The 57,671-nt window shown below is 46.7% G+C and carries 49 protein-coding genes (1 of these 49 running past the window's edge); 38 read left to right on the top strand and 11 right to left on the bottom strand.

Translation table 11 applies throughout. The features are described from left to right. The 12 genes from B5D42_RS16090 to B5D42_RS16035 all read left to right on the top strand — a co-directional run. A protein-coding gene (locus B5D42_RS16090; protein ID WP_078832565.1) for an ATP-binding cassette domain-containing protein crosses the window boundary here: on the top strand, nucleotides 1-520 show its 3' end. 917 nt of this gene lie to the left of the window's left edge; only the last 520 of its 1,437 coding nucleotides appear in the window; its start codon lies beyond the left edge, outside the window; its stop codon occupies nucleotides 518-520. A 35-nt stretch (nucleotides 521-555) separates the two neighbouring features. Next, nucleotides 556-1,668 (top strand): 3-isopropylmalate dehydrogenase, encoded by a 1,113-nt coding sequence (gene leuB / locus B5D42_RS16085; protein WP_078832564.1) that lies wholly within the window; start codon nucleotides 556-558, stop codon nucleotides 1,666-1,668. A gap of 341 nt (nucleotides 1,669-2,009) precedes the next feature. Beyond that, nucleotides 2,010-2,909 (top strand): branched-chain amino acid transaminase, encoded by a 900-nt coding sequence (locus B5D42_RS16080; RefSeq protein ID WP_078832563.1) that lies wholly within the window; start codon nucleotides 2,010-2,012, stop codon nucleotides 2,907-2,909. A gap of 34 nt (nucleotides 2,910-2,943) precedes the next feature. Further along, nucleotides 2,944-4,626, top strand: a complete 1,683-nt coding sequence (gene ilvD / locus B5D42_RS16075; protein ID WP_078832562.1) for a dihydroxy-acid dehydratase — start codon at nucleotides 2,944-2,946, stop codon at nucleotides 4,624-4,626. A gap of 44 nt (nucleotides 4,627-4,670) precedes the next feature. Then, the gene (gene ilvB, locus B5D42_RS16070) at nucleotides 4,671-6,413 is read left to right on the top strand and encodes a biosynthetic-type acetolactate synthase large subunit (RefSeq protein ID WP_078832561.1); all 1,743 of its coding nucleotides are present in this window, start codon (nucleotides 4,671-4,673) and stop codon (nucleotides 6,411-6,413) included. An 11-nt stretch (nucleotides 6,414-6,424) separates the two neighbouring features. Further along, nucleotides 6,425-7,015: an acetolactate synthase small subunit gene (ilvN, locus tag B5D42_RS16065; RefSeq protein WP_078832560.1), complete on the top strand. Its 591-nt coding sequence runs from the start codon at nucleotides 6,425-6,427 to the stop codon at nucleotides 7,013-7,015. Between the two features lie 61 nt (nucleotides 7,016-7,076). Continuing rightward, a complete protein-coding gene (gene ilvC / locus B5D42_RS16060; RefSeq protein ID WP_078832559.1) occupies nucleotides 7,077-8,132 on the top strand; it encodes a ketol-acid reductoisomerase in 1,056 nt (351 codons plus the stop codon). A 60-nt stretch (nucleotides 8,133-8,192) separates the two neighbouring features. Then, nucleotides 8,193-9,443, top strand: coding sequence for a threonine ammonia-lyase (ilvA, locus tag B5D42_RS16055; protein WP_078832558.1), 1,251 nt, complete (start codon nucleotides 8,193-8,195; stop codon nucleotides 9,441-9,443). Between the two features lie 239 nt (nucleotides 9,444-9,682). Beyond that, nucleotides 9,683-12,130, top strand: a complete 2,448-nt coding sequence (gene thrA / locus B5D42_RS16050) for a bifunctional aspartate kinase/homoserine dehydrogenase I (protein WP_078832556.1) — start codon at nucleotides 9,683-9,685, stop codon at nucleotides 12,128-12,130. A gap of 17 nt (nucleotides 12,131-12,147) precedes the next feature. After that, entirely contained in the window at nucleotides 12,148-13,065 is a 918-nt protein-coding gene (locus B5D42_RS16045) for a homoserine kinase (protein WP_078832555.1), read from the top strand. Between the two features lie 28 nt (nucleotides 13,066-13,093). Next, complete coding sequence (thrC, locus tag B5D42_RS16040; RefSeq protein ID WP_078832554.1) at nucleotides 13,094-14,383, top strand: threonine synthase; 1,290 nt, start codon at nucleotides 13,094-13,096, stop codon at nucleotides 14,381-14,383. Nucleotides 14,384-14,433: 50 nt separating this feature from the next. Then, nucleotides 14,434-14,877, top strand: a complete 444-nt coding sequence (locus B5D42_RS16035) for an META domain-containing protein (RefSeq protein WP_078832553.1) — start codon at nucleotides 14,434-14,436, stop codon at nucleotides 14,875-14,877. Nucleotides 14,878-14,879: 2 nt separating this feature from the next. On the opposite strand, the gene B5D42_RS16030 is transcribed toward B5D42_RS16035, so the two are convergent. Further along, nucleotides 14,880-15,287 carry a hypothetical protein gene (locus B5D42_RS16030; protein WP_078832552.1) on the bottom strand — a complete coding sequence of 136 codons (408 nt, stop codon included), beginning with the start codon at nucleotides 15,285-15,287 and terminating at the stop codon, nucleotides 14,880-14,882. A gap of 471 nt (nucleotides 15,288-15,758) precedes the next feature. Then, a complete protein-coding gene (locus tag B5D42_RS16025) occupies nucleotides 15,759-16,697 on the bottom strand; it encodes a peptidoglycan-binding protein (RefSeq protein ID WP_176113044.1) in 939 nt (312 codons plus the stop codon). A 223-nt stretch (nucleotides 16,698-16,920) separates the two neighbouring features. Between B5D42_RS16025 and B5D42_RS16020 the strand changes: the two genes are divergently transcribed. The 8 genes from B5D42_RS16020 (at nucleotide 16,921) to B5D42_RS15985 (ending at nucleotide 25,522) form a co-directional block, all read left to right on the top strand. Beyond that, entirely contained in the window at nucleotides 16,921-17,382 is a 462-nt protein-coding gene (locus B5D42_RS16020; protein WP_078832550.1) for a DUF6934 family protein, read from the top strand. A 207-nt stretch (nucleotides 17,383-17,589) separates the two neighbouring features. Beyond that, nucleotides 17,590-18,966 (top strand): aldehyde dehydrogenase, encoded by a 1,377-nt coding sequence (locus B5D42_RS16015; RefSeq protein ID WP_078832548.1) that lies wholly within the window; start codon nucleotides 17,590-17,592, stop codon nucleotides 18,964-18,966. A 107-nt stretch (nucleotides 18,967-19,073) separates the two neighbouring features. Further along, nucleotides 19,074-19,541: an N-acetyltransferase gene (locus tag B5D42_RS16010; RefSeq protein ID WP_078832547.1), complete on the top strand. Its 468-nt coding sequence runs from the start codon at nucleotides 19,074-19,076 to the stop codon at nucleotides 19,539-19,541. 12 nt (nucleotides 19,542-19,553) lie between these two features. Next, nucleotides 19,554-20,066 (top strand): hypothetical protein, encoded by a 513-nt coding sequence (locus B5D42_RS16005; protein WP_078832546.1) that lies wholly within the window; start codon nucleotides 19,554-19,556, stop codon nucleotides 20,064-20,066. A 236-nt stretch (nucleotides 20,067-20,302) separates the two neighbouring features. Beyond that, complete coding sequence (locus tag B5D42_RS16000) at nucleotides 20,303-20,953, top strand: hypothetical protein (protein ID WP_078832545.1); 651 nt, start codon at nucleotides 20,303-20,305, stop codon at nucleotides 20,951-20,953. Nucleotides 20,954-21,063: 110 nt separating this feature from the next. Beyond that, nucleotides 21,064-22,107, top strand: a complete 1,044-nt coding sequence (locus B5D42_RS15995; protein ID WP_078832544.1) for a sensor histidine kinase — start codon at nucleotides 21,064-21,066, stop codon at nucleotides 22,105-22,107. After that, entirely contained in the window at nucleotides 22,088-22,846 is a 759-nt protein-coding gene (locus B5D42_RS15990) for a LytR/AlgR family response regulator transcription factor (protein ID WP_078832543.1), read from the top strand. Before B5D42_RS15995 ends, B5D42_RS15990 begins: the two co-directional genes overlap by 20 nt. Before the next feature lie 96 nt (nucleotides 22,847-22,942). Beyond that, nucleotides 22,943-25,522: an alpha/beta hydrolase family protein gene (locus B5D42_RS15985; RefSeq protein ID WP_078832542.1), complete on the top strand. Its 2,580-nt coding sequence runs from the start codon at nucleotides 22,943-22,945 to the stop codon at nucleotides 25,520-25,522. An 83-nt stretch (nucleotides 25,523-25,605) separates the two neighbouring features. Here the strand turns inward: B5D42_RS15985 and recQ are convergent, their stop codons facing one another. Further along, nucleotides 25,606-27,906 (bottom strand): DNA helicase RecQ, encoded by a 2,301-nt coding sequence (gene recQ / locus B5D42_RS15980; protein WP_078832541.1) that lies wholly within the window; start codon nucleotides 27,904-27,906, stop codon nucleotides 25,606-25,608. A 230-nt stretch (nucleotides 27,907-28,136) separates the two neighbouring features. Here recQ and B5D42_RS15975 point away from each other — a divergent pair, with 230 nt between their 5' ends. Both B5D42_RS15975 and B5D42_RS15970 read left to right on the top strand, forming a co-directional pair. Further along, nucleotides 28,137-29,099, top strand: coding sequence for a KpsF/GutQ family sugar-phosphate isomerase (locus B5D42_RS15975; protein ID WP_078832540.1), 963 nt, complete (start codon nucleotides 28,137-28,139; stop codon nucleotides 29,097-29,099). A 75-nt stretch (nucleotides 29,100-29,174) separates the two neighbouring features. Then, nucleotides 29,175-30,257 (top strand): mannose-1-phosphate guanylyltransferase, encoded by a 1,083-nt coding sequence (locus B5D42_RS15970; protein ID WP_078832539.1) that lies wholly within the window; start codon nucleotides 29,175-29,177, stop codon nucleotides 30,255-30,257. Nucleotides 30,258-30,261: 4 nt separating this feature from the next. Here B5D42_RS15970 and B5D42_RS15965 read toward each other — a convergent pair whose 3' ends face one another. Both B5D42_RS15965 and B5D42_RS15960 read right to left on the bottom strand, forming a co-directional pair. Then, nucleotides 30,262-30,990, bottom strand: a complete 729-nt coding sequence (locus B5D42_RS15965) for a metallophosphoesterase (protein WP_078832538.1) — start codon at nucleotides 30,988-30,990, stop codon at nucleotides 30,262-30,264. A gap of 9 nt (nucleotides 30,991-30,999) precedes the next feature. Continuing rightward, complete coding sequence (locus B5D42_RS15960) at nucleotides 31,000-31,461, bottom strand: DoxX family protein (protein WP_078832537.1); 462 nt, start codon at nucleotides 31,459-31,461, stop codon at nucleotides 31,000-31,002. 140 nt (nucleotides 31,462-31,601) lie between these two features. Between B5D42_RS15960 and B5D42_RS15955 the strand changes: the two genes are divergently transcribed. Beyond that, entirely contained in the window at nucleotides 31,602-32,576 is a 975-nt protein-coding gene (locus B5D42_RS15955) for a GlxA family transcriptional regulator (protein ID WP_078832536.1), read from the top strand. Here B5D42_RS15955 and B5D42_RS15950 read toward each other — a convergent pair. The 4 genes from B5D42_RS15950 to B5D42_RS15935 form a co-directional block, all read right to left on the bottom strand. Beyond that, the gene (locus B5D42_RS15950; protein ID WP_078832535.1) at nucleotides 32,569-33,129 is read right to left on the bottom strand and encodes a hypothetical protein; all 561 of its coding nucleotides are present in this window, start codon (nucleotides 33,127-33,129) and stop codon (nucleotides 32,569-32,571) included. The two genes, B5D42_RS15955 and B5D42_RS15950, sit on opposite strands and share 8 nt — an antisense overlap. A gap of 32 nt (nucleotides 33,130-33,161) precedes the next feature. Continuing rightward, nucleotides 33,162-33,569 carry a DoxX family protein gene (locus tag B5D42_RS15945; RefSeq protein ID WP_078832534.1) on the bottom strand — a complete coding sequence of 136 codons (408 nt, stop codon included), beginning with the start codon at nucleotides 33,567-33,569 and terminating at the stop codon, nucleotides 33,162-33,164. A gap of 31 nt (nucleotides 33,570-33,600) precedes the next feature. Next, the gene (locus tag B5D42_RS15940) at nucleotides 33,601-33,807 is read right to left on the bottom strand and encodes a hypothetical protein (RefSeq protein WP_078832533.1); all 207 of its coding nucleotides are present in this window, start codon (nucleotides 33,805-33,807) and stop codon (nucleotides 33,601-33,603) included. 104 nt (nucleotides 33,808-33,911) lie between these two features. Next, entirely contained in the window at nucleotides 33,912-37,835 is a 3,924-nt protein-coding gene (locus B5D42_RS15935) for a PAS domain S-box protein (RefSeq protein ID WP_078832532.1), read from the bottom strand. A gap of 174 nt (nucleotides 37,836-38,009) precedes the next feature. On the opposite strand from B5D42_RS15935, the gene sufB reads away from it, so the two are divergent. From sufB to B5D42_RS15870, 13 genes are all read left to right on the top strand, one after another. Next, a complete protein-coding gene (sufB, locus tag B5D42_RS15930; RefSeq protein ID WP_078832531.1) occupies nucleotides 38,010-39,452 on the top strand; it encodes a Fe-S cluster assembly protein SufB in 1,443 nt (480 codons plus the stop codon). A 27-nt stretch (nucleotides 39,453-39,479) separates the two neighbouring features. Next, entirely contained in the window at nucleotides 39,480-40,238 is a 759-nt protein-coding gene (gene sufC / locus B5D42_RS15925; RefSeq protein ID WP_078832530.1) for a Fe-S cluster assembly ATPase SufC, read from the top strand. A 17-nt stretch (nucleotides 40,239-40,255) separates the two neighbouring features. Further along, nucleotides 40,256-41,560 carry a Fe-S cluster assembly protein SufD gene (gene sufD / locus B5D42_RS15920; protein ID WP_078832529.1) on the top strand — a complete coding sequence of 435 codons (1,305 nt, stop codon included), beginning with the start codon at nucleotides 40,256-40,258 and terminating at the stop codon, nucleotides 41,558-41,560. After that, nucleotides 41,557-42,792, top strand: a complete 1,236-nt coding sequence (locus tag B5D42_RS15915) for a cysteine desulfurase (protein WP_078832528.1) — start codon at nucleotides 41,557-41,559, stop codon at nucleotides 42,790-42,792. The genes sufD and B5D42_RS15915 overlap by 4 nt, the downstream gene beginning before the upstream one ends. A gap of 11 nt (nucleotides 42,793-42,803) precedes the next feature. Next, nucleotides 42,804-43,256 (top strand): SufE family protein, encoded by a 453-nt coding sequence (locus tag B5D42_RS15910; protein WP_078832527.1) that lies wholly within the window; start codon nucleotides 42,804-42,806, stop codon nucleotides 43,254-43,256. Further along, the gene (locus tag B5D42_RS15905) at nucleotides 43,243-43,557 is read left to right on the top strand and encodes an iron-sulfur cluster assembly protein (protein WP_078832526.1); all 315 of its coding nucleotides are present in this window, start codon (nucleotides 43,243-43,245) and stop codon (nucleotides 43,555-43,557) included. The genes B5D42_RS15910 and B5D42_RS15905 overlap by 14 nt, the downstream gene beginning before the upstream one ends. 17 nt (nucleotides 43,558-43,574) lie before the next feature. Then, nucleotides 43,575-44,036: an RrF2 family transcriptional regulator gene (locus B5D42_RS15900; RefSeq protein ID WP_078832525.1), complete on the top strand. Its 462-nt coding sequence runs from the start codon at nucleotides 43,575-43,577 to the stop codon at nucleotides 44,034-44,036. 17 nt (nucleotides 44,037-44,053) lie between these two features. Further along, nucleotides 44,054-45,226: an MFS transporter gene (locus tag B5D42_RS15895; protein ID WP_078832524.1), complete on the top strand. Its 1,173-nt coding sequence runs from the start codon at nucleotides 44,054-44,056 to the stop codon at nucleotides 45,224-45,226. A gap of 146 nt (nucleotides 45,227-45,372) precedes the next feature. Next, nucleotides 45,373-47,760: an ABC transporter permease gene (locus B5D42_RS15890; RefSeq protein ID WP_078832523.1), complete on the top strand. Its 2,388-nt coding sequence runs from the start codon at nucleotides 45,373-45,375 to the stop codon at nucleotides 47,758-47,760. 208 nt (nucleotides 47,761-47,968) lie between these two features. After that, nucleotides 47,969-48,808 carry a zinc metalloprotease gene (locus B5D42_RS15885; protein ID WP_176113043.1) on the top strand — a complete coding sequence of 280 codons (840 nt, stop codon included), beginning with the start codon at nucleotides 47,969-47,971 and terminating at the stop codon, nucleotides 48,806-48,808. A gap of 144 nt (nucleotides 48,809-48,952) precedes the next feature. Next, a complete protein-coding gene (locus tag B5D42_RS15880) occupies nucleotides 48,953-49,789 on the top strand; it encodes a DUF6597 domain-containing transcriptional factor (protein WP_078832521.1) in 837 nt (278 codons plus the stop codon). 85 nt (nucleotides 49,790-49,874) lie between these two features. Next, on the top strand, nucleotides 49,875-51,248 hold the full coding sequence (gene hemN / locus B5D42_RS15875; RefSeq protein WP_078832520.1) for an oxygen-independent coproporphyrinogen III oxidase: 1,374 nt from the start codon (nucleotides 49,875-49,877) through the stop codon (nucleotides 51,246-51,248). 303 nt (nucleotides 51,249-51,551) lie between these two features. Then, the gene (locus B5D42_RS15870; protein ID WP_078832519.1) at nucleotides 51,552-53,957 is read left to right on the top strand and encodes an outer membrane beta-barrel protein; all 2,406 of its coding nucleotides are present in this window, start codon (nucleotides 51,552-51,554) and stop codon (nucleotides 53,955-53,957) included. 17 nt (nucleotides 53,958-53,974) lie between these two features. Here the strand turns inward: B5D42_RS15870 and B5D42_RS15865 are convergent, their stop codons facing one another. After that, on the bottom strand, nucleotides 53,975-54,511 hold the full coding sequence (locus B5D42_RS15865; protein ID WP_176113042.1) for a winged helix-turn-helix domain-containing protein: 537 nt from the start codon (nucleotides 54,509-54,511) through the stop codon (nucleotides 53,975-53,977). Nucleotides 54,512-54,623: 112 nt separating this feature from the next. Between B5D42_RS15865 and B5D42_RS15860 the strand changes: the two genes are divergently transcribed. Continuing rightward, complete coding sequence (locus B5D42_RS15860) at nucleotides 54,624-55,403, top strand: hypothetical protein (RefSeq protein WP_078832517.1); 780 nt, start codon at nucleotides 54,624-54,626, stop codon at nucleotides 55,401-55,403. A 272-nt stretch (nucleotides 55,404-55,675) separates the two neighbouring features. On the opposite strand, the gene B5D42_RS15855 is transcribed toward B5D42_RS15860, so the two are convergent. Next, complete coding sequence (locus tag B5D42_RS15855) at nucleotides 55,676-56,812, bottom strand: transglutaminase domain-containing protein (RefSeq protein ID WP_078832516.1); 1,137 nt, start codon at nucleotides 56,810-56,812, stop codon at nucleotides 55,676-55,678. A gap of 625 nt (nucleotides 56,813-57,437) precedes the next feature. Between B5D42_RS15855 and B5D42_RS18020 the strand changes: the two genes are divergently transcribed. Continuing rightward, nucleotides 57,438-57,671: hypothetical protein (locus B5D42_RS18020; protein ID WP_217698843.1), on the top strand; the 234-nt coding region annotated here is incomplete at its 3' end.

Genomic DNA, 57,671 nt, shown 5'->3' with positions numbered 1-57,671 from the left:
TAACCCGCAGGCATTTGCGAACAACATATATCTCTTCGACAGAAAGAAAGGAAGCGGAGAAAGTATCTGGGACATTAAAAGAAAGATCGGGTATGTATCCCCGGAATTGCATCATCATTTCGAAGCGAACGCTACCGCAGAGGAAGTAGTGGCATCAGGATTATTTGATACCATCGGTTTATTCAGGACAGTTTCTGCTGAACAGAAAAAAGCCGTGAACTACTGGATGACACTGATGGAAACGGACGCGCTCGCTAAAAAAAGACTTGCACAATTATCACATGGTCAGCAACGACTCGTGTTGCTTGCACGTGCCATGGTTAAGAACCCACCCTTGCTGATACTGGATGAACCCTGCCAGGGACTGGATCACGAGAAAGTGGTACAGTTTGTACAACTGGTAGATGATATCTGCGTGAAGCTGCAGAAGACGCTGATCTATGTGAGTCATTATAAAGAAGAGATCCCGGCATGTGTAACAAAAGAGCTGCGGCTCTGGCAAGGAAAAATAGCTGTATAAAACAATCGTATAAAAGAACTAATACCCTCAAAAAAATGGAAAAAAAGATAGCTGTCATCCTGGGCGATGGCATCGGACCTGAAGTAACGCAGCAATCGATCAAGGTATTGAATGCAATAGCCAGCCGGTTCGGACATGCATTCGAATATTCATATGGTATAATGGGCGCCGATGCCATCGATAAAACCGGCAACCCTCTGCCAGATGAAACAATCGAAACCTGCCTTAACAGCGATGCGATCCTGTTCGGGGCGATCGGTCATCCGAAATACGATAACGACCCCACAGCCAAAGTGAGGCCGGAACAAGGTTTGCTGAAACTGAGAAAGGCGTTGCAGTTATACGCCAACATCAGGCCGGTAACAACATACCGGGCATTGCAGCATCTTTCGCCATTGAAAGCCAAACAGCTGGAAGGTGTTGATTTTATTGTTTTCCGTGAACTGACCGGCGGTATTTACTTCGGAAAAAAAGAACTGAGCAGCGATCAGCAGACTGCTGTGGATGAGTGTACTTATACCAGCGCGGAAATTGAAAGGGTAACAAGACTCGCATTCAAATATGCACTGGGACGGAAAAAGAAACTGACACTGGTAGATAAGGCCAACGTGCTCGAAACCTCACGTTTATGGCGCAAAGTGGTACAGCAGATTGCAGCTGATTATCCTGAAGTGGCGGTTGACTATATGTTCGTGGATAATGCAGCCATGCAGATTATACTGAATCCTGCACAGTTCGATGTAGTGCTTACGGAGAACATGTTCGGGGATATCATCAGCGATGAAGCGAGCGTTCTCAGCGGATCACTCGGATTGCTTCCTTCTGCATCGGTGGGTAATACCGTTGCATTGTTTGAACCCATTCACGGATCTTACCCGCAGGCGGCAGGTAAAGATATTGCCAACCCGCTTGGTTCTATACTTTCTGCGGCTATGCTGCTCGATCATTTCCAGCTGAACGATGAAGCGGAAGCAGTGCGTATCGCTGTAGACTGGACACTGGCCAACGGCTTTGTTTCAAAAGATATCGACGCAGTGAACAATTATTCAACAACGGCAATCGGAGACCTGATCGCGGATCATATTGAACGTCATGCCAACGCAGAAAGACGAACCAATGCGAGTCTGAACAGGTCTACTATTATATAAAAACAGTTCAGCAATGTTCAGGTACGCTGAAATGCAGGCTGCTAAATGGTTCCAGGATGCATACTACTAACAAACGGTAGTAAAGATCTTTAAAAAGTTCTTTGTTTTTTCATAAGGCGGGAGTACTTTCGTTATAACGAATCTTTCAATGTTCAGAAACAGCTCATATAACAGGAATACGGTGAACACAATAATTATTATTGTGATTGTCATTATTATACCTGCACTGAACGGAGGAGGAGCCCTTATATAACAATAAGATACTGAAGATAGAAAGCCCCGCCTCCACAAAGGCGGGGCTTTTGTTTTTATACTCATTTAAAACGCGAAAAGCACAGGATATGGCAAATTATTATGACGGCAATACGGTGATCTATCTCAACGGACAGTTTGTAAAAGCTGCCGAAGCTACAATGGATTTCTACAGTCAGTCGCTGCATTACGGTTACTCGGTGTTTGAAGGAATCAGGTCTTATAAGACCGCAGCCGGTGAAACGCGCATCTTTAAAGCAACAGAACACTACCAAAGGCTGAAAGCATCTGCGCAGGCGCTGAACATGCCTTATGCGTATGATACTGATGAACTGATTGCTGCCACCTATGAGTTGCTGGAACGTAACAACCTGCAGGATGCTTATATCAGGCCTATCGTGTATGCCCCTGCCAATATGGGTTTCCAGGTTAATACAGCATCTTTCATTGCTATCGAAGCATGGCAGATGGCACCTTTTCTCGGCGATAAATTACTGCGTGTAATGACATCATCCTTCGAAAGACCTAATCCCAAAGGGTTTAAGATACATGCCAAAGCAGGCGGGCATTACGTGAATTCTATACTTGCAAGCCAGGAAGCAAAAGCAAAAGGTTTCGACGAAGCCCTGCTTACAGATATGAACGGCCATGTGGCAGAAGGCCCCGGCGCAAACATGTTCTATGAAAAAGACGGGAAGCTCTTTACACCTGCGCTTGGTAATATCCTGCCGGGCATTACCAGGGCAACAGTGCTTGAGATCTGTAAGGAGCTTGATATTGAAGTGGAAGAAAAGTTCTTTACGACAGATGCAGTTAAAGATGCCGATTCCGCATTCTTCTGTGGCACCGCTGCAGAAGTGATCGGCTGGCAATCACTTGATGATACAATATTCCCTAAAGCCTGGAACAGCACATTGGGCTGCAGGATACAGGAAGCTTATTCAAGGCTTGTGATCGGGTTACCTGTACAGGAAGGCGTAACCGCATAAAATTCATTTATCCATCAGCTATCAAAAAAAACGTATGCAGCAACTGAATAAATATTCAAAAACAATTACACAGGATGAGACACAGCCGGCAGCGCAGGCAATGCTTTATGGAATTGGCCTTACAGATGAAGATCTGAAAAAAGCACAGGTGGGTGTGGTAAGCATGGGTTACGATGGCAATACCTGCAATATGCACCTGAATGACCTGGCTAAACTGGTGAAGCAGAGTGTATGGGATAACGAGCTGGTTGGCCTCATCTTCAATACCATTGGCGTGAGCGATGGTATCAGCAACGGAACAGATGGTATGCGTTATTCACTTGTAAGTCGCGATATCATTGCAGATTCTATTGAAGCGGTTTGCGGTGCACAGTACTACGATGGCCTGATCGCTCTTCCGGGCTGCGATAAAAATATGCCGGGTTCACTCATTGCAATGGGACGGCTCAACAGGCCTGCCATCATGGTCTATGGCGGAACCATCGCGCCCGGTCATTACAAAGGCCAGGATCTGAATATCGTTTCGGCATTTGAGGCATTGGGCCAGAAAATAGCAGGCAACCTCGATGATGCCGACTTCAAAGGCATCGTAAAACATTCCTGTCCGGGTGCAGGTGCGTGCGGCGGAATGTATACGGCAAATACGATGGCTTCGGCAATTGAAGCGCTGGGTATGAGCCTGCCCTATTCTTCATCCAACCCGGCTTTGAGCGAAGAGAAAAAACAGGAATGTCTTGCGGCAGGAGCAGCTATCCGCAGCCTGCTGGAAAAAGATATCAAACCCAGGGATATCATGACCCGCAAAGCATTTGAAAATGCGATCACCGTGGTAATGATACTCGGCGGAAGCACCAATGCTGTACTGCACCTCATCGCTATGGCGAAAAGTGTAAACGTATCGCTGACACAGGATGATTTCCAGGAACTCAGCAACAGGGTGCCGGTACTGGCCGACTTTAAACCAAGCGGTAAATACATGATGCAGGATCTGCATCAGTATGGCGGTGTGCCGGCAGTAATGAAATACCTGCTGCAGAAAGGGCTGCTGCACGGCGACTGCCTGACAGTTACCGGCAAAACAGTGGCCGAAAACCTGGAAGCGGTACCGGACCTGGATTTTGAAACACAGAAGATCATCTATCCGCTGGAACAACCGCTGAAAGCAACGGGCCACCTGCAGATCTTATACGGTAACCTGGCATCAGGCGGAAGTGTGGCAAAGATCAGCGGTAAGGAAGGAGAGCGGTTTGTTGGTCCGGCGCGTGTATTCGACGGTGAGCAGGAACTGATCAGCGGCATCAATACCGGGAAGATCAGGCATGGTGATGTGGTAGTGATCCGTTACGTAGGCCCGAGAGGCGGACCGGGTATGCAGGAAATGCTGAAACCCACATCGGCACTCATCGGCGCAGGATTGGGAAAATCAGTTGCGCTGATCACAGATGGACGATTCAGTGGCGGCACACATGGATTTGTAGTAGGCCACATCATGCCCGAAGCCTATAACGGCGGTGTGATTGCCCTGGTACAGGATGACGATATTATTGAGCTGGATGCTGTCAATAATTCGATCAATCTTAAAGTACCGGATGAGATAATTGCGCAGCGTAAAGCAGCCTGGGTGCAGCCGCCGTTAAAAGCAGAGCGCGGTGTTTTATTCAAATATGCACAGTGCGTAAAAGATGCTTCGCAGGGCTGTGTTACCGACGAAGCATAAACAGGATCAACTTCAACAACCTATTATCCATTTAATCACATACCATGGAAACAGCAGCAATCGGGATAGAAGAAAAACAAGCCGAAACAAAAACAGCGGTTCAGCTTACGGGTTCGCAGGCTGTACTGGAGGCGTTCATTGCAGAAGGCGTTGACACGATCTTCGGTTACCCGGGCGGGGCCATCATGCCTATTTATGATGCCTTGTACGATTATAATGACAAACTGAAACATGTTCTTGTAAGACATGAGCAGGGCGGTATTCACGCCGCACAGGGTTATGCCAGGGCCTCCGGCAAAGCAGGTATCGTATTTGCGACCAGTGGCCCGGGAGCAACCAATCTCGTCACAGGTCTCGCAGATGCGATGATCGACAGTACACCGCTCGTCTGTATCACAGGCCAGGTATTTGCACACCTGCTGGGTACCGATGCTTTCCAGGAAACAGATGTGATCAATATAACAGCACCCGTTACCAAATGGAATTATCAGGTAACGGATGCCGTGGAAATACCAGCAGTTCTGGCCAAGGCATTTTACATTGCCAAAAGTGGCAGGCCGGGTCCCGTGCTGATCGACATCACCAAAAATGCACAGCTGCAGAAATTCGATTACGAAGGCTACAGGCACTGCGATCATATCCGCAGCTACAGGCCCAAACCGATCATTCGTAAAGAATATATAGATGAAGCTGCCGCGCTCATCAATGCAGCAGAAAAACCATTCGTGATCTTCGGCCAGGGCGTTATTCTTGGCAAAGCCGAAAAAGAGTTCAAAACCTTTATAGAAAAAAGCGGGATCCCTGCTGCATGGACTATCCTCGGTCTCAGTGCACTGCCAACGGAGCACCCGCTGAACATGGGTATGCTGGGCATGCATGGTAATTACGGGCCGAATGTGCTTACCAACGAGTGCGATGTACTGGTCGCAGTAGGTATGCGGTTCGACGACCGTGTGACCGGCAGGCTTGATAAATACGCCAGACAGGCAAAGATCATTCACCTCGATATCGATCCGTCGGAAATAGATAAGAATGTAAAGGCCGATGTGGGTGTATGGGGCGATTGTAAGGAAACGCTTCCGCTGCTCACCAAACGCATCGAACAAAAAGTATATCCTCAATGGGTAGAGAAATTCAGGCAGTACAGCAGGGAAGAGGAACAACAGGTGATCTACGATGAGCTGAATCCCAAAGGCGATGAAATGACCATGGGCGAAGTGTTAAGGGTATTGAACGAACTTACCGGCGGCGATGCGGTGATCGTAACGGATGTAGGCCAGCACCAGATGGTAGCCTGCCGTTACGCAAAGTTCAACGAGACAAGAAGTAATATCACATCGGGTGGATTGGGAACCATGGGCTTCGCACTGCCCGCTGCCATCGGGGCCAAATTCGGCGCACCGCACAGGCCGGTCGTTGCTGTGATCGGTGACGGTGGTGTGCAGATGACCATCCAGGAATTAGGAACCATCATGCAGACAGAACTCAATGTAAAGATCCTGATCCTGAATAACCAGTTCCTCGGTATGGTAAGACAATGGCAGCAGCTCTTCCACGACAAACGTTATTCATTTGTAGACATAGCCAGCCCCGATTATGTAACTGTTGCAAGCGGCTATGGAATTGCAGGCCGCAAAGTATCGGAACGCGCCGGTCTTAAAGATGCGCTGGAAACAATGTTATCGCACAACGGCGCTTACCTGCTGGAAGTAATGGTAGGTAAAGAGAACAATGTATTCCCAATGGTACCGCAGGGCTGCAGCGTAAGCGAGATCCGGTTAAAATAAAACAAGCAATCATGAACAAACAGGAATTCACCATCACTGTATATACAGAAAACCATATCGGCCTGCTGAACAGGATCGCTATTATTTTTTCGAGAAGGAAGATCAATGTGCAGAGCCTGAATACTTCGCCTTCTGAAGTAGACGGAATTCACCGTTTCACTATTGTAATAGAAGAAACAGAGGAAGTGGTACGCAAGCTCGTACGGCAAATAGAAAAACAGGTAGAAGTATTGAAAGCATATTTCAATACCAACAGCGAGATCGTGTGGCAGGAATTGGCCTTGTACAAAGTATCAACGGATGAAATTGCAGAAAAAGTGCAGGTAGAAAGATTGCTGCGCGAATACGGCGCAAGGGCAGTAGCGATCCGTAAAGACTATACCATATTTGAAACCACCGGTCACCGCGAAGAGACCAATAAGCTGATCAAAGTACTGGAACCTTACGGACTGATAGAATTCGTAAGAAGTGCGCGCGTGGCGATCATTAAAGCCAGCAGCGGATTCCACGAAAAGATCAAGGAGTTTGAAGCGCAGGAGCCTGGCAGCGAGATCATCGAAAATGAATTTCTCAACCAGCAGCAGGAAGTATTCTCCATGTAATGCTGACAATCAATAAACACTCTATTCAAATCATCAATCAAACAAGTAAACCAGTAAACAGATGGCAAAATTAAATTTCGGCGGCGTTGAAGAAAACGTTGTAACCCGCGAGGAATTCCCCCTCTCAAAAGCACAGGAAGTGCTGAAAGATGAAGTAGTGGCAGTGATCGGCTACGGCGTACAAGGCCCGGGCCAGGCATTGAACCAGAAGGAAAATGGCATTAATGTAATTGTAGGTCAGCGTAAAAATTCCAAAAGCTGGGACAAAGCTGTTCAGGATGGCTTCGTACCCGGTGAGTCATTGTTCGAAATAGAAGAAGCCCTTGAGCGCGGAACCATCATTTGTTACCTGTTGAGTGATGCAGCCCAGATCCAGCTCTGGCCAACCGTAAAAAAACATCTTACCCCCGGTAAGGCATTATATTTCTCTCATGGCTTTGGTATCACCTACAACGAGCAGACCGGTATCATTCCGCCTGCAGATGTAGATGTATTCCTGGTAGCACCAAAAGGATCGGGCACTTCACTGAGAAGAATGTTCCTGCAGGGCCGTGGTCTCAACAGCAGCTACGCCATTTTCCAGGATGCAACCGGCCACGCTTTCGAAAGAGTGGTGGCACTCGGTATTGCAATCGGAAGCGGCTACCTGTTCGAAACCAATTTCAAAAAAGAAGTATACAGTGATCTCACCGGCGAGCGCGGAACACTGATGGGCGCTATTCAGGGCATTTTTGCCGCACAGTATGAAGTGCTGCGTGCAAAGGGACATACACCATCTGAAGCTTTTAATGAAACCGTAGAAGAGCTCACACAATCCCTCATGCCGCTGGTAGCAGAGAACGGAATGGACTGGATGTATGCAAACTGTTCAACAACAGCACAGCGTGGCGCGCTCGACTGGTGGAAGAAGTTCCGCGATGCAACCAAACCGGTATTCACAGAATTATATGAAAGTGTAGCGGCAGGAAACGAAGCTGCAAAATCGATCGACAGCAACAGCAAAACCGATTACCGTGAGAAACTGGAAGAAGAGCTGAAAGAGCTGCGCGAAAGCGAACTCTGGCAGGCAGGAAAAACAGTGCGGAGCCTTCGTCCTGAGAACCAGGTAACGGCTTAGGCCTGACAAAAAAACAAATCCCGCCTTCGTTTTGCAGCGAAGGCGGGTAAACTATCATTCATGGAACTGACAACAACAGATACATTTGATTTTGCTGCGGCGGCAGCGCGGTTAAAACCAGTGGTGAACAGAACCCCGCTGACGTATAATCACAGCCTGTCCCGCAGGTACAACTGCAGCGTATTTCTGAAAAGGGAAGATCTGCAGGTGGTGCGGTCGTATAAACTTCGCGGCGCTTACAATATGATGAGCAGCTTGCCCGAGTGGCAGCTGATGCGCGGCGTGGTTTGTGCCAGTGCCGGAAACCATGCACAGGGGTTTGCATACAGTTGTAAACGTTTGAATGTACGCGGCGTTGTCTTTATGCCTATTATTACACCCAACCAGAAAGTAAGCCAGACCCGGATGTTCGGTGATGGGTTTATAGATATCAGGCTGGTAGGCGATACATTTGACGATTGTGCCATTGCAGCAAAAAAATATACAGAAGAACATGGCATGACATTCATCCCGCCCTTCGATGATATGCGGATCATAGAAGGACAGGCTACAGTAGGGATGGAAATACTGGAAGATCAGCCGGAAGTGGATTATCTTTTTGTGCCGGTTGGTGGCGGCGGTCTTTGTGCGGGTGTTGGAACTTATTTTAAATGGTATTCGCCCGCAACGAAAGTGATCGGTGTGGAGCCGGAAGGCGCACCCTCCATGCAGCAGGCACTGGAGGCAGGACATCCTGTAACGCTGGATAATATTGAACGGTTTGTAGACGGAGCCGCGGTAAAACGGGTGGGCGATCTTACATTCAGTATCTGCAGCGAAGTGTTAAGCGAAATGTACCTGGCGCCGGAAGGAAAAGTGTGTTCGACTATTCTGAAATTATATAATGAAGATGCAATTGTTGTAGAACCGGCAGGCGCATTGTCTATAGCAGCGTTGGAAAACTATGCAGAAGCGATCAGGGGGAAGACTGTAGTTTGTATTGTAAGCGGAAGCAACAACGATATCGACCGCATGCAGGAGATCAAGGAACGATCATTGCAGTATGAGGGATTAAAGCATTATTTCCTCATCCGGTTTGCACAAAGACCAGGCGCATTGAGAGAATTCGTGAATCATATTCTTGGTCCCGACGATGATATTACCCGGTTTGAATATATGCAGAAGCATAACAAGGAATCAGGCCCGGCACTGGTAGGCATAGAACTGAAATCGAAAAAGGATTATGAAACACTGACAGCCAAAATGCAATTGCACAATATCAATTATACCGAGTTAAATAAAAATGATGATCTTTTCGGTTATCTCGTTTAATGCGTGAATATCATTATCTTTAAGCCCGCAGGCAGCATGACAGTAACATCTGTACATATCAATTCATTTCTCCGCACATCGGCAACGCTGATGATAGCTGCTATTATTACCACAACTATTATTACAACCCTGTAAAGGGTTGCATATTTCCATATAATCCATTGGGCTTTTGAAAGCCGCAGATTGCCGGGAGGCAGATCGTAAACAATCAATTTCAAGCAACTTTAGAATACAGCATAATGAAGGTTTTAAAATTCGGCGGAAGTTCTGTAGCCAATGCGGCCAACATGAACAAGGTAATAGAGATCGTACAGGAATCGATACAAAAAGACAAAACAGTACTGGTAGTTTCAGCACTTGGCGGTGTTACGGATGCATTATTGCAGGCCGGCGCTCAGGCTTCGGTTGGTAATGATGCTTATAAGGAAGCACTGAAAGAACTGGAGCAGAAACATCTTGATACGGTAAGAGCGTTGCTTCCGATACAGCAACAAAGCGCAACGCTCAGCCTGGTAAAGCAGCACTTCAATGAACTGGAAAATATCTGCGATGGCGTATCCCTGCTGAGAGAATTATCAGGGCGAACAAAAGACCGCATCGTCAGTTTCGGCGAATTACTTTCGTCGTTAATCATATCCGCAAAACTGCAGACACTCCATGCAGACCTGCAATGGGTAGATGCACGGCAACTGGTAGTAACCGATTCGGCATTCGGCAACGCAGCAGTAGATTTTGAAGCAACCAATGAAAACATAGCAGCTTATTTCAGGGCGAACCAACACCAGTTATACGTAGTGCCGGGCTTTATTGCGGCGGATCAGCAAAAGAATACAACCACGGTCGGAAGGGGTGGCTCGGATTATACCGGTGCAATTTTCGCAGCAGCATTGAATGCAGCGGTGCTGGAAATCTGGACAGATGTAAGTGGTATGATGACCGCAGATCCACGGGTAGTTCAAAATGCAAAACCGATCAACCATATTTCCTACCAGGAAGCGATGGAGCTCTCGCATTTCGGCGCAAAGATCATTTACCCGCCAACCATACAGCCGGTAATGAGCAGGAACATACCTGTATGGGTTAAAAATACATTTGCGCCGAAAGCCTACGGAACCCTGATAGAGCAGGTACTGACGGCTAATGGGAATGATTTTATCCGCGGTATTTCAAGTATCAATAATATTGCCCTGCTGAGCCTGGAAGGAACAGGTATGGTAGGTGTGCCCGGGTTCTCGAAAAGATTGTTCGAAGCGCTGGCCAATGAGCAGGTGAATGTGATACTTATTACACAAAGTTCGTCAGAACATTCCATCTGTGTGGCAATCAATGACGCAAATGCAATCGTAGCCAAACGTTCAATAGACCAGGCATTTAATCATGAACTCAGGAGCGGCCTGCTCGAACCTGTAAAAGTAGAACAGGGCTTATCGGTAGTAGCGGTAGTGGGGGAAAAGATGAAAAGTCAGCCTGGTGTAAGCGGTAAAATGTTCGGCGCACTCGGACGGAACGGGATCAATGTAAGGGCGATAGCACAAGGTTCTTCAGAAAAAAACATCTCAGCCGTGTTATCTTCTGCCGATGTTAAAAAAGCTATTAATGTATTGCATGAAGAATTTTTTGAAACTACTTACAAGCAACTCAACCTCTTCATTGCAGGAACGGGAAATGTGGGCGGAAAATTACTGGCACAGATCCATAAGCAGCTGGTATACCTGAAAGACCAGCTCAGGCTGCAGATCCACGTAACAGGACTGGCCAACAGTAAAAAGATCCTGTTCAACGAAGATGGGATCGATCTTGAAAACTGGAAGGTTTTGCTGGCAGATGCGGCGCCGGGCAGTATACATGATTTTGTAAAACGTATCCGTGAGAAAAACCTGCGTAACAGTGTATTTGTAGATGTAACAGCGAATGAGGAAGTAGCAGGTGTTTATGAACAATTGCTGGAGAAGAGTGTGGCTGTTGTGGCTTGTAACAAGATAGCGGCATCGTCATCTTACGAACGTTACCTGCATCTGAAATCGTTATCACGTCAGTACAATGCACCATTTCTTTTTGAAACCAATGTAGGTGCAGGCCTGCCGGTGATAGGAACACTGAATGATCTGCTGCGCAGCGGAGATCAGGTGAACCGCATACAGGCAGTATTATCGGGCACACTCAACTTTGTATTCAATCATTACAACGGCACAAAATCATTTGCATCTGTTGTAAGACAGGCACAGGAAGAAGGTTATACAGAGCCGGATCCGAGACTTGACCTGGGCGGAACCGATGTGATGCGTAAGATCATGATCCTGGCACGAGAGGCCGGACAGCAACTGGAGATGAAAGATATCACCAACAACGCATTTCTCCCCGCCTCATGCTTCAACGGCAGTGTGGAAGATTTCTATAACGAAATGGAAAAGCAGGAACCACATTTCAAGGCGCTTTATAACGAAGCCGCATCCAGGAACTGCAAGCTGAAGTTTGTAGCCAGCTATGAGCATGGGAAAGCAGCAGTTGGACTGCAGCATATCCCGGCAGAATCGGACTTTTATCATTTATACGGGAAAGACAACCTGGTATTGTTCTTCACAGAACGCTATCCCGAACAGCCATTGGTGATCAAAGGCGCAGGAGCAGGTGCTGATGTAACCGCATCAGGCGTATTTGCAGACATGATCCGCGCGGGGCGGGTATAAATCATAAAAGCAACCGAATGCAAGCAGCACAAATAATCCATATAGAAGCGCCGGCTACCGTGGCCAACATGGTTTGCGGATTCGATATCCTGGGCTTTGCCGTAAAAGCACCTTACGATGAAATGAATATCCGGTTCAGGGACGAGCCGGGTATCCTGATCGTAAATGAAGACGAATACAATTTACCCACCGATCCGGAAAAGAATGTAGCAGGCGCAGCGTTGCTTGCCATGATGCAGGAACTGGACCCGGCCACGGGTTTTGAATTACGCATCAGGAAACATATCAAACCGGGTAGTGGCGTAGGCTCAAGTGCGGCAAGTTCCGCAGGTGCAGTAGTAGCCGCGAACCGTTTGCTCGGAAACCGGTTTTCACGCGAAGACCTGGTGAGGTTTGCGATGAATGGCGAGAAAGTAGCATCGGGCGTAAAACATGCGGACAATATCGCTCCCTGTATTTATGGAGGCATCACACTGATCCGTTCTATTCACCCGTTGGACATCATAACAATAACACCACCGCCGTTACATGTTACCATCGTTCACCCGCAGATAGAAGTAAGAACTGCAGATGCACGCAGTATCCTGAAAAAACAGGTACAACTGAAGGACGCCATCCGTCAGTGGGGTAATATCGGCGGATTGGTCGCAGGTCTTTTAAAACAGGATTACGAGCTGATCTCACGTTCGCTCGAAGATGTGCTGATAGAACCCGTACGCAGTATCCTGATTCCTGGTTTTGATGAAGTGAAACGAAGGAGCAAAGCAGCGGGCGCACTCGGCGGAGGGATTTCCGGTTCGGGTCCTTCTGTATTTATGCTCAGCAAAGATGAGCCGACCGCACAACTGGTAGCTGAAGAAATGAAGGCAATTTACAGATCGCTGGGGCTGGATCATCACGTTTATATGACCACTATCAAAGCAGATCCGCTTTAAACTTTTTTAAACGTTTATTTCTCTTTCCATGCAATATTACAGTCTCAACAAATCCGCATCACCGGTAGATTTCAGAACCGCAACCCTGCAGGGCCAGGCACCGGATAAAGGACTTTATTTTCCTGAACATATCCCTGTGCTGGATAAGGCATTGATAGCGGGAATGGATCATCTTTCAAAAGAAGAATTAGGGTTAAGGGTGATGTTGCCTTATGCCGGCGGCAGCATACCGGAGGAAGTTTTGTATCATATTATTGCAGAAACCGTCAGCTTTCCCTTTCCGCTGGTGGAGATCAGTGCTGGTATCAGTTCGCTGGAATTGTTTCATGGGCCTACACTGGCATTTAAAGACGTGGGTGCACGTTTCATGAGCAGGTGTCTGGGTTATTTTTCGGAAAAGCAGAACCGCGAAACGACTGTGCTCGTAGCAACATCGGGCGATACGGGCGGTGCTGTTGCCAATGGTTTTCTTGGCGTTGAGGGCGTGAGGGTTGTTATATTGTATCCTTCCGGGAAAGTGAGCCCCGTGCAGGAACTGCAGCTCACCACCTGCGGAGCGAATATAACAGCACTGGAAGTAACAGGCAGTTTCGACGATTGCCAGGCTATGGTAAAGGAAGCGTTTATGGATGCCGACCTTCAGAAGATTTCACTCACTTCTGCCAATTCCATTAATGTGGCGAGATGGCTGCCGCAGCAGTTATATTATTTTTATGCATACCAGCAATGGAAGAGTACGCAACCGCCTGTAATAGCGGTGCCCAGCGGTAATTTCGGAAACCTCTGTGCCGGTCTGCTCGCGAATGCAAGCGGATTGCCCGTGCAACATTTTATCGCAGCCTGCAATGAAAACGATATTGTTCCGGATTATCTCGCCTCTGGTAATTATACACCAAGGAAAGCAGTGGCAACATTATCCAATGCAATGGATGTAGGCGATCCGAGTAATTTTGTACGGATCCTGCAGTTGTTTAAGCACGATCATCATAAAATCGCAGCGGCTGTAACAGGATATCGTGTTTCGGATGAAACCACACTGGAAACGATCCGAGATGTCAAAAGCAGGTACGGTTACCTGCTCGACCCGCACGGTGCTGTTGCATATAATGCACTGGATCAATACCTGAACGAACATCCGGATCAGAAAGGATTTCTACTCGAAACAGCACATCCTGTTAAATTTCCGCAAACAGTAGCAGCTGCAACAGGACAGGAACCGGAAGTGCCTGAAGCGGCTAAACACCTGTTTCACAAGACAAAGCACAGTATTCCGATGCGCCCGCAGTACGAAGCATTAAAAGAGTGGTTGTTACAATAAGGTCTGGCTGGTACAGCTTTTGTACGGGTTAAGAAAGCAAAACCTGGTATATGAAAAAGCTGTTATTATGGTTTATACTGATCTGCGGCCTGATGCTGCTTCTGTTTGCGTGCCGGAGTTCCAGGCAGGCAACTGCAGCACCTGCAGCATTGAACGGGAGCTGGGAACTTATTTATATCCTCGATCCGCCATCTACATTTCATGGCCTGTATCCGACAGCTAAAAAGCCCATCCTGAACTTTGATACCAATGCAGGAACACTCAGTGGTAATACCAGCTGTAACTCTTTATCCGGTAAACTGAATACCGACGGCAACAAAATTGATTTCAACGGTCCGATCATCATGACCAAAATGTTCTGTCCCGGTGATGGCGAACCTGCATTTATGAATGTACTGAAAAGAGTGGATCGCTATGATATTAATAAAAAAGAAGGGACAATGACCTTCTTCGCCGGCGATGAAACCGTAATGAAATTCACCCGTAAAAAATAAACTCAGAGATTCGGTGGCCGCCTGTTTTCTACGTAAAGATCCAGATTAGCATATTTTCCATTAATCACTTTGAATTTATCTGTATCCAGGAAGCCATAATTTTTTACAATATTGGCAGAATCTCCATGCGCATAATTGATAATGATCCACCGGTCTGTATCCATGGATATAGGCTGCGTAATGGAAAAGGAGCCGTCCTTCGTGCCAACAGTAAGCTGGTAAGTTCCCTTTTTATATTTTTTCCCCGGCAGGAACTGTAACCCCGGTTCCAGAGACAATTCCGTCTGATGTAATGGTTTCCGCTCTTTTGATTCGCTCATTGCGATAGAAACATTGACAGCTTTCGGATCGCCGTTTTCATTATGGATTACTACATAGGCTGTAGGCCTGGAAGAGCGACAGCCGGTCATTGCTGACAATAAAACACAAATTGCTAATGCAAAGTAAAACTGGCAATTTCTCATAGACTCATCAATTTAAAAACTCCTTTTGCGCAAACTATCATCAAAAATAATTTGAATGCGGCAACCTTGAATAACGTATAAATACGCAATTTTTAAAACTGAACTGTTTAAAAGATTGCGCAAAGTAAACCAAATACATACGAACGCATATCGGTTAATCCATGATCGGCTGTAATGATATGCGTGTAGCATGTAGTTGACTTACCACATAACACATAAAAGAGATTAAACGCTGCCTGAAGGGGACATTTTTTTTAAGCGGATAAGGTTCGCTTTAATATCTGCGGGCAGGAAAATATTAATGGAGCAGGATCGGTTAATTACTGATCAATCCTGAACGTAAAGGCGATTGCCTGTAGGATATTATGATAACAGGAGATCTTTTGCAAACTCCTGTTATCATAAATTCAATTGCTGTTAAATGGTTTTGATACCCAGTCTGCCAATGGTATCGGGGCCAGCTATACCATCTGCCGTCAGACCCTGTTTTTTCTGGAATGTTTTTACTGCTTCGAGTGTGCCATTGCCGAAAACACCGTCTTCGTCGATGGCAGGATTTGCCCCGTTTTTATTGAGTGCTTTCTGCAAGGCTACAACCGCAGCTCCGGCCGATCCTTTCTTGAGATAGGCTCCTGTTGTGATTTTACTATCTGCCACTTTGGGTTTGCTCAGGGCTGCCTGTAATGCTCCTTTTGTAACCGCATCATAAACGCCGGTCACTTCAATGCCGCTGTCTTTCTGGAATGCCTTGAGTGTTTTTTGTGTCTTGGGACCGAATGCGCCGTCAACGGTGATCTCATAACCGAGATCGTACAAACCCTTTTGCAGAATGGTAATGTCGGAACCTGCGTCACCCTTAGCAACGGTAGCAGGCTGGGGAACGAAAGCTGCATTGTCGATCACGCCTGCATTCACAAATGCTTTTACACTGCTTTTATTACGGTTGCGCAGCATTACAATACCACCGTTGCTGTCGTCGCCCAAGGCGGTATTTCCTTCCCAGGACTGGAAAGTTTTTCCTTCCTGCAGCCATTTTACGAAAATGCCGGTATGATCGCATTTGCCATCGCCGGTCCAGTCGAAGAGAACGATATCGCCAGGTTGAGGAGCACTGGTCAGCCTGTTGTTGGCTTTCCAGAAATTGTAAGCGGAAGGGCAATAGTGATAACCTTTGGGCGAATCAACTTTTCCGAGCGGGTGACCTGCCTGGTCGTATACCCAGCTAACGAACATAGCGCACCAGGGCTGGCCGTTGATGCCGTACCAGGCGCCGAATTTTGTTTTGTTGGAAGTGGCCGGGTCTTCTTTATACCCGTTTTCAGCAGCAGCGATCTGAACGATTTTTTCGCGCGACATAACAGTTAGGTTTAGTTGTAAAGGATTCAGTTGAATATGGCAAACAAGATAAAAACCGGAAAAGGCCGGCACAAGGGGGAAAACACCCATTTTTCTCCCGGTAAATCACGGGCTGCCGCTAAAATTCACGGTAAATACCTAATGGTAGAATCATTGATCTGTTGTTGTTTTGCATCAACGAAAGGGCGCCTGTTTTCATTGGAATGACTTTAAAATAAATCTCATGAAACAGGAATTATATACTTATACACGGGAAACGTATGTGTCATACAGTTTTATCAGCAAAGGGAAAAAGGACCAGCTGATCACTGTGGAATTTGTTGCAGCTGTTGTGCCCGATATTTTTCACCTCGCATTTGGCTTCCACCTGCCTGCGGGTCATGTGAATGAACTGGCCGGAACGGTCAATGGGGACTGGCTGAAAGTGATGATCACGGTAATGGACATTGTGGAAGCCTTTATTACTGAAAATCCCGATGCGCTGGTCGTTTTCTACGGAGAGACGCATGTGCAGGTAGAGCGGTATATGCGGATGCTGAAAACGCATGCTTTATTGTTCAATCCGGCATTCTGCGCTTATGTATTGCCGCACGGACAGCCGGATACATTGCTCTCGTTTGAAACAGCTCCGTACCGGGAAAATGTATTGTTCGTAATAAAAGCAAAAGCCAATGCTGAAACCTAAAAAACAGGGGCGTGAGAAGCCTGTAACATTTACAACCACACGTGGGGTATCCGTTACAAAAACGATATATCATAATGCAAAGCCTTTGTTCCCGGAAAAGCTTGCGGAGGTTAACGAGTGGCTTTTGCAGCTAAACCTGCATGCGCTCCTAACAAAGAATAAAGATTAGTGGTATCTTGTAGCCAGTTGTAAAACAAAAGCTTTCTCATGGAGAACGACTTGCTTTCCCAACTTCAACCTATGCGCCGCTTTTTCGAAAGCGGCGCTACTCAATCCTATGCATTCAGGAAAGAGCAGCTGCAGCAATTGAAACGTGCTGTTACAGCCAATGAAAAAGAGATCTATGCAGCTTTATATGCCGATCTGAAAAAAAGTCCGGAAGAATGCTGGGTGACGGAAAACGGGTTCTTTTTGTCGGAACTGGATCATGCGATCGGCAGCCTGAAGAGCTGGATGGAACCTGAAGCTAAAACCACTAACCTGCTCAACCTGCCGGGCAACAGCCGGGTCGTAAAAGAACCTCTGGGCGTGGTACTCATTATCGCTCCCTGGAATTACCCTTTCCAGTTATTACTGACACCATTGATCGGGGCCATTGCCGCCGGTAACTGCGTAGTGCTTAAACCGAGTGAATTTGCGCCAGCCACTGCCGCATTGATGCAGCGGCTGATAGAAACTGCATTCCCCAAAGAATATATTCTTTATATACAGGGCGATGGTGCAACAGTAATTCCGGACATGATGAAAAATTTTACATTCGATCATGTGTTTTACACGGGAAGTACTGCAGTGGGCAGGCATATTTACCAACTGGCAGCAGAACGACTGGTGCCGGTTACACTGGAACTGGGTGGTAAAAGCCCCTGCGTAGTGGAAGCAGATGCCAATATCAGTGTTGCTGCCAGGAGAATTGCCATGACCAGTTTTTCAAATGCAGGTCAGATGTGCGTAGCGCCGGATTATGTCCTGGTACATAGTTCTGTGAAAGAGAAGCTGGTTGCAGAATTAAAAAAATCGATTGTCCGTTTTTACGGAGATACCCCTGAAAACAGCAGCGAGTTCGGACGCATGATCAACGAAAAACAATTTAACCGCGTAGCTGCTTATATTAACCAGGGTAATTTACTTCATGGCGGCCGGACGGATATCACAAAACTCTTTATAGAACCAACACTGATAGACCAGGTAGAATTAAGCGCCCCGGTGATGCAGGAAGAGATTTTCGGTCCCGTGCTGCCAATCCTTGCTTTCAACAGTATGGAAGAAGCGCAGGAGATCATTGCACGAAATCCGAATCCGCTGGCTTTTTATGTGTTCACATCCAGCAGGCAGAAAGAAAAAGAATGGCTGAACAGAATACCTTCAGGAGGCGTTTGTATCAATAATGCAAGCCTGCACCTGACCAATCATAACCTGCCCTTCGGCGGCCGCGGGTTCAGCGGAACAGGACAATACCATGGAAAATACTCTTTCGATACCTTTTCGCACCGGAAAGCGGTGATGCGTTCACCTACCTGGTTCGATCCCGGTCTGAAATACCCGCCTTTTAAAGGGAAATTATGGTTGCTTAAGAAGATGGTGTAGAACAGCCCCCTTCTTCATACAGTGAGAGTAGATTAAAATTTCCCAAAAATGGAAACTTATATACAAAAGTTTACGTTTTACGTAAACTTTAATTAACTTTAATGTAGATGAATATTGAGGAGGTTTCTACGGGAAAATTTTTTCCGATAAAGATTGTTCCTGTTGAAAAGGCAGACTATAAGTTTTTAGTAAAAAGCCGGTATTTCTTTAATTGGAAAGACGAACAAAATGAGGAGGTTTATAAATTAACTATCAAAGGTGAAAATGAAATCTTGGGCGTTATTTCATTAGAGAGGATTTATGCTGAATGGCGGGTTCATATCAGGTTGTTATCTGTCTCAAAAGAAAACAAGGGAAGCAAAAAAAAATTTGATAAAATCGCAGGTAACCTGATTGCTCATGCTGCTAAAATCGCAGTTGCAGAATATGGAGAGTTAGCATGTATTTCATTAAGACCTAAAACCGAATTAACCCAATATTATATAGAGAAATATAAAATGAACATTACCGGAATAACACTAAGCTTAGAAGTGCCAGAAATAATAGATCTGATTAATCTATTTGACAACAATTAATAAAGATATATTATGATCCATGATTTTGAATACGGTGTAGATTCTAGGTACAAGAATAAAAAGGAGAGGGAATCTGATTCGGTAGCCTTAATGCAGGCCAGGTTAGAAAGAATGAAGGCTATTCCCAGGGAACAAATCATTCGGGCAAAACTCCTGCAATTGAAGTTAAAAATGGAAGCTTACCTAAAAGAACCCGTATATGATAACAACAATCATTTTACTGATTTCTTAGAAATGTATATTGATGCAATTTATCCCCAGCGAAGCAAATTCGCAGAAGATATCAATGTTACCCCTGTTTTTCTAAGCCAGATTATCAACAATCACCGTGAACCTAAAGAAGAGTTTATTTTAAAACTGATGATACATTCAGAAAAAATGTTTAAGAATGTATGTGAGTTTCACAAAAAAACCTGGTATCAGGTATATTACCAGGAAAAAATATCGGATACGATGTCAAGCCAGGAACAATGGAGGCCAGGAATAGAAAAGCAGGTAAAAATTAGTGAATTATCAGAAATGTAAAAATTGTAATTAGTGCATTATTAAACAATATAGGACTATATCTGCCTTATTTTAGATAAGAAAAGGATATCGATCACTTTACAGCACTTTTAGTACATGAATTAACTCACATCATTCAAGTGTTATAAAACCATGCTCCTGTTCTCATTTCAAATTCTGCTTGTGGCATGGACGGAACCCGTTATTTCGCCCCTTTGCCGCTAACCCTTATCTTTGCCGCTCGCAAAAAAGAGTTTATGAAGATCTATAATGTGTTGATCAAATATCGTTTCTGGTTAGGATTGCTGTCGCTGGTGCTGGCCGTTGTTATAAATGTTTACAGCAGCTTCTGGCCCGCATTTTTCCTTTATTTCATCGGCGTGATCGCGCTGGCGAGCCATTTTTTCATTGGCCCCCTGCGTTTGATACAGGAGCCTATGGAACAGGGAAATGTGGACGAAGTTGAAAAAATCCTGAACACCATCTGGTTCCCGAACCTGCTTTATAAGCCTGTTCGTTCCACTTATTACACCATCAAAGGTAACCTGGCCATGATGAAGCAGGATTTCGATACTGCTGAAAAACACCTGAAAAAAAGTACCGAACTGGGTTCGCCGATGGCGGAAGCAGAAGGAGCCAATAAACTGCAACTGGGCATGATGGCCATGCAGCGCGGCGACCTGAAACAAGGTGAAAGCTATATCCGCGCAGCAATCCGCGCAGGTATCCCCGACAAAGAGAGCGAAGCTGTAGCTTACCTGAGCATGTGCCAGATCTTTATGAATAAAAGGGAATTCCGCGCTGCCAAAGAATTCTTCCGCAAGGCAAAAGCCTGCAAACCCACTACCAAACAAGTAGTAGACCAGGTGAAAGAAATTGAAAAATATATTTCAAGGATGCCCGGATAATACCGGAATATATTCCTCAAAAAGATAAATAAACCGGCCTAGGCCGGTTTATTTATTTGTACGGATAAGGATCGCTGAATTTTTTACCGGTTCAGCTGTACTTTTATAATATGCGTGATACCCGTTTACGGATCTTTGGCCAGCTGGTGATCAATATCGTTTCCTTCGTGTGCTTTTACCTGATGTCGGTAACGGAGTATGGTATTGATCCCTATAAACTGATCTTCTATACCATTATCACCACATTTATCGTGTGGGAATTATTGCGGCTGGGGATCATGCTCACGCGAAAATTTTATCCTGGTATTGCGCTCACCAAACGCAGGCTCTGGATAGTGTCCCTGATCACCATGCTGATTGTGGTGATCATACCTTATATCAAATTTTTCCTCGGGGAACTGATCGACCTTTATCCTACACCACAGGGACCTATTCAATTCTATCCTTACCTGCGGCTGATGGGGCAGAATATATTTTACTGCATTTTCATCGCTGCTATTTATGAAGCCATGTATTTTTTCGATCAGTGGAAAATACTGGAGAAAGAAAAAGAAGCCATGCGTCGCGAAAACCTTCGGGCGCAGTTCGCCTCCCTGAAAGGCCAGGTCCAGCCTCATTTTCTCTTCAATACACTCAATACCCTTTCTTCACTCATACATAAAGACGCAGACCGTGCCGAACGTTTTGTGGAAGGCATGTCAGACGTGTACAGGTACGTACTCAAAGCGGGAGACCAGCTGACTGTGCCCCTGAGCGAAGAACTTGATTTTATCCATGCCTATGCCGATCTCCTGACAAGCCGTTTTGGTAAAGGATTTGAACTTACCATAAACGTAGATGATGATCATGGAAATTACCTGCTTCCGCCGCTCTGCCTGCAGCTACTGGTTGAAAATGCGGTAAAGCATAACGCCATTCTTCCGGACTCGCCATTACAGGTAACCATCGAAACAAAAAATGAGCACCTGGTTGTAACGAATAACATCAACAAAAAACATATATCGGTTCCTTCGGAGAAAAAAGGCTTGTCCAGTATCATCACACGTTATCGTTTGCTGCACCAGCCGGATATCACAATTGTGGAATCTGCCACAAGCTTTACCGTTACCTTGCCATTATTAAAGCATCCTGTATATGAAAGTGCTGATCATTGAGGACGAACAACCCGGGGCGGAACGGCTGGCGCATCAATTGCAGGCAATAGACAATACTATTGAAATACTGGGCATATTGCCCGACACCGGTACTGCTATCGACTGGTTCCGCAATCATGAACATCCCGATATCGTATTCATGGATATTGAATTGTCGGACGGCCAGTGTTTCCGCATTTTCCAGGAAACGGAGGTCAGGAGCAGTATTATTTTCACCACCTCATACGACGAATACGCGCTTAAGGCTTTTGAACAGAACAGTATCGATTACCTGCTGAAGCCGATAAAAAAAGAACGCCTTGAACTCGGTCTGCAGAAATACAAACAGCTTCAGCAAAGATTCGCATACGATAATACCTGGATGGAAGCCCTGCTGAATAAGGTAGCACCTCCTCCATCCTGGCGGGATAAATTTCTTGTAAAACACGGGCAGCGGTATATTTCTGTCACCACGGATGAAATCGCTTATTTCTACAGCGATCTGCGACTTGTTTTTCTGGTTACCACCAATAAAGACAAATACATGGTGGATTATAAGCTTGAAGATCTTGAGAAAATGCTTGATCCTGCAATGTTCTATCGTGCTAATCGTTCTTTTATTGTACACACCAGATCCGTTGCGGGAATCATTACAGGAAAAAACCTCAAATTATCCGTTACACTTGAACCTGCGCCGGGAGGCCCGATCACCATCAGCCGCGAGAAAGCAAGAGCATTTAAGACCTGGATGGGCCGCTGAATATACGCTTCATGATATAATAATGCTGACTCATGTAATTCCGCCTGGTCAGCATATTGGCCTGCGTGTAAGTTTACAGGCAGATAAACAATCGGCATGAAATATATCTTGTGGGCATCCGGTATGCTTTTTTGCATGGCTTTACAGGCGCAGAAAAAAACAATCGATTTCGCAGAATACGCTTCCTGGGAAACTTTTTCTGAAAGAAGGTTAAGCAGTAATGGTGAATGGGTGAGTTTTGGCGTTTCAGCTAACGACTGGAGTAATCCTGCTCTTTATCTCAGGCACCTGAAAACGGGTAAAGAACAACGCTTCCCTAACGCAAAACAAGGCCGGTTTACAACAGACAGTCGTATCTGGAGTTTTCAGCAGGGCGATACACTCGCATTTATTGAACTGCAGAGCGGACAACTGAATCTGTTGCCTGGCATGAAAGAGCTCAGCTTTGCCGACAGTAACAGTTCCGTATATTCTTATTATTCCGCTAAACGGGATACTTTTTTTGTAAAAAGCCTTGCCGGCCAGGTATTACGAACAATTATAAAACCACTGGCGGCCAGGGGAAAGGCTTCCGGTAAAGCGTTTGTATACCTGGCTGACAATAAATTGCAGTACGACGATCTTGCTACAGGCGAATCTGTGATCGTTGCTGAAAATATCACCGCCTTGCAACAGTTTACCTGGAACACTGAAACAGGTGGATTTGCCTGTGTGGTGGAAAGGAATAAACAGCCGGATATCGTATGGTATGATACTGGTAAAAAATCCACACTCCTTTTTTCTTCCCTGCTGAAAGATTCGACCTGGAAAATGAACCTGTCGTCAAAACTGCAATTCTGCGGCGGGCGATTTTTCTTTACCATGAATCATGCAGACAGTGTGCCTGCTCAACCGGTTGCCGATATGGCGAAAGTGGAGATCTGGAGCACTGCGGACGAACGTATTTACCCCGCACAGAAAAAAGACCTGCAGCGAGATCTGCTGGCGCAGTGCCAGTTTGTTTTTTACCCGGAAAGCCGCCAGGTGGTTCAGCTAAGCAAAGATCCGTCTGAAGATCTGAAGCTGCCGGCAGTAAAAACGGCAACGCACGCATTGCTTGTTGCCAGCCTCGGTTACAGGCACCTGCTGCAATGGGATCCTGTTGCACGACATGATTTTTATGTAGTTGATCTCGCCAGCGGCAATCGTACACTGGTGGCGAAAAACATCGGCGGGGAAGCATCTTTATCACCTGCAGGTAAATATGTTACCTGGTTCGACAGGGACAGGCAACAATACCACAGCTGGAATATTGCTACTTCCGTTAACACTGTGATAGGAAAAGGGATTACAGATCCGCTGGCAGAGAAGGAAGCATTTCTCCCGCAGCCTGCAGAATCATTCGGTATTGCTGCATGGAAAAAAGAAGATGCTGCGCTCTTATTCAACACGGCCTATGATGTATGGGAAGCAGATCCCGCAGGTAAAATGCCGGCTACCTGCCTGACAGATGGTTATGGACGTAAGAATAATATCCGCCTTTCCTTTTACGCGCCCCTCAATACGGAAGCAGCATATCAAACCGGCGATACTTTATTATTCATTGCAGAGAATACCAATAAAACAGAATCCGGTTTTTTTGCTGTGATGCCAGGCACACCCAGGAAATGGGAAAAGAAAATCTACGGCAACTATGCTTTTGCATTTCCCGGGATGGATATCGCATCGGACCGTTCGCTGGTATTGTCATTCGGGAACACTTCGTTTTACGGTTTTTTCCATACCCGTGATATGCTTCATTTCGATACGTTATATGTGCTGAATAAGCAAATGCAGCAAAAGCATAACTGGTATACATCGGAAGTGGTGGAATGGCAATGGCAGGGTAAAGCTCAGCGAGGTGTGTTGTACAAGCCGGAGAATTTCAACCCGCAAGTCAAATACCCGATGATCACTTTTATCTATGAAGATTACGGGAATATCAACACATATGTAAATCCCAACTGGTCGGCGTCATTTATCGATTTTGCGCATTATACAAGCAATGGTTACCTGGTATTTGTGCCGAGGGTCCGTTACACCACCGGGAAGCCCGGAGAGAGTGCATTACAAACCATGCTCAGCGCGATCGATCATCTTGCAAAAAACAAATGGCTCGATACTGCAAGACTTGGCTTGCAGGGCCATAGCTGGGGCGGCTATGAAGCCGCTTATATCGCAACGCGTACCAACCGCTTCAAAGCGATTGCTGCCGGCGCTACCGTGAGTGATATGATCAGTGCGTACGGCAGCCTGCGCACGAATCTTGGCGAAAGCAGACAATGGATCTATGAAAAGAACCAGAGCCGGATCGGTGCTTCTTTATGGGAGAACCAGGCAGCTTATATTTCCAATTCGCCGCTGTTTGCTGCAGACCGTATTCGCACACCCTTATTATTAATGCACAATGAAAAGGACGGTATCGTGCCTTTTGCCCAGTCCATTGAATTTTACAGTGCATTGAAACGCCTGAATAAAAAAGCCTGGCTGCTGAACTATCCTGAAGAGAATCATGTGCTGTCGAACCCGAAAAATAAAAAAGACTTTACAATGAGGCTTTACGGCTTTTTCGAGCATTACCTGAAAGGCAGGCCTGCGCCGCAATGGATGAACGGCATGCCGGCAAAATGGGAAGGACGCGTAAAAGGTTGGTTGTGATTTAGGTAATAAGTAAGAAGGCTTCCTGCATGCAGGAAGCCTTCTTCGCGTTTAAGCGTTATCTTTTGTCGCGTGTCATTATATTAGTTACCGTATTCGCTGAGGAATTTGATACGCATGATCTTCAGCTGCTCCCAGGTATAATCATTCTCACTCAGTTCCTGTTGTGCCAGCTGGAGCGATGATGTTTCACAGCCTTTGAAATATTCGATGATCTCTTCCTGGTCGTAGTGATCCAGCCATTCATCGATGGCATAATCAAGGTTGAGCCGTGTGCCGCTTGCGGCAATGGTTTCCATTTCTTCGAGCAGTTCATCCAGGCGGAGGCTCTTGTTCCTCGCAATGGTTTCGAGCGGGATCTTCTTGTCTACATTCTGAATGATATAGATCTTGTTATTGCCTTTATTGGCAACACTCTTCATCACAAAATCATCCGGCTTCTCAATATTGTTCTCTTCCACATAACGCGCGATCATCTCTACAAACGGCTTGCCGTATTTCAGTGCTTTGCCCTTGCTTACACCCTGGCATTTGTCCAGCTCCCCAACGGTTGTAGGGTAAAGTGTTGCCATGTCCTGTAAAGAGTTTTCGAGGAAGATCACGAACGGCGGCAGGCTTTTTTTCTTGGCTTCCTTCTGACGCAGTTCTTTCAGCATTTCGAAAAGTTTTTCATCAGCAGCGCTGCCGGTCTGTGCCCCGCTTTCTCCTTCTTCATCGTCTGCATTGGCATCTTCAAAAAGATTATTGAGCACGATTTTGAATGAGGACGGCTTCTTCAGGAATTTGTGCCCTTTTTCCGTGATCTTCAGCAGGCCATATTCCTCAATATCCTTACGGATCAGGTTCTCCAGCATCATCTGCCTGATCAGGCTGTTCCAGAAATGCACTTCTTTGTCTTTGCCGGTACCGAATACTTCCATCGCATCGTGCCTGAACATGCTGATCTGCGGCGTGAGTTTGCCGGTAAGCACGCTTACCACGTAATCTGTAACAAAACGTTCATCGAGGGCCGTAATGGTTTTCAGCGCTTTTACCACTTCATCCTTCGACTCGATCTTTTCTTTTTTACTGCGGCAGTTATCACAATTGCCACAGTTCTCAACAGTCCAGTCTTCCCCGAAATAATGCAGCAGTATTTTCCTGCGGCATACAGAGCTTTCGGCGTAAGCTACGGTTTCGTCGATCAGTTGTCCGCCTACTTCGCGTTCGCTTAATGGTTTGTCGCGCATGAGATGTTCCAGCTTGGCCACATCTTTATGCGAGTAGTAAAGGATACAGATCCCTTCCATGCCATCACGCCCGGCGCGACCGGTTTCCTGGTAATAGTTCTCGATGGATTTGGGAATATTGAAATGGATCACGAAACGGATATCCGGTTTATCGATTCCCATTCCGAATGCAATGGTTGCAACGATCACCTGTACGTCTTCATTCAGGAACTGGTCCTGTCTTTCGGCACGCAGCTTCTGATCAAGCCCTGCGTGGTATGCAACGGCTTTTATATTGTTGGCAACAAGCAATGCTGCCAGTTCTTCGGTTGTTTTACGGTTCAGCGTGTAAATGATACCGCTCTTGCCTTTATGCTGACTGATGAAACGCACAATGCTTTTCACCGTCTGGTCCATTTTTATTTTCGGCTGGATCTCGTAATAGAGGTTCGACCTGTTAAAAGAGGAAAGGAACACATTGGGTTCGCGGAGCCCGAGGTTCTTTACAATATCGCTCTGTACTTTCGGTGTGGCAGTAGCGGTAAGGGCAACAACGGGAATATCGGGATTGATGATGTCCATCATCTCGCGGAGCCTGCGGTATTCGGGTCTGAAATCATGTCCCCATTCCGAAATACAGTGTGCTTCATCCACAGCGAAAAAAGAAATGTTCAGGTCGCTGAAAAAATCGAGGTTCTCCTGTTTGGTGAGTGTTTCAGGAGCTACGTATAATAATTTGGTCTTGCCGCTGATGAGGTCATCCTTAACGGCTTTGATCTGTCCTTTGTTGAGTGACGAGTTGAGAAAATGTGCTACATCGTCTTTTTCGCTGTAGCCGCGAACCAGGTCAACCTGGTTTTTCATAAGAGCGATCAATGGCGAAACGATGATGGCGCAGCCGGGCATCAGCATGGCCGGTAACTGGTAGCAAAGACTTTTACCGCCGCCTGTAGGCATGATCACAAAAGTATCCTGGCCGCTCATCAGGCTTGTGATCGCTTTTTCCTGGGTGCCTTTAAATTCTCTGAATCCGAAATAAGTTTCAAGACCTGCATGAATATCATATTCAGCAGTTGATAGTGTTTTTTTGGGGGTAGCAGACGCTTTTTTAACCTTGGTTGGCCTGGGGGCTTTCGCTTCGGTTTTTGCAGGCGTTTTTTTTGTAGTTGTGGCCATTGCTTCTAAATCATTTTATCCTCTTTTCAGCGGAACATCTTACAAACAGATAAGTTAATCTCTTTTACCGGATTTTCATACCGGTTCCCACGAAGGCATTATAGATTCCGGCTGTTATTTTCAGCCGCTCAGAGACCGAAGAATAACTTTTAAAAGGATCGCGAAGTTAACAAAGTATAAGGGTATTATCTCTTACAGCCTGTTAAAGTTTAGCTGTACCTTTGCCTGCCATGAAACAATCTATATCACAGACCGCATTGAATACCATAGCGTTAGAAGCGCAGTCGGTAGCTGGCCTGGCAGCATTTATCGACGATGATTTTGAAAAGGCTGTCAATGCCGTACACGGATCAAAAGGCAGGCTGGTGATCAGCGGTATCGGTAAAAGCGCCATCGTTGCGCAAAAGATTGTTGCCACGTTGAATTCTACAGGCACCCCATCCCTGTTCATGCATGCTGCTGATGCCATTCATGGCGACCTTGGTATGATCCAGCAGGATGATGTTGTGCTGCTGATCAGCAAAAGCGGCGAAAGCCCTGAGATCAAGGTACTGGTTCCGCTGGTAAAGAACTTCGGCAATATCCTGATCGGCATGGTCGGTAATACTGCCAGCTTTCTTGCCCGTGAATCGGATATAATGCTCAATACCACGGTAAGTAAGGAAGCCTGCCCTAACAACCTGGCTCCAACCAGCAGTACTACAGCACAGATGGTGATGGGAGATGCGCTGGCGGTTTGCCTGATGGAACTGAACGGATTTTCGGGTCACGATTTCGCAAAATACCATCCCGGCGGCAACCTTGGGAAAAGAATGTACCTGCGTGTGGCAGACCTGTTTGCAGGAAATCCTGTTCCGAAAGTCTTGCCCGGAGCTTCCCTGAAAGAAGTGATCGTTGAAATAACAGAAAAAAGGCTTGGCGTAACTGCTGTAACAGATGAAAACAACCAGGTGGCCGGTATCATTACAGATGGCGACCTGCGCCGCATGCTCGAAAAAAGCAGCGATATCAGTCATATTAAAGCTTCCGATATACTTTCACCCGCACCGCATACGATAGCCCCGGATGTACTGGCCGTTGATGCCCTGAATGAGTTGCGATCCTATGATATCAGCCAGCTGATCGTTGCGGAAAACGGTAATTACCTGGGAATACTCCACATTCACGACCTGGTAAGGGAAGGCATTATATAGAATTCAGGCGGATATTCAGGAATAAGCGGGAAAGCAGCTAATATTGCATGTTTTTCAGCTACAAATCTCTAACGAATGAACAAACGTCATTATGTGGCCATTATGGCTGGTGGCATCGGAAGCCGTTTCTGGCCCCAGAGCCGTACTGCTTATCCAAAACAATTCCTCGATATACTCAATACCGGCAAATCACTGATACAATGGACCTATGAGCGGTACGCCGCATTCATACCCAAAGAGAATATTTATATTATCACCAGCGAGGAATATGAGGCTATCGTGGCAGCACAACTGCCTGAACTCGCAACCGAAAATATTATAGCCGAGCCGAGCCGTAAAAATACGGCACCGTGCATTGCTTATATCTCTTTCAAACTGCTGCAGAAAGACCCTGAAGCTTCGCTGATCGTTGCCCCCAGTGATCATATGATCCTGGATAATGAAAATTTCCGCCTCATCACGCTCCGTGCGCTCGATTTTGCAGAACATATCAAATCGCTGGTAACCTTAGGAATCAACCCCACCTATCCCAATACCGGTTACGGTTATATCCAGCATGAAGCAATGCCGGTGGCCGATGGTGTTTTTAAAGTAAAGACCTTTACCGAAAAACCCAACCTGGAACTTGCAAAAACCTTCCTCGCCAGCGGCGATTTTCTCTGGAACGCCGGCATTTTTGTATGGAAAGTAAAGAACCTGGTAAAAGCCTTCGAACTGTACCAGCCTGAAATGTTCGAACTGTTCGATGGTATGAAAACCGATTACAATACCCCGGCTGAAAAAGACGCCATCGGCCGCGTTTACCCGCTGTGCACCAATATTTCCATAGATGTGGCTATTATGGAGAAAGCGGATAATGTATATGTGATCCCTTCCTCTTTTGGCTGGAGCGATCTTGGTACCTGGAACAGCGCTTACGATAACCTCGAAAAAGACTATCTCGGCAATGCCGTTGCCAGCAATAACGTGATCGTGATCGATGCCACCAAATGCATGGTTTCTGCACCGCATAATAAATTGCTGGTATTGCAGGGACTCGACGATTTTATCGTTGTGGATACCAAAGACGTTTTACTCATCTGCCGGAAAGACAAAGAGCAGGCCATCAAAGAATATGTTGCAGAAGTAAAGCGGAACAAAGGCGACAAATACCTCTGATCCTTTAACGGTTCCTCCCTTTTTCGAGCGGGTAAAGATCCTGCACGATATCACTTTGCCAGTACTCGCCGGTTTCAATTTCCAGGGCGGATAACCTGCCTGTGAATGCTGCACCTGTATCAACATTCCATACATTGGCTGCATGCATGGGTACTGTTACCTGGTAGCGTAAGGTTGGGGTATGACCCAGGTAGATCTGATCAAAAAGCAATAATCTCTTGGGGTAAAGCACCGATGTTTTCTGTATCACGGGATTGAGCGTTACCGCCACCTCCCATAAAGTGCGGTCCCAGAGATAGTTCTCAGCATGCCGTTCAAAAGCTGGTCCGCGCCGCGAAGTAAATCCCGCATGTATGAACAGCCTGTTATGCGTGTCGATATGATAATTTTCAAGGCTACTGAAAAAATCATAATGCTCGTTTTTTGCCTCACGCGTAACCAGTTTGTAGCTCTCAATGGTAGCGTACCCGCCATGCATCAACCAGGTCTCATCCGTTTTACCTGTACGCAGCCATTCGCCCCACCATGTATCGTGATTACCTTTCAGGAAAAGACAGGACACCTGTTGCCGGAGCTGCAGCAGCAACGATACCACCTGGGCCGATTCTGACCAGCCGTCTACATAATCGCCCACGAAGATCAGCTTGTCGCCGGCAGCGGGTGAGATTTTTTCTAAAAGTTGCCGCAATGCCCTGTAAGCGCCATGAATGTCTCCAATTACGATTGTCCTCATGAAATCTGGTTAATAACTCATGTTTCGTCTTCCCCGAAGTCCGAAGATAGCCCTGTCGAGCGAAGCAGTACCCGGTCCTGCAACCAGGATCAGCAAAGCGATAAGCAGGTATGCCAGTGCGAGTTCGAAAGAAGGGCCGCCTGTTAAATTAACAAAAGGATGTTTAAAAACAACCAGGTGCATGTAAAATGCTGTTCCCATGGTACAGGCTATGCCAAAAGCGGCCAGCGGGGTAACAAGACCTAAGATCAAGGCCAATCCGCCACAGAATTCGGAAATTGCAGCAAGTGATTGCATAAATGCCGAATGTCCTGCATCCGGCCCCATCCATCCGGCCGGGTTCTGGATCTTGGGCCAGCCGTGGAACATCAGCGCTGCGCCAATGCCGATACGCAACAGCAATAAAGCTGCCGATACAATATGGGCATGCTGGCGCACACCGAAAAGCTTTGTAAGAAGTCCGTTTTTCATATAGTGGTCTGATATCTGCTATACTGAATGCAATTACAATGCCATAATGGTGAATATTGCTTTTTCAGATAAACGGTTAAAAAACAGCCGTTTGAAAAAATACGATCAGGCGGGATATAAAATGTATTTATTTTTAAAGCATGAAGCATATCTCGATACTTGTTCCCAAAGGAGCGATACTTGCCAGCCTGGAAGGCTCGCGGCAGCTGCTGACCCAGGTCAACGGATTTTTTGCTATGCGCGGCGAAGGGCCGGTCTTTACAGTGGAACTGGTAGGCGTTACACAGGAAACCCAGGCCAGCGGCGGCCGCTTTACGATCCATGCGGATACCGTGATCGATAAAGTTGCAGAAACTGATCTCATCATTATTCCTGCACTCGATGGCGACCTGCAGCAGGCACTGGAGGATAATAAGGAATTTATTCCCTGGATCGTTTCTCAATACAATAATGGCGCAGAAGTGGCAAGCCTTTGTCTCGGTGCGTTCCTGCTGGCTTCAACAGGATTGCTGAAAGGACGGAAATGCGCCACTCACTGGATGGCGGCCAACGATTTCAGGAAAATGTTCCCGGATGTGGAACTCGTAACCGAAAAGATCATTACCGACGAAAACGGAATTTATTCAAGCGGCGGCGCTTTCTCCTATATGAACCTGATCCTGCACATCATTGCAAAATATGCCGGCCGGGAAACAGCTGTTCTCGCGGCTAAAGTATTTGCTATAGAGATCGAACGCGAGAACCAGTCCTCATTCCTCATTTTCCGCGGCCAGAAAGACCATGAAGACGAACCCGTGAAACAGGCACAGGAATTTATCGAGAACAATATCAGCGACAGGATCTCTGTGGAAGAACTCGCCGTTAAGTTCGCCATCGGCCGCCGCAATTTTGAAAGAAGATTTAAAAAAGCAACCAGTAATACGCCTATTGAATATATCCAGCGCGTGAAAATTGAAGCAGCCAAACAGATCCTCGAAGGAGGCAGAAAAAATGTAAGCGAAGTAATGTACGAAGTCGGCTACTCCGATACAAAAGCATTCCGGAGCGTATTCAAGAAGATCACGGGCTTGTCGCCGATGGATTACCGGAACAAATACAACATTACATTCAGCTGATCCAGCGACAGAAGGTTTTTATGCTTTCCCATTTATCGCCGGTTTTTTTATACAGCACCCATGCTCCCTGCCCGCAGAGAGGGCCGCAATTATAGTCCGTATAAAAAAGGCATAATGTATTGTTACGTAAGAAAATGGGAACGGAAACCTGGTAATAGCTTTTACCGTATTGCTTATGGAAATAAGGCCAGCTTTTATCACGTTCCATGAACGCCGCTTTAATAGTGTCTGCGTTCAGTATCCGGGCCTGTGGAAACATATCACCCGTCCAGGCGGTAATACCCGGGTGTGAGACCTGCTTTCTGATCTGCCTGCGTTCTGCAGCAGAAAAACCCGCGGTGTCTTCCATCAGGTTCTCCAGGCAGGTGAACTCTTCCATATTCCTGGGTTTGCCGGAAAGAATAAATTCTTTACCCGACATTTTTTCAGCCATTGCCTGTTTGATAAAATCAATAGCCATCGATGTTTCATCTGTAGTATGTTGTATCCTGGGGCTGCAATAAGCGAAACATGTACAGGTGATCACGAGGAGGATCCAAAAACTTTTTTTCATCTGCTAATATCTTTACCGGTTTAACCGCACTTTTATTTTTTAAAGATCAGCCTGTCAACTGAAAACCTGCCGCTGCCATTGATGAAAATAACAATGGATAAGATCATATAAACGAATGCAGGCGTTTTAACGAGAAACGGATCATTGGCATGGGCGATAAAATAGGCAACAACCATCGTGATAAAAACAGGGATCGCTGCCAGCCTCGTGAACAGACCGATCGTGATCAGGATCCCACAGAAAAACTCTGCAAATACAACCAGGATCAGCGAAAGCTTTGAACCGATACCGATGATATCGCCGAACATGGGAAGGATCTGGTTAAACCCGGTCAGTTTTGCATAGCCATAATTGATGAACAGGCAGCCGAATAATAACCTGACGATCAATGCTGCAAATTCAGGATTGAGGGAACCGGTGCGGAGCAGTTTGTTTTGCATGAGGATATTGTTTTAAAATGGAATTTAATCATTATTCGAGTACTGCACAACTGAATCCGTTTGCTGTAACCAGGTGTACAATTTTTTCGGCTGCGCAATGTCCTTCCACACGTAAGATCCGGTCGCAGTCCTGCAGGTCAAAGTTAATTTTTGTCTGCGGGAAATGGAACTGTAGTATGGCAATGATCTCATCGGCCTGTGCAGGCGCCTGTACATTTGTTTTAAAGACTTCAACCATTTGCAGGCAGGATTTGTTTCTGCAGCAAATGTAACATACAGTTACCTGCAAAGGCGGTCATGGATACGTCAATTTACAGGGTCAGTTGCGACAGTCCGCTCTTATTATTGTATGAGGCCTTCGATCATTGAGGTGATATGATTGATCTCCGTACGCACGCGGCCAAACAGATCTCCGATCGTTTTTGTATTGAATTCAGTTTGGTATTCAAGACTTCTTGCCATCTCTGCCAGCGGTTTCATGCCTGCCGTTGCGGCTGTGCCATATAGTTTATGTCCTGTTGCTTTGATGCCCGCAAGATCTTCTCCGGTCACCTGTTTTCCGAGCACTGCCAGTGAAGATTTCAGTTCTGTCAGGGTAGTGGTAAGAATGTCTTTCAGGATGTCGGGATCTTCGCCTACATAGCCTTTGATCACCTGCAGGTCGAAATGGATGCCTGTGTTGACCGGTTCTGCAACCGCCGGCGAAGTTTCTGCCGCAGACCTTGCAGCGGATGCGATCCATTTTTTGAAAAGCGGCCGCAATGATTCTTCCACGATGGGTTTGGCGATAAAATCGTCCATGCCGGCTGCCAGGCATTTTTCCCTTTCGCCTAATACATTGCCAGCAGTAAGCGCAATGATGGGTATATGCACATTGCCCTGGTTCTGTCTGATCTTTTGTGTGGCTTCATAGCCGTTCATAACGGGCATCTGTATATCCATCAGGATCAGGTCAGGCTGCTGCAATGCATATTTTTCAATAGCCTGTACCCCGTTGCCGGCTTCAGTGATCAGTGCATTGGGTGCTATTTTCCGCACGATGGTTTTGGTGAGCAGCATGTTCACCATATTGTCTTCCACCACCATCACATTCAATTGCTGCATTGCAGCCTGTTCGTTCTTTTTCAGGGTATCTTCAACCGGCGGGGCTTCCTGGTTGAAGAGGTGGTACAGGGCATGATAGAGATCGGCAGATTTAATCGGTTTTACAAGGCGCTGCCTGATGTTCAGCAACTCGCAGGTATGAATGAACGCTTCATCTTCTGATGAGCTTTGCAGCAGGATAAGCGGTTGTTCCGTGAGCGGTCTTCTAAGACTCTCCCGGATCTTTTTAACAGTTTCTAGGCCGTCGAGATAAGGCATATGGTAATCCATCAGCAAAGCATCGTATCTGCCGCCTTTGTCGAGTATCTGCAGTGCTTCGATACCACTTGCCGCTTCATCACTGTGAATACCCCGCAACTGCAGCATCTGGCGCAGGATGATGCGGTTATTTTCGTTATCATCCACAATCAGAACCTTCCTGATCTTCTCGAGCCCGCTCCATGCAGCCGGGGTTTCGTATTCTGCTTTGACCGAAATATTGAAAGAAAAACTACTGCCTTTGCCGGGCGTACTTTGCAGTTCAAGGCGACTGCCCATCAATCCCAGCAGCTTATTGGAAATGGTAAGACCAAGGCCTGTACCGCCGTATTTCTTGGTAGTGGAATGATCTTCCTGCGAAAAAGCTTCGAAAATGCTCTGCTGTTTCTCGGGCTGAATACCGATACCCGTATCCGTTACCTCGAAATGCAGTAATGCTTTGCCATTGCCCGATGCTGCCTGTCTTATCACCAGCCTGATCTCACCTTCCTCCGTGAATTTAACGGCATTGCTGAGCAGGTTGATCAGCACCTGTTTCAGGCGTACGGAATCAGTCCAGATAAAGCGCGGCAAACCTTCAGGAATATCCAGCAGTAACTCCAGTTTTTTATTTTCTACCTGGTAAGTGATCGTGTCTGCTGCATGTGTGCTCAGTTCGTAGAGATCGGTTTTGTCGATATCGAGATCGAGTTTGCCGGCTTCGATCTTTGAAAAATCGAGAATATCGTTGATGATGCCCAGCAATGAATTGGCCGACTGGTTCACAATGGATAAGTACTGTTCCTGTGTGGCGTTGAGTGATGTTTTGAGCATGAGGTCGGTAAAGCCGATCACACCATTCAGTGGTGTGCGGATTTCGTGGCTCATATTGGCGAGGAACTCGGATTTTGCAATACTGGATTGTTCTGCCTGCAGTTTGGCCCGCTTCAGTTCTTCACGCTGTTCGCTGGCATCGGTAATATCCTGTGTAAACATCATCAGGCCGCCGATAGAGCCATCATACTGGTACCAGGGGCGGACTTCCCAGTAAAGGTATTGATCATGATCCCAGCCTTCCGGGCGCCATATATCTTCCTCTTTCTTTTCAACAGCGCCCTGGAGCACGCGTGCGTGAATGGCTTTCCATTCGTCCGAAATATTGGGAAATACTTCATAATGCGAACGGCCCATGATATCATCGTTCAGGTGATAATCTTCCAGCCAGCGGTTACTGTAGGCAACATAACGGACTTTTGTATCGAACATGGCAACGGCGGCAGGCGCATGCTTCACAAATGCCGTGAGCCTGGCTTTTTCATTGAGTAATGCCTGCTTCGCTTTTTTCTCTTCGTCGATATCCTGGAAAGTGCCATATAGCCGCACGCATTTTCCATCCTGGAATTCAGGCGTACCGATGATCCTTACCCAGCGCTCATTTCCTTTGGCGGTGATGATCTGCTGGTCCAGCTCATAAGAAGCCGCGGCATCGATGGCTGTTTCCACTGCTTCTTTGATCACGTCGGGGGTTTTCATGAACGCAACGGCCGATTCAAACTCGGGAACATAATCATCCGGCACTTCGTGCAGTTCCCGCGTCAGCTTAGACCAGTAGATCTCCCCGGTGATCACATTGAAATCCCAGGTGCCGATCCGGGCAGCTTCATTGGTCTGCTCCAGCATCTGCGTGGTGAATTTCAGTGCCTCTTCGAGCTTATGCCTTTCCGTAATATCTACAGCATTGCCGATCACGTATTCGTTCCCTTCCAGGTCTTCTTCCAGGATGTTATTGAAAAGCCAGATCAGCGTGGAACCGTCTTTATGTTGTGTATGCATGGTGCCCCGCACATGCTTTTCCGTGCGGATGGACTGCAGGTATGCATGGAGGTTGGAATGAAAATGCGCCGGGACAATATCGAAAAGCCCGAGGTGTAAAAGCTCGGCTGGTTCGTAACCAAGTGATGCTGCTCCCGATATATTGATGCTGAGGAATTTTCCATTCAGATCGTGTGTGCACATCAATCCCTGTGAATTCTCAAAAAATGCCCTGAACCTGTTCTCGGAATTATAAAGTCTGAGCTCTTTCTGTTTTTCCTGCGTGATATCCCTGGCAATGGCAAAAAGGTAACCGGTGGTTGGTTCAGGTGTTGCTACCCATTGCAGGTTCTTGTATTCACCATCCCTGCATTTCAGTCGGTGTGTGAAATTGACAGTGGGTTTGCCCGCGGCTAGCAGGCTGAAATGCCGTCTGGTGGCCTGCAGATCGTCGGGGTGTACAAGATCGAAGAATGAGATCTGCAGCAGGTACTCCTCGTCCCAGCCCAGAACCTTGTGAAATGCAGGATTGAGCCGCTGGAAAGAGCCGTCTGTTCCTGCGATACAGATCAAATCGTTCGATATGTTGAACAGCTTCTCAAAATTCTGCAGTTCCTGGTTGCGGCGCTGTGTAACGATCATTTCCAGCACTGATGTTCCGAGGATCTGTAATGCCCTGCGTTGTTCGGTGCTGAGTTTGCGCGGCACTTTATCGAGCACGCACAGAGAGCCGAGTGCATGACCATTATTGTCGATCAGCGGGTAGCCGGCATAAAACCGGATATGGGATTCCTCGTCTGTTACTAATGGGTTTTCCCTGAAACGTTCATCGTTTGCCGCATCTTCCACTTCCAGGATCTGGCTGTTGAGCAGCGTGTAACGGCAGAACGCTATATCGCGTGAGGTCTCATTTATTTCCATGCCCAGCTTCGACTTGAACCATTGCCGGTTCTCGTCCATCAGCGTAATCAGGGAAATGGGGGTATTGCAGATAATGGAAGCCAGCTCCGTGATCCGGTCGAACTGCTTTTCCGGCAATGTATCCAGTATATTGTAAGCGCGCAGGGCTGCCAACCGCTCAGTTTCGTTGGGTGGAATAGGTGAATTTTTCATTATCGCAGGTTATCGCAACGCGTATAGAATATAAGTTACATATTAAATCTGAATTTGGATCAGCGTACCGGAAAAACAGTACAGGGCGGCTATTTTAATTATAATTTTGTTTATACTTTTTTGTATAAATAGCGGTACCTTTGCGGTTTGAAATAGTGCTAAAAGAACACTGATATGGATGAGAAGCTAAGCAATATTGAACAAACCGTTCTGAGCGACTATAAATACGGTTTTGTAACCGAGATCGAATCGGAAGAAGCACCTAAAGGATTGGATGAAAGCACGATACGCTTTATCTCTGCCAAAAAGAACGAACCGGAATGGATGCTGGAATGGCGTCTCAAAGCCTACCGGCAATGGCTGAAAATGGAAGAGCCCGCCTGGGCCAATATCCAGTACCCGCCTATTGATTACCAGGATATTATATATTATTCCGCGCCGAAGAAGAAAGCAACCATCGAAAGCCTGGACGAAATAGACCCGGAACTGAGGCGGACTTTCGAAAAACTGGGCATTTCGCTCGAAGAGCAGAAAAGACTGTCGGGAGTTGCAGTAGACGCTGTGATCGACAGTGTTTCGATCGCTACGACCTTTAAAGACCAGCTGGCAGAGCAGGGGATCATTTTCTGTTCCATGAGTGAAGCGATACAGCATCATCCGGAGCTGATCAGGAAATACCTGGGTTCTGTAGTACCGGTAACCGATAATTATTTTTCTGCGCTGAATGCAGCGGTATTCAGCGACGGATCTTTCTGTTTTATTCCGGCGGGTGTACGTTGTCCGATGGAATTGTCTACCTATTTCCGCATCAATGCAGAAAACACGGGTCAGTTCGAGCGTACGCTGATCGTTGCAGAGCCAGGCAGTTATGTAAGTTATCTCGAAGGCTGTACGGCGCCGATGCGTGATGAAAACCAGCTGCATGCGGCTGTTGTGGAAATTGTAGCGCTCGATCATGCCGAAGTCAAATATTCAACGGTGCAGAACTGGTACCCCGGCGATAAGGAAGGCAAGGGCGGTATTTATAATTTCGTGACCAAGCGGGGCATCTGTTACGATCATGCCAAGATCTCCTGGACACAGGTGGAAACAGGATCGTCCATCACCTGGAAATACCCCAGCGTTATTTTGAAAGGCGATCATTCCGTAGGTGAGTTTTATTCTGTGGCCGTAACCAATAATTTCCAGCAGGCAGATACCGGTACCAAAATGCAGCATCTCGGCAAACATACGAGAAGCCGTATCGTATCCAAAGGCATTTCTGCCGGGCAGAGTAATAACAGTTACCGCGGACTGGTACATGTAGGCAAGAATGCAGCCAATGCCCGTAACTACTCGCAGTGCGATTCATTGCTGCTGGGCGATAAATGCGGTGCACATACTTTCCCTTATATAGAAGTGAAGAACAAATCTTCCGTTGTGGAGCATGAAGCCACCACTTCAAAAGTAGGAGAAGACCAGATCTTTTACTGTAACCAGCGGGGCATCGATACAGAAACAGCAGTAGCACTGATCATTAACGGCTTCGCTAAAGAAGTGATGAACCAGTTACCGATGGAGTTTGCCATCGAAGCACAGAAATTACTTGCGATCAGCCTTGAAGGCAGTGTAGGATAAATCATAAAAAATCAAAAACAAGCAAAGATGTTATTGCGCATACATAATTTACAGGCAGGCATTGAAGAAAAAGAAATCCTGAAAGGCATTAATCTTGAAATACAGCCGGGAGAAGTACATGCCATCATGGGACCCAACGGTTCAGGTAAAAGTACACTGGCTTCCGTACTGGCAGGCAGGCAGGATTATAATGTTACCGGCGGCTCTGTTACATTCAACGGGAAAGATCTCCTTGAGCTTTCGCCGGAAGCAAGGGCCGCAGAAGGATTGTTCCTCAGTTTCCAGTACCCTGTTGAGATCCCGGGTCTGAGTACTACCAATTTTATCAAGACAGCAGTTAACGAAGTACGTAAATACAGGGGCGAAGAACCGCTCGATGCAGTGGCTTTCCTGAAAATGATGAAGGAGAAAATGGCGCTGATGGAAATGGACCAGGCTATGCTGAGCCGTTCGCTGAACGAAGGTTTCTCCGGTGGTGAGAAAAAAAGGAACGAGATCTTCCAGATGGCGATGCTGCAGCCTAAGCTGGCCATTCTCGATGAAACAGACTCTGGCCTTGATATCGATGCCATCCGTATTGTAGCCAACGGTGTGAACAAACTGCGCAGCAAAGACAATGCGGTACTGGTAATTACGCACTACCAGCGCCTGCTCGATTACCTGGTGCCGGATGTGATCCATGTATTGTACAACGGCCGCATCGTAAAAACAGGTACCAAAGAACTGGCGCTTGAACTGGAAGAAAAAGGATACGACTTTATCAAGAACGAAGTGAACAGCCTCTAACATAATTCAGAAAAGAAATGAATCAGACAGATTATTTGAAGGCCAGGTTTGAGCAATTGCAGCAGGAAGAACCCGGGGGCAATCTGGCAGCTGTGCGCAGCAAAGCGTTCAGTGCATTTGAACGGATGGGCATTCCTACGGTTCGTAACGAAGAATGGAAATATACCCGCATCAGCGGCCTGTTCAATAAAGAATATACACTGGCAGCTGATATTGCCGCTTTAAGCAGCAATGATCTTACTACATACCAGCTTCCTGCACACGAAGAAGCTAATGTGCTGGTATTTGTGAACGGTATATTTGCGGAGCAACATTCCGTGATCCGTTCTGCAGGTATTAGTATCCAGCTGCTGGAACTGGCAGCTAAAAATGAATATGCACCCATTGTGGCCGCCCATTTTGATCACAGCAGCAGTTACGTGAACGATGGCATCAATGCACTGAATACAGCCCTGCTTCATGGCGGTATTTTTGTTCATGTTGCAAAAAATAAGGTGATCGAGCACCCGGTATACATCTATCATATATCCGATGCCCGCAACACACCGGTACTGGCTCAGCCGCGCAGCCTTGTTTACCTGTCGGAGAACACACAGCTGCAACTGGCGGAAACCTATATCACCATCGGTGGCTCCGGCAGCTTCACCAACCAGGTAATGGAAGTGGTGGTTGAAAAAGACGCACAGCTTTCCTATTACAAAATACAAAACGATTCGGCTGATGCGAGCCAGGTAAATACTACTCACATCAGGCAAACCGGTACCAGCGTGGTAAACGTGGTTACCATTTCCCTCAATGGTGGTATCGTACGTAATAATCTGCACGCAGTGATGGAAGCATCTCATGCGGAAGCACATCTGTATGGACTGTATTTTCAGCAGGGCAACAGTCATATCGACAACCACACCGTGGTAGATAATGTAGTGCCTCACTGCCAGAGCAATGAACTCTATAAAGGTATTCTCGACAATAATGCTACCGGCGTTTTCAACGGCAAGATCTTTGTCCGCAAGGATGCACAGAAAACCAATGCATTCCAGTCGAACAAAAACGTATTGCTTTCAGATGCCGCAAGTGTGAATACAAAACCTCAGCTGGAAATCTATGCGGATGATGTGAAATGCTCTCACGGTTGTACCGTAGGCAGCCTCGATGAAGAAGGATTGTTCTACCTGCAGTCGCGCGGGATCCCTTACAAAGCTGCGATCGCTTTATTGCTACAGGGTTTTGCAATGGATATTCTCGAGAAGATCAGACTGGAACCGATCCGTGCCTATGTAACCGAACTGATTGCCCAACGTCTTACAGCAGAAAGCATATGAGTACAAATGCAAACAATATCAATACCGGTATCATCCGCAGCCAGTTCCCTATACTGCAGCGCATGGTGAAGGACAAACCGCTGGTCTATCTCGACAATGCGGCCACTACCCAGAAACCGCAGGCAGTGATTGATGCACTTGTATCTTACTACACAACCTGTAACGCAAATATTCACCGCGGCATTCATACTCTAGCAGAAGAAGCTACTGCGGCTTTTGAAGCAACACGCGATGCGGCACAGGTCTTTATAAATGCTCCTTCAAGAGAAGAAGTTATTTTCACCAAAGGCACAACGGAAGGGATCAACCTGGTTGCTGCCACCTGGGGAAGAAAGGAAATAAGCGCAGGAGACGAGATCATTATTTCTGCGATGGAGCATCATTCCAATATCGTCCCCTGGCAGGTGCTTTGCGAAGAAAAAGGCGCTCAGCTGAAAGTGATCCCTGTGAATGAGATAGGCGAACTGGATATGGAGGTGTTTCATCAGTTGCTTTCTGAAAAAACAAAACTGGTAGCTGTTGTACATGTATCCAATGCATTGGGTACTATCAATCCTGTTAAGGAAATCATTACTGCTGCACATGCAGCCGGCGCGAAAGTGCTGATCGACGGGGCACAGTCTGCCCCGCACCTGGATATAGATGTTCAGGCGCTGGACTGTGATTTTTTTGTGTGCTCTGCGCATAAGCTCTATGGTCCCACAGGTGTTGGTGTTCTGTATGGAAAGAAAGCGATACTTGAAGCAATGCCTGTATTCCAGGGCGGCGGAGAAATGATCAGTGAGGTAACGTTTGAGAAGACAACCTATAATGAACTGCCTTATAAATACGAAGCAGGTACACCGAATATTGCCGATGTGATCGCGTTTAAAGCGGCGCTGGATTTCATTGCGGTTACCGGTAAACAGAATATTGCCCAACACGAGCAGGTATTGCTCGAAGCGGCAACAAGGCAACTGGAAGAAATAGATGGCCTGCATATTATCGGCCGCGCTAAAAATAAAGCCAGTGTGATCTCATTTGTGATCGATGGCGTGCATCCGCAGGATATTGGAATCCTGCTCGACAACCAGGGCATTGCGCTGAGAACAGGGCATCATTGTACACAACCGCTCATGGCTTGTTTTGGTATTCCCGGCACAAGCAGGGCATCATTTGCTGTATACAATACCCTTGAAGAAACTGAAAAGCTGACCGCAGGCCTGCGGAAAGCCATCAAAATGCTGTTATAATAACCGAGTTAATGAGCACAGGCAAAACCATACAGGAGACAGAACAGGAAATCGTAGAGGCGTTTTCTCTTTTTGATTCCTGGGACGATAAATATGAATACATCATAGATCTTGGAAAACGGTTGCCCGTGCTGGATGCTGTTCATAAAACAGATGCGAACAAGGTAAGAGGATGCCAGTCTGCTGTATGGCTGGTTGCCAGTTATGAAGACGGGCTTGTTCATTTCAAAGCCGACAGTGATGCCATGATCGTGAAAGGATTGGTGAGTATGCTGATCACTGTTTTATCAGGCCATACGCCCGATGAGATACTCGGGGCGAAACTGGGTTTTATGGAAGAGATCGGTATGATGAAACACCTTGCCCAGACGCGCTCCAACGGATTGCTCGCCATGGTGAAACAGATGAAGCATTTCGCCCTGGCATTCAAAATGAAAAATCAATTGAACCATGATGGAAACTGATGTATTGAAACAGAAAGTGGTCGATTGTCTGCAAACCATATTCGACCCGGAGATCCCTGTGAATATTTATGAGATGGGACTGATCTATGAGATAGAGATATTGCCCATCAGCAATGTACAGATCGTGATGACGCTGACGGCGCCCAACTGTCCGGCGGCGCAATCATTACCTCTCGAAGTAGATCAGAAAGTGCGGGCAATAGAAGGTGTGAATGATGTACATGTATCTGTAACCTGGACGCCCGCATGGGATAAAAGTATGATGTCTGAAGCAGCACAGCTTGAGCTGGGCATGTTATAATCAATAAACGAGTTTGCATGAAGATCACCGCACAGGAAGAATATGGACTACGCGTACTGATCCGCATCGGCGGCTGCAGTTCGGCAGAAGGCATGAGTATTCCCCAGCTGAGTGAGGCTGAAGGACTCACCAGCCATTATGTGGCCAAGCTGACACGTTCATTGCGGTTGGCAGGATTCATCAACAGCACGGCAGGTAATAAAGGCGGGTATGTGCTGGCGAGGCCTGCAGAAGAGATCATCATCAACGATGTACTGAAAGCCCTCGGCGGTGCGCTGTTTGATAATGCTTTCTGCAGAACGCATTCCGGGGCTGTGAAACTTTGCAATCACTCGGTCGATTGTTCTGCCAGATCGCTTTGGCAGATGATACAATATACGGTGGATGAGTTACTCAATAAGGTAACGCTTTATCACCTTGTAAATCCTGAAAAGGATTCTGCGGCATTGCTTGAAGCCATCTTACGAAAAGAATTATAGGCCGCAAAACATTCGTTATGAAACGACATGAATTAAGCAGCATGCAGGTTATTGTGATGGCAATAGCAGCAGGCATCTGTGTAGCCAATATTTATTACAACCAGCCCATTCTCCAGGAAATGGCAGCCGGTATACATGCTACGGCAGCAGAGATCGGAACGGTTCCTGTATTGTCGCAGGCTGGTTACGGCCTCGGATTGTTCTTCCTCACGCCGCTGGGCGATAAAATGAACCGGAAGAAACTGATCCTTTTATTACAGGGCGCATTGATACTGGTATTGCTTGCCATGACACTGGTACAGCATATAACCGGTCTTTACTTCATGAGCCTGCTGATCGGATTAGGCGCTGTGTCGGCACAGGTCATTTTACCAATGGCAGCAGCGATGGCCGGTACTAACAGGGGTAAAGTGGTGGGTATTGTGTTTACCGGTATTCTTGTAGGAATTTTGTTGGCCCGCGTATTCAGCGGATATATTACAGCCTGGTTCGGCTGGCGTTCTGTTTATGGCATTTCAGCAGCCATGGTATTTTTAGCAGCCGGTATGATCTGGTTTGCAGTACCCGATCAGCCCGCGCAGTTCAAAGGAAATTACGGTCAGTTGTTACAGTCAACGCTGTTGCAGGTAAAAAGGTTTTCCCTGTTAAGAAGAACGGCTTTGCTGGGAGCGCTTGTATTTGGTGCGTTCTGTTCTTTCTGGACTACGCTGACTTTTCACCTGAGCGGTCCGCCGTTTCAATATCATTCCGGCACCATCGGGCTTTTCGGGATGCTGGCTGTGGGCGGGGCATTGCTGGCGCCGTTATTCGGCAGGCTTTCGGATAAGGGTAACCCCGGGCGGTTTTTACGTCTTACCGTTTTACTGCTCATCGCAGGCATACTGCTGATCCATTTCTTCCCTTATAATATCACCTGTTTTATTATTGCAGTCCTCCTGCTCGACATTGGCGTACAGGCCACACAGGTCACCAATCTTGCAACGATCTACACGCTTGATGCCACTGCACACAGCCGGATCAATACGGTTTATATGACCGTCTATTTCATCGGCGGAGCGCTGGGAACACTTGCAGGTGTACAATGCTGGCGAATCGGCGGCTGGCATGTAGTAACGATGCAGCTGCTGCTGTGGAGCGGGTTGGCATTGCTGTTGGTAATGTCGGGAAAGATTGCGCGCAGTAAAAAGTAAGGACAGTAATGCTGTATCGCAACAGCACATAAAATGTCCGGTTCTGATACACTAATTGCAAAATTTTATTCCTAACGAATTAATATACAGTAAGTTATATCATGGCATGAATTTCCGTTACATAGAGTGGAACAATGCTCTGCCCCATGATCAAAAACTATATTAAAACTGCCTGGCGCAATTTTGTCAAGAACAAAGCGCACTCATTTATCAATATCGCAGGACTTTCCGTTGGTATGGCCGTGGCCATACTGATCGGGTTATGGATCTGGGATGAGATTTCCTTTGATACGTATCATAAAAATCACAAACGGGTTGCCTCGGTAATGCAGCACGTTACCAATAACGGCGAGATACAAACCTGGCAGGCTGTGCCTTACCCGCTTGCCGATGAATTACGAAAACAATATGGTAGTGATTTCAAACGCCTGGCTTTGACAGGAGGCGCGGGCGAACATATCCTTACAGTGGGCGATAAGAAACTGACGAAACGCGGCTTTTTTACCGAGCCGCAGGGACCTGAGTTATTATCGCTCAAAATGATCAGCGGAAATATCAATGCACTCACAGATCCTGCATCAGTACTGATCTCTGCCTCGGTTGCCAAAGCTTATTTTGCTAATGAAGATCCGCTCGGTAAAACCATTCAGCTCGACAATAACAATAACCTGAATGTAAAAGTTGCAGGTGTGTATGAAGACCTGCCCGCCAATACAACATACCGTGAAATTGCATTCATGGCATCCTGGACCTTGTTCTACAATAACAGCTGGGCGAAGACAGTTGATGACCCATGGCGTCCCAATGCGTTTGTGATCCTGGCGGAACTCAGCGATCATGCAGATTTCGCCAAAGTATCAGAGAAGATAAAAGATGTAAAGCTGCGTAAGGTGAACGAGCAGCTGGCTCAAAAAAAGCCGCAACTGTTCCTGATGCCGATGGATCGATGGCATCTTTACAGCGACTTCAGAAACGGTGTGAATGTAGGCGGCCGTATCCAGTATGTATGGCTGTTCGGGATTATCGGTGTGTTTGTTTTGTTACTGGCATGTATCAATTTTATGAACCTGAGCACGGCACGTTCCGAAAAAAGGGCGCGTGAAGTGGGCATCAGGAAAGCGATCGGTTCATTACGTAAACAACTCATTTACCAGTTCTTTACCGAGTCGCTGCTTTTTGTTCTGGTAGCATTTGTGATTGCTGTGGTTCTGGTACATCTCAGCCTGCCTTTCTTTAACCAGGTAGCGGATAAGCAGATGGCTGTATTGTGGCTGAATCCTTTTTTCTGGGCTATGTGTCTGGGCTTTATGTTGCTCACAGGACTCATCGCCGGCAGTTACCCTGCATTTTATCTTTCTTCTTTCAAGCCGGTGAAGGTTTTGAAAGGAACATTGCGCACAGGTCCGCTGGCAATGCTGCCACGTAAAATTCTCGTTGTGCTGCAGTTTACCGTATCTGTAATACTGATCATCGGAACGATCATTGTATTCCTGCAGATCCGTTTTGCAAAGAACAGGCCTATCGGTTACGAGCGCGACGGACTTGTTGCCGTGAATGTGATCACAGAAGATGTACATAAGCATTTCAACGCCATCAGGGAAGACCTGGTGCAGTCGGGCGCCATCGTGTCTATGGCCGAAGCCGGTTCTCCGCCCACGGAATACTGGTCAACAACCAGTGGCGTAGAATGGAAAGGAAAAGATCCCTCGCTCAGCGTTGATATGGCAGTAACAAGCGTATCGTACGATTATTGCAAAACCATAGGCGCGACATTTAAAGAAGGACGTGATTTTTCGCCGTCTTTCCTTACAGATTCATCAGCTGTGATCCTTAACGAAGCTGCAGTACGCTTCATGGGACTTTCAAAACCCGTAGGTGAAACCATTCAGTGGTTCGGAGAGCCTTATACAATTATTGGTGTGACAAAAGATATGGTGGTTCAATCACCTTATCAGCAGGCACGTCCGTCAATTTTTTCACTTGCACCGGGATCGGTCGGAACAATACTGTTAAAAGTGAATGCTCAAAAAAGCGCGAAAGATGCGATCAGCTCAATAGAACGCGTATTTAAAAAATATAACCCGGCACAACCATTCAGCTATAAATTTATTGACGAGGAATACAACAAGAAATTCGGTAACGAAGAAAGAGTCGGCAAGCTGGCAGGATTTTTTGCGGGACTTGCAATCTTCATCAGTTGCCTGGGATTGTTTGGCATGGCATCTTTTATGGCCGAGCGGCGCACCAAAGAGATCGGGGTAAGAAAAGTACTGGGTGCGTCTGTATTCAATCTGTGGCGGTTGTTGTCTACTGATTTCATCATACTGGTGTTCATTGCACTGGTAATATCCGGTCCGATCGCTTACTGGCTGATGCATAACTGGCTGAAAGACTACAATTACCATGTCAGCATTTCCTGGTGGATCTTCCTTGTTACCGGCGCAGGAGCTATATTGATCACTTTGCTTACCGTGAGTTATCAGTCGCTGCGTGCGGCCAATGCCAACCCGATCAAGAGTCTTAAAACCGAGTAACAAAAAAATCTGTGCATAATATCAGGACGGTTGAATCGCCGATACGGGCAGTCCGGGTTTAAAAAAAGTCAATTCGTCCCGGAATCGTATGATATAGGTAATTTGTTTTCTTTTTATGCGAGAAATGATTACAGACAGGCGGAAATTTTTGTGTTACATAATATTTGCAGTTGTGTTAACAATGCAGGCGTCATGTGGTAAAAAAGAAATGAACAGTCCCGCAACATCGCTTCCGGCTAACGAGATTATCCGGATACCTGTTGTAGTGCATGTTTTATATAGTGATCCCGCATACAATATTTCTGATGCGAAGATCATATCACAGTTAGCGGTATTGAACCAGGATTTCCGCATGACGAACCCTGACCATCTGCAAACACCCGCAGAATTTGCCGGGCTGAAAGCCGATATGGGGATTAGCTTTGAATTAGCGACAAGAGATCCGAATGGCAATCCCACTTCGGGAATCACGAGGCGCAGTACTACACTTGACGGGCTTGCCGACAGTGACCCTTCCAATACACTGCCTGTTGAAGACAAGCGATTGTTTTTTACGGCAAAGGGTGGACAGGATGCGTGGCCGCGGGACCGTTATCTGAACATCTGGGTAGTGGAAATGTCTAATCGTCATGGTAATCTCGCTTTGCCCGGACATGCACAATATCCGGGCGGCGATGCAAGAATCGATGGTGTGGTTATTGATCCGCGTGTATTCGGCACATTGGCTCCGTTGGTAAACGGTCATCATCTGGGGCGTACGGCTACGCATGAGATCGGTCACTGGCTGAACCTGCATCATATTTTTGGCAAGGGCAACGATTGCACTGCAACAGATTTTGTAGATGATACGCCGCCAACAGGAACTTCGCATCTGGGTAAACCGGTTTATCCTAGCATGGATTGCGGTGTAAGCAATATGTTCATGAATTTTATGGATTATGTGGATGATGATGTCATGTGTATGTTCACAAACGGACAGAAAAAGCGCGTACGGGCATTGTTTGAGCCCAATGGCGCAAGGCGGCTGCTTTATGAAAGCAACAGGTAATAATTATCTTTTGCCGGGGGAAAAGCGGATGTCATGCAGTAGAAGTTTTACCGGTCTTACCTGTAAAGCACCGGCAATAAAGCGTTTAAGCCAGCCCCATATAGTAGCGGACTGCATTTTTTTACAGGCGTTTATCTTCGTCTCATGAATATTTCTTACCGGGAAATAAAACCATCTGTTTACCTGCAGGATTATATCGACTGTTACTGGATCCAGTCGTTCGGCGGTAGTACCGGTGATCGGTCGCCCGCACAACGCTGCCTGCCATTGGGCATGCTGGAAATTCTTGTGCTGGTGGATGATGGTTGTTGTGAAGTATCAGTGAATCATGAATGGCAGAAGTTGCCGCATATTTTCCTGGCCGGCGTTTACCAGGATCCGGTCTTATGGCGTTGCACCGGCAATGCGCGCAAATTCGGCATCAGGCTGAAGCCGGAAACCTTCCATCTTCTTTTCAATATCCCGGCAGCAACGATCTTCAGTGATTTCACCCCGCTCGAAAATATCATCGGTAATGCTGCAAATGAATTTGCAGAAAAGCTGACAGGCGTAGAGGAGCTGCAGGAACTCGTAGCCATTACAGAAAGTTTTCTCAGGTCGTATTTATGCAGAAGCAGGATGGAGCATAACTATATCATGGAAGCTGCCAAACTCATCCGTTCGGCCAAAGGGGATATTTCTGTTGAGCAGGTAAGTGAATCCGTTTATGTAAGCATGCGCCAGCTCCAGCGCAGTTTCCGCAATACGATCGGGATCAGCCCTAAGACTTACGGCCGCATCATCCGTTTCAGAAATACCTTCCGCTCTATCAAACAACTTGACCGGGCGGGCGGCTGGGCCGGACTTTCGTACACAATGGGTTATGCAGACCAGGCGCACCTGATCCGCGAGTTCAAAACATTTTCCGGCGTGATTCCACAGGCGATGCTCACCAGCGGCGCGCAGATCCATGGCCTGGGCGAACCGGGTAGTCTGATCTGAGTAATCTTTGTTATGCCGCTGTAAAACAGCTGCCGGGCTGATCCTCGTCATATTCAGGACCGTAGTTACAACGGATTTTTGCAGTATGAATTCAGCCGTACCAGAAGCACTGTTGCAACGTTATAATATCCCTGTTCCGCGTTATACCAGTTATCCAACCGTTCCGCACTGGCAGGACGGATTGGATGTTAACCGGTGGCAGTCGCTTGTAAACGAAAGATTAACAGAATCCGGCAGCCGGGAGGGCATCAGCCTTTATATTCACCTGCCTTTCTGTGAATCATTATGTACCTATTGCGGCTGTAATAAAAAGATCAGTGTTTCGCATCATGTGGAAGACAGGTATATATTGGCTGTATTGAAAGAGTGGCAGCTTTACCGCAGTCAGATGCCGGAAAAACCGATACTGCGCGAACTCCACCTCGGCGGCGGCACACCTACTTTTTTTTCTCCTGAAAACCTGGAATTGCTGCTCATCCCGATACTGGATGATGTGATCATTCATGAAGAACATACATTCAGTTTTGAAGGTCATCCCAACAATACCACAAAGGAACACCTGCAAAAGTTATACAACCTGGGATTCAGACGCGTGAGTTATGGTGTGCAGGATCTTGACCCGGAAGTGCAACGTGTGATCAACCGTATACAACCGTTTGAAAATGTAAAACGCGCTGTTGAAGATGCGCGTGAGATCGGTTATACTTCCGTGAATTTTGACCTGATCTACGGATTGCCGCTGCAAACGCATGCATCGATGCAGCAAACCCTGGAGCAGAGCCTTACACTGGCACCTGACCGCATTGCTTTTTACAGCTATGCGCACGTGCCCTGGACCAGCAAAGCCCAGCGTCTCTTTGATGAAAATGACCTGCCGCCGGCTTCACTTAAAATGGAATTATACCAGGCGGCTAAAGCCTGTTTTGTGCAACATGGATATACTGATATCGGTATGGATCATTTTGCACTTCCGGACGAGGCACTTTATGAAGCGTGGGAGCAGGGCAGGCTGCACAGGAATTTCATGGGTTACACAGAACAGCAGACAGGCATGCTGCTCGGGCTGGGCGTATCAGCTATCAGCGATACGGGGAATGCCTATGCACAGAATGAGAAAAATCTTCAGGACTATTACAGGCAGCTGGAGGCAGACAGGTTACCGGTGACCAAAGGCTACTTCCTGGATGAGGAAGACAAATCATTCAAACAATATATACTGGATATCAGCTGCCGTGGTAAAACAGTTTTACGGGAAGCAGATAAAGCCTCAATGGAAGAATTTACTTTGCCGGAACTGGCAGAATTGCAGCGCAACGGGTTGATCAACTGGGAAGATGATAATGTGAAACTAACAGAGACGGGCCGGCATTTCATCAGGAATGTATGCCGGGCGTTTGACCTGCATCTTTTGCGTGCATTGTCATCCAATGCAGCACCGGCATTCAGCAAAGCGGTTTAGCCATTCTGTTCTTTGCAATTTCATAATGAACCGCGAAAAGGTGCACTTATAGCTTGTTTTATAGAAGAGCACTCCTGGTTTTGTGTAAAGCGCAATTCTAAATCTGCCTAAGAGATATACGCGCCAGCATCAACTGTGCCGACTCATGAAACAAATATATTTAATTGACCCTTACATATATAGACAGTGTAACCATTGCTTTTAACGTAGAGATAAGAATATTTTCCCGGAAACACTCCTATATTGCCGAAACATGACGGCTGCTGTAACATTTAGACGCCTGGCCCGTTCATGTTCCCAACTATGCTTATCAACTTACCCTGTACCAAACTATCGCTGCTGGCATTATGTTGCCTGTTTGCAACCATCGTATTCTCACAGCAGATTCAGATCAAAGTGACCGGCCCGGCAAATGAACCGGTTCCTTTTGCTTCCATCATCGTAAAAAACCGGTTCGACAGTTCGCTGGTGGCGAGCAAAACAGCGGATAGCAGCGGATATGTTTCATTTGCACTTGCTGCGGGGCAATACCTGTTCTCCGTTTCTGCCGTCAATTACCTGCCGCTGAACAAGGGCATCACGTTCAACGGCACCTCTACCCGGCTTGCACTTAACATGGAATCTGCGGTAAAAGCACTGGAATCGGTTACCGTAACAACATCGCGCAGGCCGCTGATGCGGCAGGAAGATGATAAAACGGTAATGGATCCCGAACCGATCGCTGCCACTTCCGCAAGTGGTTATGAGATCATTGAAAAAACACCGGGGCTTTTTGTTGATCAGGACGGAAATATTTATATCAGCAGTATGACGCCTGCTTCCGTGCAGATCAACGGCCGTGATATGCGTATGAGTGCCGCCGATATTGCCACAATACTTAAAAACCTGCCACCGAATGCAATCGCCAAAATAGAGATCGTACGATCGCCCTCAGCAAAATATGAAGCAACGGCAAGTGGTGGTATCGTGAATGTTGTATTAAAGAAAGGGGTGAAGATCGGGATGACGGGAAGCATAACCGCCGGTGTGCAGCAGGGAAGATATGGCAACCAGTTCCTGGGCTTCACGCTGAATAATAATAACGGGAAAACTTCTTCTTCCTTTACGTTGAATGCAGGCCGCCGCGACAGTTATGACCAGATCGTAACGGATCGTTTTTTTGCACCGGATTCGGTACTGAAACAAAACGCATTTACGCGTTACCCCGGCAACAATGCATACACTTCGTACGAGCTTACTGTGGAACTCAATAAAAAATGGCAGATCACGGGCGATGCATCGCTGAACTATAACAACAACCGCACCCGTTCCGAGAACAGGAACGATATCAGCAAGATCAGTACTGCACAAAACCTCAGCAGCAGTCTGAATCTTGTAAATAATAACGGGAACAACTTATCCGTGAGTGCAGGACTTGAATCGAAATATAAAATTGATTCAACCGGCTCAGAGTGGACCAATGGTCTGTTCCTGATACGTACAGATACAAAATCGGACCAGGCTTTTTCTACCAGTTATACCCTCCCGGTTGCTACTGTAACTGCAGGTGATGGTAATGTGAACAGTCACCGTACTTATTTCAGGGCACGTACTGATCTGAAACTGAAGCTGAGGAACAGGTTCACTTTTGAAACCGGTCTTCAGTCTGCCATCTACGGCTATGAGAATGCTACAGCCTATTTTCGTGGAACCGGAGGCAGCAGGATAAAAGATGCCTCGCGCACCAATACCTTCCGCTACAATGAGGCGATCAACTCGCTGTATGTACAGGGCGCACAGACACTGGGAAAAGATTTCGTGATCAAGTTCGGAACGCGTGTGGAGAATACAAATATGATGGGGCGACAGGTAGTGCCCGGCGATACATCCTTCAATATACACCGTACAGATCTTTTTCCGTTTGTATACCTCAGCAAGAACCTGGTATCCATTGCCGGCTATCCCATGCGGGCATACCTGATCTACCGCAGGAGCATCAGCAGGCCGTCTTACGATCAGCTGAATCCTTTCAGACGTTATGTGGATGAATACCTGACAGAAACGGGAAATCCCGGCCTTCGTCCGCAGTTTACAGGAAACTATGAAGCCAATATCAGCGTGAATGAACAGCCGATACTGGCAATAGGTCTCAACGATACCAAAGACATTTTTACCAATGTTGTTTACCAGTCAGACACCAGTCAGAGTATGGCTTACCGGACCTATGACAATCTTGGTAAAAGCAAGGAATGGTATTTCCGTGCAATGGGTGCATTACCTCCCGGCGGGAAATATTTCTTTGTGGCCGGTGCCCAGTATAATCATAATGATTACCAGGGGTTGTATGAGAATAAACCGCTTGCCTTCAAGCGAGGCACCTGGACATTCTTCACTTATCATTCCCTGAAACTTGGAAAGAAATCTGTAGCAACACTTAACGGATTTTTACGGTTGAAAGGGCAGCAGCAGTTTTATGAACTGGGTTCTTTCGGTGCGCTGCATGCGAGTGTCAACAGGAAATTCATGAAGGATAAGCTGATTGTAACACTGAGTGTGAATGACATCTTCTATACCAACAAAAATGATTTCACCATTAAACAGGGCTCTGTAAACGCAAATGGTTCGCGGATGGGAGATACGAGAAGGGTAGGGATCAACTTCCGTTATAATTTCGGTATCCGGAAAAAGGAAGAGAACAATGAAATGTACAATGCCGTGCCTGGTAATTAACTGATAACCTTTCCGGATTAGCGGGCCGGTGGTATAGTATCCTTTTCAGATCCGTAATATTGATTCTGTTCCCTTTCGCGCTGGATGGTCTGCGAATCCGCCTGTGGCTCAGCATTGTCATGTCCTGAAGCGCGTGAACGCAGGTTGGAATAAATAATCCCGGCCAGCATAGCAAGGATCACCAGTCCTGCAACCCAGTAAAGCCGCGGATTTTGTTTCTGTACCGTTTGTTCTGAGGTGAACTCACCGGAATCCGTTATGGTTTCTTCCAGGATATATCCTTTTTTGGGAACGGTTCGGATGAGTTCCTTGCCGGCATCATCCAGTGTTTTTCTCAATACCGAGATCGCCTGGGTCAGTGCATCTTCTGCGCCCCCGTAATTATCCCAGATCGTTTCTGCCAGTTCTTCGCGTGTAACCACCTGACCTTTTTTATCCAGCAGGTATTGAAGCACTTTCATAACTCGGGGCTCAAGCTTTATTTCACGGTTCAGCTGCAGGTCGGTGACCTGGTTCCTGTTAACATCTATCTCGAATCGCCGGTTGAATCTCATACATGAAAAATACAGCATAATTAACGAATACAAAGGTTTTCCCAACCTTTTCCAAAGCTATTCCATATGTGATCTGGCTTTGTGCAGCAATAGTTTTGGACAAAACAATCATATGATCAAAAGAATCAGCTTTTTAGTATTACTGTATACCGGAACCATCATAACCGGTTGCGGTCAGCCTGATCCGGCGGCTTATTTCCGGCTTGATATGCGTATGTACCATGAAGCCGGCGAGCAATATCTCGGGGTTTCACCCGAGATCCGGCCTGGTGTAACGGATCCGTTGGGCCGGGCCATAGCCAGGTACCCGCGCCGTTTCCGTTACCTGCTTTCCAGAACGGATTTCCAGAATAAATATGAAAAGTTTTACCCGGATACTAACCGGATCAATCGTTTGTACGCGGCTGAATTAAAAAAAGATGCGGTTTTTATGTCATCTTTTTCAGCATTAGCAGCCCCGTTTCTGAAAACCCGGTTTGATCGTACGGCATTTACCCGAACCGAACTCATGCAGGTAGCCGCCCGGTTCTTTTATTGTGATGGAATGAATGCGGATTCATCGGTTCGTTCTTTTATCTGCATCAACCTGAACGGGGTCAGAAACGCAGGATTCAAAAAGAACATGACCCTGGCGGAAGCATTTTGCTTTGAAGCTATTTTTGAGAATTATTACGATGCAAACGGCAAGCCCGCAGCTTTTGTGAACCAGTTCAGGCAATATATCCGCGAAGCGGAAAAACGCAACAAGCATCTTTTGCCTTCTGCGGAACAATACGTGGCGTCTGTGCGCAATGATTGTTTTGCTGCGATGGAGAATAACGCTGCACTGCTGAAGGTCCTGCTTGATTACTGGCAGGCGAACAGAAGCGGATGGGTGTTTGATATTATCTGAAACAAATAGTTTGCATTTTCTAATACAATGCTGTGATTAACCTTAACTGTTTGGGAGGTTTCAATTCTGTAGTTAACCGTACCGATTTTGGTCTTCGCTGAGGTCTCCCGGAGGGGACTCAGCGAAGCACGCGCCTGCTATTTCTAAAGCTGTTTATAAATTGATTTCAGCCTTCAAGCGGGAGGGCTCTATGTCGCTCAGGCCACTGAACCTTATGTCACGCAACCAACAACCGGATGGCGATCAACATATGCAGGACTAATAAAACAGGATTATTTCACCGGCTTCGTCCAGAAAAGCGCGGGGTTATTGGTTTTATAATAAGTGAACTTAACCCCTGTCTGGTTATTGGTCTGCTCCAGTTTTTGCGGAGCCTGTTCAATACCATCGAGCGGTAAGAGTTCAACATAGGTCACTTCCTTGCCGCTTTTCCAGGTCTCAGTATCATATTCGCTGATCAATGGCGTCTGCAGGCGGTAAAGGTTTTTAGCCATATAGTTTTCCAGGTAACCTTTTTTCGATTGCAGTGTTTCACGGTTCCAGTTGGCATCGGCGTTCAGCACCAGCGGCAAGCCTTTGATCAGTCTTTCGCGAACCTCCTGGATGCCGAGCAGGTTGCCCTGATTGTCCATTACATACGCATCGAAAGTGGGATCTATCCAGATCCATTTGTTCAGGTCTTTACTGTACACCATATTGATCACATGACAGTCGTCGAATTTGGTTTCTTTGGGCATGCAGGTGATGTAGCGCGACTGGATACCCATAGCCAGGTAACACTCGTTAAGAATGGTAGCCAGCATACGGCAGTTTACGCCGCGGTTTTCGGCCTTGCAAACCTTGATAAGGTCAATGGCATTTTTAAGTGTGGGGTTATTGCTGTTCCCATCATGTTTCACCAGCAGGTGAACCCAATGCAGCAGGTTGAAGATCCTCGATAATTCACCGCCCTTGCCGGCTATGGAATCCAGGTTCAGCTCTTTCCGGATCCTGACCAGGTTGGGATTGTCCTGCGACTGATAAGAGAATTCGGGAATGAATCGTTTGTCGTCATAGTTGTAAGCTTCCGCACCTTTGAGCATCTCGAGCCTGGATGGCTGGTATTTGATCCGGGTACGGGCAGAATCTTTTCCATTCAGCAAAATGATAAAATCATAGGTGCCTACTTTAGGATCTACCGTATAGCTGATGGAATCAATGTCGGTATAAAATGTAACGTATCTGGCGGAAGTGGTAAATACATCCAGCTTTTCTTCGGGAACAATGGACCAGGCATTTTTGGTCACTTCACCATCCTGACGGATATCGACCTGCTTGCTGCCGGCTTTAATAACAGGAATTCCTTTTTGAGCGAAAGATGAGGTCTGGTAAAAACAGAAAGCGGTTAACAGGAGTATGATCCTTTTCATAGCTGGTTGCGGTATTTTAATAAGCAGTAATTAAAATAGAACGCAAAGGATGTGGGAATGTTACAGGAATGGAGGCTTGATTTTATAAAGTTATTGGCTGTTGATTGCCGGGTCTGGCCTGAATACTATGTTCAGTTTTGCAGGTCTATGTAAATTTACGGCTTCCGGTCATCGTCTCTCGCTGATGTCTCCCGAAGGGGACTCAGCGCAGCGCATCTGCCATTTCTGGAACTGCGTATAAATTCCAACCTTCAAGTAGGTGCTATCATCTGTGTCGCTCAGGCCGCTGGGCCTCGTCTTTGCGCCGGCGCTGCTTTGGCTTCTATCAAACTGTGCTGCGCATCATTTTGATTGCCTGCGCTTCGCTGGGCACCGAAGCCAAAGAGGCGCCTCTGCAAAGACTGGTAGGGTCTTTTGGTTGTCAGTTGATCGTAACGATTTTACTGGCAGAGTAATGCAATTCTTCTGAATGGTTTGCCTGGGCGATCATAGCCGTAGATGCCGCTGTTGGTCGCCTGACCACAGGTGTTCGAAAGATAAATTATTGCTATTAGACAATAAATTGCGTAAAAGACGTTAAGGAAGAATGTTCCTTGATAAAGTTTTGTCGTTAATTCCTTCGGATATGCTGGTAGAGCTGGCTGCAGAGACGGAAGTTGATATCTTTTCGAAGAAGTTACAGGCCGAGGTTATTTTCAAATTGTTACTTCACTGTTTGATTAGTCATAAGGACAATAGCCTCAGAACGATGGAGTCGGCCTACGAAACATTATTGTTTGCTTCAATCAATCAAAATTTCCAAAAGAAAAGCATCCGCTATAATTCAATCAGTAAGCGGCTATCGGATATCAATCCCGCT

The organism is Sediminibacterium ginsengisoli, assembly GCF_900167075.1.
Classification (GTDB): domain Bacteria; phylum Bacteroidota; class Bacteroidia; order Chitinophagales; family Chitinophagaceae; genus Sediminibacterium; species Sediminibacterium ginsengisoli.
Note: the sequence above shows the minus strand (reverse complement) of the source record. Positions and strands in the feature narration are given on the sequence as shown.

Excerpts from the sequence above, each read along its gene's own strand:
- leuB (WP_078832564.1), top strand. The coding sequence starts at position 556 with ATGGAAAAAAAGATAGCTGTCATCCTGGGCGATGGCATCGGACCTGAA.
- B5D42_RS16080 (WP_078832563.1), top strand. The coding sequence starts at position 2,010 with ATGGCAAATTATTATGACGGCAATACGGTGATCTATCTCAACGGACAG.
- ilvD (WP_078832562.1), top strand. The coding sequence starts at position 2,944 with ATGCAGCAACTGAATAAATATTCAAAAACAATTACACAGGATGAGACA.
- ilvB (WP_078832561.1), top strand. The coding sequence starts at position 4,671 with ATGGAAACAGCAGCAATCGGGATAGAAGAAAAACAAGCCGAAACAAAA.
- ilvN (WP_078832560.1), top strand. The coding sequence starts at position 6,425 with ATGAACAAACAGGAATTCACCATCACTGTATATACAGAAAACCATATC.
- ilvC (WP_078832559.1), top strand. The coding sequence starts at position 7,077 with ATGGCAAAATTAAATTTCGGCGGCGTTGAAGAAAACGTTGTAACCCGC.
- ilvA (WP_078832558.1), top strand. The coding sequence starts at position 8,193 with ATGGAACTGACAACAACAGATACATTTGATTTTGCTGCGGCGGCAGCG.
- thrA (WP_078832556.1), top strand. The coding sequence starts at position 9,683 with ATGAAGGTTTTAAAATTCGGCGGAAGTTCTGTAGCCAATGCGGCCAAC.
- B5D42_RS16045 (WP_078832555.1), top strand. The coding sequence starts at position 12,148 with ATGCAAGCAGCACAAATAATCCATATAGAAGCGCCGGCTACCGTGGCC.
- thrC (WP_078832554.1), top strand. The coding sequence starts at position 13,094 with ATGCAATATTACAGTCTCAACAAATCCGCATCACCGGTAGATTTCAGA.
- B5D42_RS16035 (WP_078832553.1), top strand. The coding sequence starts at position 14,434 with ATGAAAAAGCTGTTATTATGGTTTATACTGATCTGCGGCCTGATGCTG.
- B5D42_RS16030 (WP_078832552.1), bottom strand. The coding sequence starts at position 15,287 with ATGACCGGCTGTCGCTCTTCCAGGCCTACAGCCTATGTAGTAATCCAT.
- B5D42_RS16025 (WP_176113044.1), bottom strand. The coding sequence starts at position 16,697 with ATGTCGCGCGAAAAAATCGTTCAGATCGCTGCTGCTGAAAACGGGTAT.
- B5D42_RS16020 (WP_078832550.1), top strand. The coding sequence starts at position 16,921 with ATGAAACAGGAATTATATACTTATACACGGGAAACGTATGTGTCATAC.
- B5D42_RS16015 (WP_078832548.1), top strand. The coding sequence starts at position 17,590 with ATGGAGAACGACTTGCTTTCCCAACTTCAACCTATGCGCCGCTTTTTC.
- B5D42_RS16010 (WP_078832547.1), top strand. The coding sequence starts at position 19,074 with ATGAATATTGAGGAGGTTTCTACGGGAAAATTTTTTCCGATAAAGATT.
- B5D42_RS16005 (WP_078832546.1), top strand. The coding sequence starts at position 19,554 with ATGATCCATGATTTTGAATACGGTGTAGATTCTAGGTACAAGAATAAA.
- B5D42_RS16000 (WP_078832545.1), top strand. The coding sequence starts at position 20,303 with ATGAAGATCTATAATGTGTTGATCAAATATCGTTTCTGGTTAGGATTG.
- B5D42_RS15995 (WP_078832544.1), top strand. The coding sequence starts at position 21,064 with ATGCGTGATACCCGTTTACGGATCTTTGGCCAGCTGGTGATCAATATC.
- B5D42_RS15990 (WP_078832543.1), top strand. The coding sequence starts at position 22,088 with ATGAAAGTGCTGATCATTGAGGACGAACAACCCGGGGCGGAACGGCTG.
- B5D42_RS15985 (WP_078832542.1), top strand. The coding sequence starts at position 22,943 with ATGAAATATATCTTGTGGGCATCCGGTATGCTTTTTTGCATGGCTTTA.
- recQ (WP_078832541.1), bottom strand. The coding sequence starts at position 27,906 with ATGGCCACAACTACAAAAAAAACGCCTGCAAAAACCGAAGCGAAAGCC.
- B5D42_RS15975 (WP_078832540.1), top strand. The coding sequence starts at position 28,137 with ATGAAACAATCTATATCACAGACCGCATTGAATACCATAGCGTTAGAA.
- B5D42_RS15970 (WP_078832539.1), top strand. The coding sequence starts at position 29,175 with ATGAACAAACGTCATTATGTGGCCATTATGGCTGGTGGCATCGGAAGC.
- B5D42_RS15965 (WP_078832538.1), bottom strand. The coding sequence starts at position 30,990 with ATGAGGACAATCGTAATTGGAGACATTCATGGCGCTTACAGGGCATTG.
- B5D42_RS15960 (WP_078832537.1), bottom strand. The coding sequence starts at position 31,461 with ATGAAAAACGGACTTCTTACAAAGCTTTTCGGTGTGCGCCAGCATGCC.
- B5D42_RS15955 (WP_078832536.1), top strand. The coding sequence starts at position 31,602 with ATGAAGCATATCTCGATACTTGTTCCCAAAGGAGCGATACTTGCCAGC.
- B5D42_RS15950 (WP_078832535.1), bottom strand. The coding sequence starts at position 33,129 with ATGAAAAAAAGTTTTTGGATCCTCCTCGTGATCACCTGTACATGTTTC.
- B5D42_RS15945 (WP_078832534.1), bottom strand. The coding sequence starts at position 33,569 with ATGCAAAACAAACTGCTCCGCACCGGTTCCCTCAATCCTGAATTTGCA.
- B5D42_RS15940 (WP_078832533.1), bottom strand. The coding sequence starts at position 33,807 with ATGGTTGAAGTCTTTAAAACAAATGTACAGGCGCCTGCACAGGCCGAT.
- B5D42_RS15935 (WP_078832532.1), bottom strand. The coding sequence starts at position 37,835 with ATGAAAAATTCACCTATTCCACCCAACGAAACTGAGCGGTTGGCAGCC.
- sufB (WP_078832531.1), top strand. The coding sequence starts at position 38,010 with ATGGATGAGAAGCTAAGCAATATTGAACAAACCGTTCTGAGCGACTAT.
- sufC (WP_078832530.1), top strand. The coding sequence starts at position 39,480 with ATGTTATTGCGCATACATAATTTACAGGCAGGCATTGAAGAAAAAGAA.
- sufD (WP_078832529.1), top strand. The coding sequence starts at position 40,256 with ATGAATCAGACAGATTATTTGAAGGCCAGGTTTGAGCAATTGCAGCAG.
- B5D42_RS15915 (WP_078832528.1), top strand. The coding sequence starts at position 41,557 with ATGAGTACAAATGCAAACAATATCAATACCGGTATCATCCGCAGCCAG.
- B5D42_RS15910 (WP_078832527.1), top strand. The coding sequence starts at position 42,804 with ATGAGCACAGGCAAAACCATACAGGAGACAGAACAGGAAATCGTAGAG.
- B5D42_RS15905 (WP_078832526.1), top strand. The coding sequence starts at position 43,243 with ATGATGGAAACTGATGTATTGAAACAGAAAGTGGTCGATTGTCTGCAA.
- B5D42_RS15900 (WP_078832525.1), top strand. The coding sequence starts at position 43,575 with ATGAAGATCACCGCACAGGAAGAATATGGACTACGCGTACTGATCCGC.
- B5D42_RS15895 (WP_078832524.1), top strand. The coding sequence starts at position 44,054 with ATGAAACGACATGAATTAAGCAGCATGCAGGTTATTGTGATGGCAATA.
- B5D42_RS15890 (WP_078832523.1), top strand. The coding sequence starts at position 45,373 with ATGATCAAAAACTATATTAAAACTGCCTGGCGCAATTTTGTCAAGAAC.
- B5D42_RS15885 (WP_176113043.1), top strand. The coding sequence starts at position 47,969 with ATGAACAGTCCCGCAACATCGCTTCCGGCTAACGAGATTATCCGGATA.
- B5D42_RS15880 (WP_078832521.1), top strand. The coding sequence starts at position 48,953 with ATGAATATTTCTTACCGGGAAATAAAACCATCTGTTTACCTGCAGGAT.
- hemN (WP_078832520.1), top strand. The coding sequence starts at position 49,875 with ATGAATTCAGCCGTACCAGAAGCACTGTTGCAACGTTATAATATCCCT.
- B5D42_RS15870 (WP_078832519.1), top strand. The coding sequence starts at position 51,552 with ATGCTTATCAACTTACCCTGTACCAAACTATCGCTGCTGGCATTATGT.
- B5D42_RS15865 (WP_176113042.1), bottom strand. The coding sequence starts at position 54,511 with ATGAGATTCAACCGGCGATTCGAGATAGATGTTAACAGGAACCAGGTC.
- B5D42_RS15860 (WP_078832517.1), top strand. The coding sequence starts at position 54,624 with ATGATCAAAAGAATCAGCTTTTTAGTATTACTGTATACCGGAACCATC.
- B5D42_RS15855 (WP_078832516.1), bottom strand. The coding sequence starts at position 56,812 with ATGAAAAGGATCATACTCCTGTTAACCGCTTTCTGTTTTTACCAGACC.